Raw genomic sequence first — 57,671 nt, forward strand, 5'->3', positions numbered from 1 at the left:
CATTCACAAGCAACCAGTTCTCTGACTATTTAGCAGGTCTTGTAAACCAATATCCAATTATCTCAATTGAAGATGGTTTGGATGAGTCTGACTGGGAAGGTTGGTCTTACTTAACGTCTATCCTTGGTGACAAAATCCAATTGGTTGGTGACGATTTATTCGTAACAAACCCTAAGATTTTACAACGTGGTATTGACCAAAAAGTAGGTAACTCTATTCTGATCAAGTACAACCAAATCGGTACATTGACTGAAACCCTTGATGCAATTTACCTTGCGAAAGCAAATGGCTACTCAACTGTAATCTCTCACCGTTCTGGTGAAACTGAAGATTCTACAATTGCGGATCTTGCAGTAGGTACAGCGGCTGGTCAAATCAAGACAGGTTCACTTTGCCGTTCTGACCGTGTTGCAAAATATAACCAATTGCTTCGTATTGAAGAGTTGACTAATGCAATCTATCGCGGTAAAGCTGAGTTCAAAGGTTTGAACTAAGCGATTGAATGCTATTTATGTTAAATGTATTTGACTCCGTTGCGAGTAAATTACTATTGGGCCTTGCGATCGTACTGATCGCAGGGTTTCAGTACTTATTTTGGTTTGGTGAAGGTGGTTACCATGATCATCAACAACTGACTCAAAAAATCCAACAACAAACAGAAATTAATGATGAGCTTAAAGAGCGTAATCGCGTTCTTGCAGCTGAAGTTTATGATTTAAAAAATGGTGTTGAAGCCATAGAAGAACATGCTCGTTTAGATTTAGGTTTGGTTAAACCGCGTGAAACGTTTGTTCAAATGAGTACCATCAGTACACAATATAAACCTATTTATATTGATCCTAATGCTAAAGCAGATTTGCGCACCAATGAAGATGACAATGCTATCCCACCAGAGCCAGTTAATGAGCAATAAGCTTTGGGTTGTGATTCCTGCCGCAGGTTCTGGACGTCGTTTTTCGCAGTCTGAATTAAAACAATATCAATTGCTTGATCACAAAACTGTATTAGAGCATACAGTGGAGAGATTAAACGGTTTAGCACTAGCAGGTTATGTACTTGCTGTCGCACAAGATGACAATATAATTTCAACCTTGGCTTTGGCTGCTCCTGAAAAATCACATTTTTGTATTGGTGGTAACGAGCGAGTTGACTCTGTATTAAATGCCTTAACTTATCTCACGCAAATTGCGGATAAAGATGATTGGGTGTTGGTGCATGATGCAGCACGTCCTTGTGTCACTTTGCCTGTGTTAAATACATTGGTTCATAAAGCGATTGAAACAGATCAAGCTGCTATTCTTGCCATTCCAGTCCGCGATACTTTAAAGCGGGTTGAAACTGAAGCGATCATCAGTCAGACAGTAAGTCGTGATTTATTATGGCAAGCTCAAACTCCGCAAATGGCTAAACTGGGTGTATTAAAACAAGCAATTGAACTGGCTTTACAAGATCAGCAAGTGATTACCGATGAAGCCAGTGCGCTTGAATATGCAGGACATCCTGTACAAGTGGTTCATGGGCGCTCGGATAATATCAAAATTACCTATCCAGATGATTTGCAGTTGGCGCGTTTGATCATCCAGTCGCAAAGCTAATTTAAAAAACTTCTGCGCTTGCAGTGAATGTTTACGAAATAATTTTCCTGAACGTGGAATTAAGCATTCACTCTATCGCAGTTTAAATTTATACTTTGCTCACTTTTAGCTGTATTGCCTCATCAGATGATACCTTCTCAACAGTATCGTTTCTTACGCCAATCCTTACGTGATGGTCGAAGTATTAAAGACGATTCCTCCAAATGGCACCGTTTACATCTTGATCCTTGGTTGTTGGGATTGTTGGTTGTAAATTCTATTATTGGTTTAATGGCTGTTTATAGTGCCACTGCTGAAGATATGGGAATGGTACTGCGTCAGGCCACCAGTTTTGGTGTGGGTTTTATTCTGTTATTTCTTTGTGCACAAATTCCACCGAAGGTTTATCAGGCGACGAGTCCGTATTTCTATCTGATTTCAATTGTGTTGTTGGTTTTGGTACTTGTGATAGGTGATACTCGTTTAGGTGCTAAGCGTTGGTTGACTATACCAGGTATTGGCAGTATGCAACCCAGTGAGTTTATGAAGTTTGCCATGCCGTTAATGATGGCATGGTATTTTGCTAGAAAGCGATTTCCACCCAAATTGATTCATATTTTGGGGGCACTGGTCATTATGTTTGTGCCATTTGTGTTGGTTGCCTTACAGCCCGACTTATCCATTGGTTTGATTATTCCAGGGATTTTTGTACTGTTTTTAAGTGGTATGTCTTGGAGACTCATTCTAGGGGCTTTAACCGCGTTAGCTGTTGCTGCACCCGTGTTATGGATGTATGTTTTACAGGCTTACCAAAAGAAGCGGGTATTAACGCTATTTGATCCAGAATCTGATGCGCTAGGTGCGGGCTGGAATATTATTCAGTCGAAAATTGCGATTGGTTCTGGTGGATTAATGGGTAAAGGGTATTTAGAAGGTACTCAATCTCATTTGGGTTATTTGCCTGAACATCATACCGACTTTATTTTATCGACCTATTCAGAAGAGTTCGGATTTTTAGGTGTGATATTCCTATTTGCGCTTTATGCAGCCATTATTTTCCGCTGTATGATGATTGGTCTAAACTGCTTCCATAACTATGGTCGTTTGTTGGCGAGTGCAATTGGTCTGACCTTCTTCTTCTTTGTTTTTTTAAATTCTGGCATGATCAGTGGTATTTTACCTGTAACAGGGGATCCCTTGCCTCTAATGAGTTATGGCGGTACAGCGGTAATTGCACTACTAGCTGGCATGGGAATAGTTATGTCAGTGCATACGCACCGTTAAAAAGCATTAGCCCCAATCGGGGCTTTTTTTATACTTTGAAACATTATTTTTTCATTTATTACATTAAAAATCTAAAAAATAATAATCTTATAAATATATGAATTTAAAGATAAATAACTTGGATTATGCTGATTTGGTATAATACAGCATTTAATTTGTGTATTTTGCACTCGTAAATGGTATATATATTGCTCATATTATAATAAGCAATTATTGCAGGAGAGAAGCACAGTATGTGCTCGCCGAAGGAGCAACGACCCCGGAAACTCTCAGGCAGAAGGACTGTAATAATTTCAAAATCTGGAGAGAAGTGCATAAACATAACAAAGGCACTCACCGAAGGGGATGGTTATATGTTTAATATGACCGAAGCTCTCAGGTACCAATGACAGATGGGGCACAACACAAGGAATGCATGCATTTCCAAGGAGTGCTTTATGCCACATATTATTGTTATTGGCTCTGGAATTACTGGGGTAACTTCAGCCTACGAATTGTCACAACTGGGCTACGACGTAACCGTCATCGATAAACATCTTTATCCTGCAATGGAAACTTCATTTGCCAATGGTGGTCAGCTTTCGGCATGCAATGCAGAAGTTTGGAATCAAAAATCGACTGTATTGAAGGGCATTAAATGGATGTCTCGCAAAGATGCTCCGTTGTTGTTAAACCCATCTTTTGATGTGCATAAATATGCATGGTTAGTCGAATTTTTGGGCAATATTAAATACTATAAAGAAAATACCCGTGATACGGTGAAATTAGCACTAATGGCGCGGAAACGTTTATTTGATATTGCTGAACAGGAACAAATTCAGTTTGATTTGGAAAAACGAGGCATTTTACATTTTTATCATAATCAGGCTGATTATGAAGTGGCAACACGAGTAAATGAATTACTTTGTACAGGTGGTTTAGAGCGCCATGCGGTCACACCTGAAGAAATTAAACAGATTGAGCCAAGTTTGACGGGTGACTACTATGCTGGTTTTTATTGTCCTGGTGATGCAACGGGAGATATCCATAAATTTACCAATGGACTAGCCAAAGCGACAGAAAAATATGGCGTAAAATATCGTTTTGGCTTAGAAGTGACTGATGTACAGCACCATGAAAAAGGGGTGACAGTAGTCTGTAAAGCCAGCACTGAAAATATGCATTCAGTAGAACAGACATCAGAATATTTTGACGCCGATGCTGTGGTGGTTTGTGGTGGTGTAGGTAGCTATCAATTGGCACACTTACTGGGTGATAAAGTGAATGTTTATCCTGTAAAAGGCTATTCAATAACCATTAATTTAAATGATGAGCAAAGCGTACAACATGCACCATGGGTGAGTTTGCTCGATGAAAGTGCTAAGATTGTTACATCACGTTTAGGAGCTAGCCGCTTAAGAATTGCAGGTACCGCAGAGTTTAATGGGTATAACCGTGATATTCGTTCCGATCGAATTCAGCCTTTGGTGGATTGGGCGAATAAAAACTTCGATATCTCCACGCAGAGTGTCGTACCTTGGGCGGGTTTACGCCCCATGATGCCAAATATGATGCCAATTGTGCGTCGTGGTCGTCGTGAGCGAGTGTTTTATAATACAGGGCATGGGCATTTAGGTTGGACTTTGTCTGCTGCTACCGCAGTGATGATTAGTCAGGAGATTGCTTCAGCTTATCCAGCTTAATATCAGCAAAAAAAGGCACAGAATTTCCTGTGCCTTTTTTTATTTCGTGAAGTTGTATAGATTAATCATATAGGCGATAAACACCAGTAAATCGCTCACAACCTTTTTGTTGGGTTTTGACAGTTAAAATTGCTTTGTAATAATCAAATTGATATCTACAGTCATGTTCATTGTCGACAATATTTTGTTTTTTCTCTGGGGTAGTATAAGCCAAGAAAGGAATTGTTTGAGTTTCCTTCTTATTGTTTGGATTGCGGTAGGCAATTCCTTCAATTTTAATACTGTCTTTACCAAGCTGATGAACTTGTAGATGAATTGGTTGTTGTGCAAGCTTACCATTTTCAAATTTTAAATAATGTTGGGTCAAGCTCTGATTCAACGAGGTATAAAAATTTAAATCATCAGTACGAAGTTCAAATTGCTGTTTAAAACAAGATTCAGATTTACATTGTTGTGTGCGTTTCAGCCATACACTATGGGTATCATCTAATAATCGTAATGGTGCATCACTGATTAGAAATGCAGTCAGATATTGATTTTTGAGTTTTTGCCGTTGCTGTTCGAAACTGCTAGAACACATTGTTTTAATTGCAGCGGTGTCAGTTTTACTACAATCAATTTCTTGAGCGTAACTCAGGTTGGTGTACATGCAACCGATACCAATGAAAAATGCTATAGTTTTAAGGAATTTAATGTCTGTATTCAACAACATGATGGCTTATACTTTCACAACACTGTGCTAGTGTAACTATAGCGAAGTCGAAACACTGAATACAAGATTTCAAGCATTTATTTCTGAGGGAGCGTAACTTAATGGTCGCACATATTCGAATTGGTCAAGGAATGGATGTACACGCTTTTGAGGAAGGCGAATTTGTTACTTTGGCTGGCGTTAAAATTCCGCATACACACGGTTTAAAAGCACATTCCGATGGTGATGTGGTACTACATGCGTTATGTGATGCATTATTGGGTGCACTTGCACTGGGTGATATTGGGCAGCATTTTCCAGATACAGATCCTGAATTTAAAGGCGCAGACAGTCGAGTGCTGTTAAAACATGTGTACCAGTTAATTTTAGATCGTGGTTATGTATTGAATAATGCTGATATGACAGTAGCCTGTGAGCGTCCAAAATTAGCAAAGTATAATTTAGAGATGCGACAATCAATTGCGGATGTGCTGAATGTGGATGTTACTCAAATTAGTATTAAAGCAACAACCACAGAAAAACTAGGTTTTACGGGCCGTCAGGAAGGTATTTTGGCAACCGCTACAGTTTTGATTAGCCATCAAGCAAAATGATTTGCACTCATTAGTGACTGTTGTAACTCTTTGGTAGCTTTACGGCCTTGAAGTTGTAAGGCTACAGCATGAATTAGCCCTGTCCATGTCTCATTTGGTTCCCAAACAGCATGTAGTAAATCTTGAGCGCTGGCGATATCTATGTCCATATAGTACTGGCGATAAAGATAGATTAGGCTACTGACACGAAGGTTATGAGCACAATGAACCCAAACCATCTGCTCTTGAACCAAATGATGCAACATGTCTAAAACTAAGAGACATTGTTCATCTGAAGGTGTGTCCCAAAGAATAGGAATATGAACATAATTCAATCCTAGTTCTAAGCAAATACGGTCTTCATTCAGAAGATGGTTTTCAGCATCGTTTAGTGCCAGATTGATTACAGTTGTTACACCATATTCTTTGATGTGTTTTAACTGTTCAATTGTCGGTTGCCCAGAACTGAATAAATGTTCATGCACGAACTGGAAATGGTCAATGTGGCTTAAGGCGTTTTCAAGTTGATTCATAACGGTAACTTTTCATTGGCATTAAACAAAACGCCATCCTAGGGGATGGCGCTTGGATGCTTAGCGATTTGGTAATACATCTTTCAAAGCGTTGTGCATTTCTAGCAATACTTTCTCTGTTGTATCCCAGTCAATACAGCCATCTGTAACTGACTTACCATATTCTAAATCACATAGGTTGTCAGGAATATCTTGACGACCGCCTTTTAAATGGCTTTCAACCATAATACCGACAATCGATTTGTTTCCATCTAAAATTTGTTCAGTAATATTTTTTAGAACAAGAGGTTGCAAGAATGGGTCTTTATTTGAGTTGGCATGACTGGTATCAATCATGATTTTGGTACTGACTTTGGCTTTTGCTAATGCATTTTCAGCTTCTGCGACTGAGCCTGCATCATAGTTAGGTTTACCATTACCACCACGTAAAACCACATGTGCATAAGGGTTGCCGCTGGTGCGAATCACAGAAACTTGACCAAGTTCATTCAAACCTAAGAAACTATGCCCGTGTTTAACCGATTGCATCGCATTAGTTGCAACAGTTAAGCCGCCATCTGTGCCATTTTTGAAACCAACAGGAGACGATAAACCTGAAGACATTTCACGGTGAGTTTGACTTTCAGTTGTACGTGCGCCAATCGCAGACCAAGAAATTAAATCTTGATAATATTGTGGCGAGTTCGGGTCAAGCGCTTCAGTGGCACAAGGTAAACCTTTTTCATTCAATTCCAACAGCAATTGACGACCAATACGTAGACCTTTTTCAATATTGAACGAGTCGTTCATATCTGGGTCGTTAATTAAACCTTTCCAACCTACTGTAGTACGCGGTTTTTCGAAATACACACGCATTACGATATAAAGTGTATCTTTAACTTTTTCGCTGAGTACTTTTAGGCGATCTGCATAATCATGAGCAGCAACTGTATCGTGAATAGAACAAGGACCAATTACGACAAAAAGACGCTTATCTTTACCATCTAAAATATTGCGAATCGTTTCACGACCTTTAAGTACGGTTTGATATGCATTTCCCGTTAATGGCAATTCTTTTTTTAGTTCTGCTGGAGTTACTAAAGGCTGAATGCTTTTCACATTTAAGTCGTCAATGTCTGATTGAGTAATAGGGGTTGGCTGTTGTGTATTCATTGCTGTCACTAGATCGATCATACAAGAGTTTTTTAGTTGATTGAATATAGCACGATTTAATTAGCCTTTTGCTATACAAAAGACTAATAAAACCGTGAAAAAAATAGATTATCCGAATAGATAGTTTAAACGCTGTGTGATTTTTCTACAGTATAAACCATTGCAGTGGTCGGTTTTTGAACAGGTTTTGCTTTTACAGGGTGAATGATAAAATTCACACCTAGGGCAAAAAGTGTGATCCCCAAGATTTTACGAATAATTTTTTCAGGTAATCGAGAACTAATCAATGTCCCGATAATGATGGCAGGAATTGAGCCGACCAATAACCAACCTAAAAGTTGGAAATCGACATTACCTGAGCTCATGTGACCAAGACCAGCCACGAGCGTGAGTAGAACAGCATGTACTACATCAGAACCAATGATGCGAATCATAGGTAAATTAGGGAACATGATGACCAATGCCATGATACCAAACGCGCCTGCACCTACAGAGGATAAAGTAACAAATACACCAAGCACCACACCCATGATAATGATATAAGCGCGTTTATCTTTGGCTTGGAAGTTTACTTTTTCCAAGTCTTCGGTCATATCCAATTGTTCATCTTTGCGGAATTTATTGAAAAAGCGTTCAATATGCCCACGGAAAATAATAGATACACCAGTTAAGGTCAGCATAAAGCCTAAGACCATTGTCAGAACAGCTTTATAGTGTGTGGACTGACTTAAATAATTATCAAGCACCCAATGTGTGGCAAAAGAGGCTGGAATACTGCCTACTGCAAGCCAAATGACGATGGGCCAGACAATATTCATTTTTTTGGCATGAACCATCGAACCGCAAAATTTAGAAATCGATGCATACAATAGATCGGTTCCAATTGCGATGTGAGGCTCAATTTTAAATAGGCTAATCAGAATAGGGGTCATGAGAGAACCACCACCTACACCCGTAATACCCACACAAAACCCAACCAAAACGCCTGCAAGAATATATTCAAGAGAACCAAACATGTATAGAAGCCAAATATGATAAACCATGCATATGTTATGACTTTTTAAGATAAGTGTTTGTCTTGATAAATGATTTGCTTATGCAAAAAAACGCTAAAGCAATCTTTAGCGTTATATGAAATGATGTAAATTTTAGCTTCTTTTCTTTACCGAACTCTTTTTTAAGTCATTGATACACATAATTAAAAGAAAGGATACTGGGCTGGAAAAAATCCACCAACTGACAAATCCAATTGAAATTCCATAATGATCAATGAAAACGGCAGCAGCACTAAAGAATAGAAGATAAGCTAAACAGCGACTAATGAATGGATATTGCGTCAAAACATGTAGCGAGGAATGCTTGGTTTTCATAATCTGCTTGCTACTAAGCAAGTGCAAAACCCACAAACCTAGAAAGATAAAAGCAAAGCTAAACATAATCATCATGACGCTTTTACCTCTGGTGTTGAAGTGAGTTTCTTGATGATTTTTTGTTTAGCTGTTGTTTGAATCGGATGAATATTCTTAAAAATAAAATAGCTTAAAATAGCGAGTAAAATAAAAAATAGATCTACACGGAAAAAAGCCCAGTAGCTCCTAAGACTATCAATATACTGGTGCTGAATTAAGTAAAATAAATCAAAAGCAGGTAGACATGCAGCCAAGATAATTAAGCAGGCCAGTTGAGACCGCCACAGCCATTGTTTTGGCGTGAAAAATGCTGCGACCAAACTTAAGCCCCAGAATATAAAGAAATTGTAAATTTCATAATTGGGCATATCAGCGGTGATATAGACCAAACGATTGGTATAGAAATAACCCATCATTGCAAGGGGTAAACCTACAAAAGTCGCTACATTCAATCGGTCGACAAGATAATGACCCAAATGAAACTGCTGTGTTTTATTTTGGAGTTGTCGTTTTAGACTCCATAACAATAGTCCTGATGCAATCATGCAACAACCTAACAGCCCTGAAAAAAATAAGGCCAGACGTAACAAGGGTTGAGCAAAGGTCGCCATATGTAAGCCATACACGCCAAAGCTTAAGGTGGCAACAGCACTATTATTCCGTGTTGCAGCTGTTATCAATGCATCGTGCCCACGTAAAGTAATTTGAGGTTGATTGCCCGTAATACTATGATCTTGTAGCTGTGTAAACGTGTATAAAGCTTGATTTGTATTTGGATTTTGTACCGAAATGGAACGCAATTCTTGTTTGCCCCAATGCTGTTCCACTTTTTGCAGTAATTCTGACATTTGCAAATTAGCCTGAGGTGTTATTGATGTGTTTTGCGTTACGACATTGGTTCGGATTTCAGTAAAATACTGATATGGATTTTCAGGATAAAGCGCTTTCATACCCCACGGAAGATACAAATAAAAGAAAATTGCTAAACCCGTAAAGGTAATCATCAAGAAAAAAGGCAGTGCAATCACAGAGGATACATTATGAAAATCAAGCCAAGAACGCTGTGATTTAAAGGTTCGAAGAGTAAAGAAATCAGTGAAAATCTTTTTATGGGTAATAATGCCTGAAATTAGGGCAATCAGCATAATAAAAGCAGCGATAGAAACGGCAACTCGTCCGATATCAACTGGTAGACCAAAAAGTTGGTAATGGAAGTGATAGAAAAAGTCGCCACCTTCAGTAGCTGAAAGGCTCAATTCTTTTCCTGTAGTTGCATCTAGAGTTTTACTTTCATAGCCGCCATCTGCTTTTTGCCAATAAATATTATTGACAGGTGATTCGGCTGAGGCAATACCTATAAACCATGATTTTGCGTCGGGTGCATGATTTTGCAAATAGTTTGTCGCCGATAGAATGGCGATTTGTTGTTGAATTTCATATTTTGCCAGTTGGGGTTGCATCCATAAGTTAATTTCGTGGCGATAATACGATGCTGTTCCCATTAGGAATATTGCGAATATGACCCATCCGAGCAATAACCCTGTCCAAGAATGTAACCATGCCATCGATTGACGAATACTTTTATGCATGAATTAACCCATTCCTAGAAATAATAAAAGAAGAACAACAACACATGAGGCTATGCTCACGAATGTGAGCTTTATAAGAGATTGAATACAGAAACTGGTAATCACAAAGAAAACATAAAAAATAAGACTGATGAAAGCCGCTAAAAAGATTGATTCTGCTTTGGGTAAACTCAGATGAAACAGATGTGTTAAGGCTAAACTGAGTAAAGCTGTACAAATAAAACCAAGTATGAAGGCTATAATAAAACGATACAGCACTTGAATACGGTAGGTCAGTGAAAGAGGTAATGCTTTACTCATAAAATAAATCACTATGGAAATGCAAAAAACCAAGCCTGATGGTTCAGGCTTGGCGGGTTCATTAATACTTAAATTTTACAGACATCGTATAGTTTGCTGGCTCGCCATAAAATGCTTGACCATTAGGGAAGCTATTTAAATACTTCTTATCGGTAATATTATTACCGTTAACCAGTAGGCTGACATGTTTGTTGACTTCATAGCTTGCCATTAAGTTGATTAGGGCATAATCATCCTGAGTGATGGTGCTGTTTAAATTTGAGTCATAGAGTTTAATATTATCTTGCCATTGAAAACCAGCACCAACTTTTAATTTAGGTAAAGCAGGCACTGTATATGTCGCTAATAGGTTAATTGTCTGATTTGGATTGTAGGTTCTGGCGGCACCACCATTTTTCAGATCTTTCAGGCTGAATTGTGTATATCCAAATGCCAGATTTATGTTATCAGTTAATTGACCAGATAGACCAAGCTCAACACCTTGAGAGCGTAGTTCACTGCTTTGTACCTTATGGTTTAATGGATTGCCATCAGAATTGCGCAGAGGATAGTTATTTTGCAATGTTCTAAATACAGCAAGTGAGCCAGTTAATTTATCGTCTAACCATGAGCTTTTAAAACCAGCTTCATAGCTTTCACCTTCGACCGGTTTGAGTGCTTGCCCCGTGGTTTCTTCTATACCCGTTTGTGGTCTGAAAATAGATGTATAGCTCATGTAACCCGTATATTCTGGTGTGAAATTATAAGTTAATCCTGCATATGGGGAGAACTTACTTTCATCATAGTTCATGGCAGAGCCATAACTTATGCCTTTACTCGAGGCCTCAACATAATTGCCACCTAAAATGAATTTTAAATTATCGGTTAAATGTAGACGTGTGGCTGCATAGAAAGAGTTGATATCTTGTTTATAGTCGGCTGCATCAGAAAATGCAGACCATGTGACTGATTTGGGTGTCCAGCTTGCCCAATTGGTTGTGTATTGTGTTGTATATGAAACACCATTATAAACACTAGTAACATTGTTGATATTACTGTCATTAATAAAGCCGCTAGATTGCTGATCATTCTGTTTAGATTGAATGCGGCTGTATCCGAAAGTAGCTTCGTGTTCTCGATTAAATAAGTCGTAACTTCCTTCAAAATTTAGGTCGGCAAGATGTTGACGTAGATGTTCTTTACCACCCCATGCTGTGAGGGAAACTCCTGAACCATCGGCTTGTGGATTGCCGTAATAATAGAGTAAACGGCTATTATGTTCTAAATCATTGTAGTTATAGGTAAGTTTAGCAGCCCATTTATCTCCAAGTTTTTGTTTTAACTCTACAAAGGCATTTTGAGCAGTATTGTCCCAATGTGCCCAGTCTGGGTTTGGATTGTATTTTTGGTCATAAGACAGTTGTTGACCATTTGCTCCAAGTAAAGGTAAAGCTCCCCAGTTGTTTGCATTTGGTTTATTCTGATTTTGGCTATAACCAACAGTTAACAAGGTCGTATCTGTCAGATCCGCTTCAATAACTCCTGCAAAACCATTTTTTTCAGAAGAATATCGATCTAAATAAGAATCCCCCATTTGTTCATAGCCCATTAATCGGCCACGAACGCGTCCATCTTGAGTAAGAGACCCAGAAATATCTGCTTCATAACGTTCAGTATTCCATGAACCATAACTCATTCCTGCATTGGCTTGAAACTCTTTGGTTGGGCGTTTGCGAATATTGTTAATTGTCGCGCTAGGGTCACCAAAGGCATTGGAAAGGGCATCGGCACCTTTAATCACTTCAACTCGATCATAAAAGAAAGTATCAGGATTGGTATTGTTATAGTTCCAGTTAGAAAGAGGGAAGCCAACACTGTCAGTCAGAATATTAGAGATTTCAAACCCACGTGCCATATAAGTGGTTCGTTCAGTTTCCTGATTAAGAACCGTCACCCCTGGTGTATTTTTTAATACTTCGCGTGTTGAATTTAAGCCGAAATCATCAATTTGCTGACGTGTCACCACATTTACAGTTTGTGGTGTTTCTTGTGTATCAATATTCAGTTTGGTGGCGCTATTACTTTTTTTAACCTTGTACGCCTTGGTTTCCTCGGAGCTTTGATTGGTTGTTACATCGGCTCGTAGCTGAATAGTAGACAGCGTTGTAACATCATCTTGGGCAAAACTAAGATTGATATGTGCAATGGTAAAAGCAAGTAAGGAATACTTAAATAACGCGGGGGACTTTAACATGATGATTGAAAATGTAAATGATTCGCATTAAGTTTATTTTTAAATTTAAGAATGTTCAATTGTGTAACTATTGTAAATCTAGATGAGTTAAAAAGACTTCATGGTCAAATTAGATTTAGAAAGTGGTGTAGTTTTACGCTTTAACCATTTTCCTAAATTTTTCAAATGCATTGCCTATGCTAGAATATTGAGACGTTTAACTTTGAACAGAGCATAAAGTCTTGAACAACAAAAAATTAAAAATAGGCATCGTCGTCGGTGAAGTTTCTGGTGATACTTTAGGTGCCAAATTAATTCGCAGTTTTCGTGAACAAGGAATTGATGCTGAGTTTGAAGGAATTGGTGGTCCTCAAATGATTGCGGAAGGCTTTCAAAGTGACTATCCGATGGATATTTTATCGGTTATGGGGATTGTTGAGGTCTTAAAAGACATTAAAAAATTATTTGCAGTACGTGATGGTCTGGTTGAAAAATGGACGAAACAACCCGTAGATATCTTTATCGGTATAGATGCACCTGATTTTAATTTGCGTTTATCTAAAAGTTTGAAACAAAAACAATTACCGATTAAAACTGTGCAATATGTCAGCCCTTCGGTTTGGGCATGGCGACAAGGACGTGTGCATGGAATTAAGGCAAGTATTGACTTGGTGCTGTGTTTATTTCCATTCGAAAAAGCTTTCTATAAACGGTTTGATGTACCAGCAGCTTTTGTTGGTCATCCATTAGCAAGTCAACTGCCTTTAAAAAATGATTTGGTCGAAGCTAAGCAAGAACTTGGTTTGGCAACGAATCATAAGCATATTGCGTTATTACCAGGCAGTCGCCGTGGAGAGGTGGAACGCTTAGGTTCATTGGTACTCAAAGCAGGAGAAATTCTGAGCCAAAAATACCCAGACTACGAATTTCTGATTCCAGCGATTAATGATGCACGTAAACATCAAATTGAACATTTACTGCAACATTATTCTGATGCTTTCCGCGCTAAAGTGCATTTATTAGAAAATACAGACACGGAGTCTAAAATTGGTCGTCAGGTGATGAATGCAGCTAATATTGTGGCTTTGGCTTCAGGCACCGCAACTTTGGAAGCGATGCTGTTACACCGTCCGATGGTCACTTTTTATAAGCTCAATTCTTTAACTTATTTCATTGCAAAATTGCTAATTAAGATTCCTTATTATTCTTTGCCAAATATTATTGCAGGCAAAAAAGTGATTCAGGAATTGATTCAGAACGACGCAACACCAGAAAACTTAGCGTATGAAATCGAAAAACTCATGAATATTGAAGTGGCGCAAATTCAGGTTATGCAGCACATTACCATGCATAAACAGCTACTTTCTGGCAATAGTGAAGATCCCGTACAAGCCATTTTAAGTTTGCTATAACGTGCGACATATTTGTGCTATTGCATAAATTGTTGGCGGTATTGAGTGGGTGTTAGATCAAACTGCTTTTTAAAGGTTTGACTGAATGCCGTTTCGGAAGCATAGCCCACCAAGTGGGCAATTTGTTGAATCGTGTATTGTCCTTGTCTTAGGTATTGTGATGCTATGCGTAGCCGATGTTGCTGCAAATAGGCAAGAGGCGTTTCACCCACAATTTGACTAAATAATTGAGCAAATTTGGAACGTGACATACAGCATTGCTCTGCTAGTGTTTCTACCGTCCAAGCGCGTTGCGGTTGCCCGTGAATGGCTGCTAAGGCATTGGATAATTCTGGATGAGAGAGTGCCGCTAACCAGTTGTTGCTATCACTCAGTTGTAAAATGTAATCGCGAACGCATTCAATAAAAAATATACTCACTAAATGATCTAAAATTTTGTCACGACCTGGCTGGACTTGTAGCGTTTCTACCGCTAAAAACTGTAAGCCAATTTGTAGCCATTCAGGAATCGTTTGTCCATTCATTTGATGCAGATGAATAGAGTGGGGTAAGGCATTGAGCAATGGTCGTGCCATGATACTGTCCATATGGCAGCGGATTGCTAAGATGACAGTCTGTTTTCCTACACCCGTGCCAAATTCAATACTTTTTTCACCAGTTTCATCGAAACGATGGGTAATATTTAATGTATCAACCAAGGGGTTTGGCGTATTAAAGGCGGTATGGCTTTGACCTGAAGGGATTAAAATTAAATCGCCCGCACGTGCTTGAACTTGTGTAGTTGCATCTAATTGAATGATGGCATGACCTGTGACCATAGCATAAGCCACCATCGCACTCTGGTCTTGATATTGAAAACACCAGTCTCCTTGCGCTTTCAAATAAAGGTATTCCGATTTGTTCAGATGAATATCATCAAAAATTTTACTTAGTGCATCCATGTCTTTTCATTCTTTCTTATCTGCTGAAATATACAATGATCAGCAGTTTGTCATATGTGTTTGTAGGTCATTGTTTATCAAATTAAGCCAAGGACGATTACATAGTTTTTATGGACGGTTACTACTGTAGCTTGAGGACGAATTAAGAAAATATATACATAACAAGAAAAGAAGGAAAGGTTTGCAAATGAATGCAACAGTCAAAGTAACAGAACAGGATTCGATTTTGCTTCCAGTTAAAGCGGGGATGGCTTTAGATAAAAAACGCTATTTATGGGCAATCAGTCCCGCTTTACCTGTGATTGGCATGGGAATTTTAGCAGGCTATCAGTTTGCACCACGTCCATTAAAAAAGGCATTTGCTTTAGGTGGCCCCTTATTGCTTCATGTCATTATTCCTACAATTGATGCATTCATTGGTAAAGATCAAAACAACCCTTCTGCTGAAGATGTGAAATTACTAGAACAAGATCCTTATTATGCGCGTTTGGTAAAAACTTTTATTCCACTTCAGTATGCAGCCAATGTTTATGCGTGTTATTTGGTGGGACGTAAAGAGACGTCTTTATTGGATAAAATTTTACTCGGTGTTTCTATGGGAGCAATTAACGGTATTGCAATCAATACAGCCCATGAATTAAGCCATAAGTCAGATCGCTTGGATCATATTCTGTCACATTTGGCCTTGGTCCCGACAGGCTATAACCATTTTCGTATTGAGCATCCGTATGGGCATCATAAGCGTGCGGCAACACCAGAAGACCCTGCATCCTCGCGTATGGGGGAAACTTTTTATGAGTTTTTACCTAGAACCGTGATTGGCTCGTTTAAATCTGCAATTGAAATTGAAAGTAATCGTTTGAAACGTAAAGGCAAGACGTTTTGGTCTAAGGATAATGAGTTGTTACAAGGCTGGGGAATGAGTGCCACATTTCATGCCAGCATGATTAAAATGTTTGGTGCAGGTATTACGCCATATTTACTCACACAATCTTTATATGGCATTAGCTTGTTTGAAATTATTAACTATATTGAGCACTATGGTTTGTTGCGCCAGAAAGATGAAAATGGCAAATATGAGCGAACCATGCCTGAGCATAGTTGGAATAACAATAACATTGTGACCAATTTGTTCTTATATCAATTGCAACGCCATTCAGATCATCATGCTTATCCAACTCGACCATTCCAAGCTTTGCGACATTTCGATGAAGCACCAGAGCTGCCAAGTGGCTATGCGAGTATGCTTTTACCTGCCATGATCCCACCTTTATGGTTCAAAATGATGGATAAGCGTGTATTTAAACATTATGGCGGTGACTTAAATAAAGCCAATATTCATCCTAAGCGTAGAGCGAAGATTTTTAAGAAATTTGGTGTGATAGACAAATTACTGAACTCATAATGATTTATACATCATTTAAAATTGAGTAAGAAATGACATCAATTCAGTAGGATTGATGTCATTTTGTGCGTATTTTAAAGTGGTTTTTCCATCCAGATTTCACAGGCATGGCTATGGCCCGTATGACCTTTGGGTGTTGATAGGTGTTGAAAGCCCAACTTTTCATAAAGTTTGACCGCTTGCCATAAAGATTCGGTTGTTTCCAAATAACAGGAACGATAGCCTCGCGCTGAAGCGAATTCGAAACATTGTTCTAAGATTTGCTTGGCAAAGCCTAAGCCTCTAATTTCAGGTAAAAAATACATCTTTTGAATTTCAAGCGTCGCATGATCGCCACTAAGCGGCGAAAGTCCACCACCACCTAAAATTTGACCTTGTGCATTTTCAATTACCCAATACTGTGCATTCGGCTGACTATAGACTTGATATAAATTGTCTAAAATAGGGTCTGCAACAGCAAAGCCAGATTCAGGCGCAAGGCCAAATTCTTTGGACACTTCACGAATAATTTGGGCAATTGCAGGATTATCTTGTTCTTGGAGTGTACGAATTTGAAACATTGGATAAGTAAAGTATTTAAATGATGGATTGTTATAACAAATAATCCATCATTTGTAAGGGTGTTTTTAAGCGGATAGGGCTTACTTTAACTCACTTGAGCTTTTACCCAGTTCGCGCCGTGCAATAATGAGCTGTTGGATTTGCTGCGTACCTTCAAAAATGTCCAAGATTTTAGAATCACGTGCCCATTTCTCTAAAAGCTCTGTTTCGTTATAACCAACAGAAGCGGCAAGTTCCACACACTTTAATGTAATGTCATTGCCAACACGACCTGCTTTGGCTTTTGCGATAGAAGCCTCTTTAGAGTTTGGTTTTTTATTGTCTGCCATCCACGTAGCTTTTAACATGAGCAGACGTGCGGCTTCCCATTCTGCTTCCATTTTATAAATCTGAGCTGCTAGGTTGGAACATTGCAAATAAGGGGTGGCATAGTTTGAATCAAGTTGATCCTGAAAAATTTCTTTGATGCGTTCTAAAGAGGCTTTGGCACATCCAATAGCCATTGCAGCGACCAAAGGACGCGTGTTATCAAAAGTTTCCATCACCCCAGCAAAGCCTTTTGCGACATCAATTTCGGCATTGCCGAGTAAGTTTTCCGCAGGGACACGACATTGGTCAAAACGAATCACGGCAGTATCAGATGCTTTAATTCCGAGTTTGTGTTCCAGTCGTTCAACTGTCATACCTGCTGTACCTTTTGGTACTACAAAAGATTTGATGGCAGCACGACCAAGTTTTTTATCCAGTGTCGCCCAGACCACAACAGAATCGGCACGTTCGCCAGAAGTCACAAATATTTTTTCACCATTTAAGATGTAGTCGTCACCATCTTTAGTGGCTGTGGTGCGAATAGCAGCAGAGTCAGAACCACAATTGGGTTCGGTGATTGCCATTGCAGCCCATGTGCCTTTGAAGCGCTCCAATTGTTCATCGTTCGCAACGGCAGCAATCGCTGAATTGCCAAGTCCCTGACGTGGCATAGACAGTAACAGCCCTGTATCGCCATAACACATTTCGATAATGCCCAATGCTGTAGACATATTGACGCCATTTTTATTGCTGTCATCTTGTGAACCGCGTTTTCCTACCGCAGCTCCAGCGTTAATGCCTTCACCGCCGTCATTCATGCCATCGAGTAAGGATGCGAGCATATCCAGTTCTTTTGGGTAGGCATGTTCGGCTTTGTCGTATTTGCGTGAAATTGGACGTAATACATTTAATGCAACTTCATGGGCTTGGTCGAGTAAAATTTTAAATTTTTTAGGGTTTTGTAAGTTCATAATCGATACCTTTATTTTATTCTTTTAAGCGTGTAAACCTGAATGTAAGATCGCCGTAGCACGTAAATCACGGTACCAACGTTCTACGGGATGTTCTTTGGTGAAACCATGACCACCTAGAATTTGCACGCCGTCTGTACCAATTTTCATGGATTTTTCAGCGCAGAGTAGACGAGCAAGATATGCTTCACGATGATAAGGTTTACCTGCTTCTGCCAAACTTGCAGCATTCAACACCAACATACGCATGGCATCAATTTCAATCGCCATATCTGCAATCATAAAAGCCACGCTTTGACGATGAGAAATCGGTTCACCAAAAGCTGTTCGTTCATTGGCATAGCGAATACAGTATTGTTTAACTGCTTCACAAGTGCCTACGGCCATGGCACACCACATAAGATTTCCTAGATCTATAAAAGCTGTGTAATCAAAGTCATCATCTCCTAAGCGTTCAGCTGGAGTTTGATTAAACTGTAAAGTCATGGTTTCCGTGGCTTTTAAACCCATTGCAGGATTTTTCTGAGCACGAATAGAAGTATCACGTTTCACCACAAATACATCTGGTCGACCTTGAAATTCAGCAGTTACAAGAAATACATCGGCGGTTTCACCCAGCATTACCAATGTTTTTTCACCACTTAAATAAATTTGACCATCATTGTTGAGGGCTTTGGTTTTAAGCTGCATTGGATTGAATGCAGGTGTATTTTCTTGGACAGCAAAGCTGGCTCTGACTTCACTATCTTCAGCAAATGCAGATAAATAACGTTTTTGTATCTGTTCGGAACCCCATTGTGTTATGGCATTAATTACACTAAACGTTGAGAGCATTCCTGCTGTTAGGCTGAAATCGCCTTTGGCCAAGTGTTCTGCAATTAAGATATGACTGATGATGTCTTTTTCAGTGGCAACACCCCCAAAAGATTCAGGTAATGCATAATAATTTAAGCCTAATTCATCAACGTGTGCCCAGAGTTGCTGAGGGAATTGTTCTTGATGGTCGGCTTGATGGGCAAGTGGGTAGAGAACTTCTGTCGCAAATTGACTCATGGCATCACAGGTCATCTGCTGTTCTGCGGTTAAGCTGAGGTCGAACAGAGATTTTTGCTGACTAGGTAGGCGTTGTTTAGTATGAGGCTCCGCACCATTAAAAACCTTTTGTGTTTTGCTTAGGGCTTTAAAACTGGTTTTAGAGCCTTGATATAATGATTTTTCTAAGAATTTTCTAAGCTTAAGTTGATCCAGAACGTCGCTTCCAGCAATTTTTGTAATCAGCGATAAACCTAATCCTTGTGCCTTATTGACCATATTTGTCATTATTTTTCGTTCCATATGAGCATAATTGCTATTTTTATGCTGACATGACGTTATATAAAAAACTATGTCATTGTTGACATACTCAATTGTCAAAGATAAACGGTAATCTAGTAGTTGGATTTGGTTTAAGATACTGATTTATATTATGAAGATTTATAGTTGAATTTTCGAAATGGGGTGTGTATTGACTAGAATGACAAAGTTGCCATTCTAGTCTGAGTAAATTAAATAAAAGATTTGATCATGTCACGGACATTGGTTTTGGCATCAATCACGGTCATAAAGGTATATGCCCCGATAAATTTGCGACTAATAAACATAAATTCTTTTGGTGGAACACTGAAATAACGGGAAGCCATTGATTTAGATGCTTGTTGCATCACGCGGCTATGTAACAAACTTTTTTTCCAGTCGTAGCGGTAATGCTCATCCATCACACCAGCAGGCAAATCTTTGTTATTGGCAGGACAGCTAAATGCTTCGGTTGCTAATAAGAAAACTTTTGCCATATCAGGTTTAATACTTTGCGGAATTGAGTCAAAAAACTCATATCCAGTCATTGCATTCACCATTGCTTGTGGATCATGCTGATAACCCGCATAAATAAGATTACGGGCCACACTGAGTAAGTGTTGATCGAATTGACGAATGGCACCGAAGTCGAGTAAGACAATTTGGTCAGGTTGCTGTTCACCATCTCCTAAGCGAACTAAATAGTTGCCAAAATTAGGATCGGTTTGCATTTCACCCCATTCAAAAATCTCACGTACCGCAATTTCTAAAGAAGCTTCACCTAAAAGATTACGACGATTTTGTGGTAAGGAGAGCATCACAGGGCTGTTAATCGGCACACCACGTTCAAATGTCATGCATAAAATTTGGTCAGTACAAAATTCATCAATAATTTCAGGCACGATATAACGCGGATCATCTTTCAATCGTTCAGCAAAACGTCTAGTGGTTGCTGCTTCAATGTCGTAACTTACTTCACGATGCATCATTTCACGTACTTCATCAAACCACTGATCAAATTCTCGGGTTTGTGGCACCATCCGCGTCAATTTGAGCATGTTTTTAAACAAGCTCATATCGGAATCAATTGCATCAGCAACCCCTGGATATTGAATTTTCAATACCAGTTCTAATCCGTCCGATTTACGTGTTGCACGATGGACTTGTGCCAATGAAGCCGTCCCAAGTGGCTCATGATCAATAGTCAGTTCATGAATTTTATCACCCAGTTGTTGCTCTAAATGCTGCTTAATCGCAGGCCACGCCAGTGCAACGGTTTGGTTGTTTAGGGTGTTTAGAGCTTGAGTAATTTCCTCTGGCAAGAAATGTTCGCCATATAGCGCCATCATTTGTCCAATCTTTACAATCGAACCTTTTAGTTTGCCAATTTCAGCAACTAAATAGTTCGCTTGCTCTTTCATGGCTTGTTTACGTTTTTTTTCTTTTTCAGCTTCACTAGAGAACATTGATGTCGCATTGGATGCCGCCCAACGAGTTCCCGCCAGTAAGGATGCTTTTGCAATAGATAAGCGACGATCCATAGAGGAGGTTTTAAGTTGTTTGAGCTTATCATTCTGATCTGACATTCAATGCAATCCTTAATCAGCAATTCACAGAAAAGTTAATTGTAACGGATATTAACGTGTCTTCACGTATTAAAAAAGTTCAACTTGCTGAATGACGCGGTTTTTTTAGAACTGCATCTAAATTTATGCAGAATCAGACCATTCTGTTTAGAGGTGAAATTTTATTTTCAGTGCTTCTTTGTTCGAGAGTTGCACCTTATGGTTTTGGATATAGGTCGTAATCATGTTTTGCACGCTAATGTGGGTAAAACCATGTGCATAACCTTTAACAATCACAATACTGGGTAGGCTGAAAAATAAATATTTAGCATCATCTAGAGTAGGGCTGTTAAAAACCTGATGTTCTGAGAGTTGTTGCATTAAAAATAATTTTTCAGAAAGAATATCGGGCGATTCATTGCTCCAATAGTTTTGGCGCATCGCCATAAGATTGTTGTGTTTATAGCTCATATCAAGAAAAGGAGTAAATAATGAGCTATTTATAAGTCTCTAAAGTCCCTAATTCAAGTTGCTTTTGGCGAGAACGGTTAAAGTTTTGTATCCGTTTATTAAGGGGCAAGTTTGGATATTAAATCTATCCAGTGGTCTTATATAGATTGAATTTTAATGAAATTGCAGGTGATTGAAAAATGGAATGAAATAGAGAAGAAACACAGTTAAGCATTATAAAATCAGGCAAAACAAGGTATCATAAGCCGTTTTTTATGATTTTGACCTTGGAGACGCCTTAAGTGGATCGACCGACTATTAGCCCTGAACATTTACAGGAAGCCGCTGAAACCCTTACCACTATTCGTGATTTTATCCGTTTTGGGGTAACAGCATTACGTCAATACGATGCACACTTAGGTCAAGGTACAGAAGACTTTTTTGCTGAAAGCTCAGCATTAGTATTACAGACGTTATCTTTAGACTGGAATGCTGATCCAGAAATTTTAGATGCAAAATTATTAGCAAGTGAAAAAGCAGAATTCCTACAATTGCTTGAACGCCGTATTAATGAAAAAGTACCCACTTCATATCTATTGAATTTGGCGTATTTCTTTAATAAGCCATTTTATGTGGATGAGCGTGTACTTATTCCGCGTTCGCCAATTGCTGAACTCATTGAAAACCGTTTTGCACCTTACTGTTTAGATGAAAATGGTGAAATGCGTGCAGCGGACAATAATCTTCCTGTCAATACTCAGCCTAAAACACCGCAACGCATTTTAGATATGTGTACTGGTTCAGGTTGTATCGCAATTGCTTTGGCTTATGCATTCCCAGATTCGGAAGTGGATGCAACCGATATTTCAAAAGAAGCATTAGAAGTTGCTTCAATTAATGCCGAACATCATGACAAACAATATCAAGTTGCGTTATTAGAGTCAGATTTGTTCGCTAAAATTCCTGCTGAAAATCAGTATGACTTAATTGTATCGAACCCACCGTATGTGGATGCGGAAGACATGGCAGATTTACCCGATGAATTCCGCCATGAACCAGAGTTGGCTTTGGCTGCTGGACAAGATGGCCTTGATTTAGTGCGTAAAATGTTGGCACAAGCCGCAGACTACTTAACAGAAAATGGTTTAATTGTTATCGAAGTTGGTAATTCTGAATGGGCGATGAAACAAAACTTCAATACCATCGATTTCCATTGGTTGAAATTCCAAAAGGGTGGTTCAGGCATCTTTGCTTTAACAGCCGCACAATGTCGCCAATTCCGTGATTTATTCATTCAATCTGTTCAAGCATAAGGAGTTGTGAACATGGCAGGTAATAGTATTGGACAACTCTTCCGTGTAACGACCTGTGGTGAATCTCATGGTGTAGGCTTGATGGCAATTGTGGACGGCGTTCCACCGGGGCTTGAGCTTTCTGCTGAAGATTTGCAAAAAGATTTAGATCGTCGTAAACCAGGAACCTCGAAATTTGCCACGCAACGTAAAGAACCTGATGAAGTTGAAATTATTTCAGGGGTTTTTGAAGGTAAAACTACAGGTACACCGATTGGTTTATTAATCCGCAACACAGATCAAAAATCTAAGGATTATGGCAATATCGCGCAAACTTTCCGTCCAGGGCATGCGGACTACACTTATACACAAAAGTACGGTTTTCGTGACTATCGTGGTGGTGGTCGTTCTAGCGCGCGTGAAACAGCGATGCGTGTTGCTGCGGGAGCTATTGCGAAGAAATACCTTGCTGAAAAATTCGGAATTTTAATCCGTGGTCATGTGACTCAAATTGGTACTGAAAAAGCAGAAAAGTTAGATTGGAATGAAGTTCCAAATAATCCATTTTTCTGTGGCGATGTCGATGCAGTGTCACGTTTTGAAGCCTTGGTGACTTCTTTACGCGAGCAAGGTACAAGCTGTGGTGCAAAATTAGAAATTTTGGCTGAAAATGTTCCAGTGGGTTGGGGGGAGCCAGTATTTGATCGTTTAGATGCGGATATTGCCCATGCCATGATGTCAATTAACGCCGTGAAAGGGGTTGAAATTGGCGATGGTTTTGCTGTAGCAGAACAGTTTGGGCATGAAACACGTGACGAATTAACCACAGATGGTTTCTTGGCAAATCATGCTGGCGGAATTCTGGGTGGTATTTCCAGCGGTCAAACCATTCGAGTTGCGATTGCACTTAAACCTACTGCAAGTATTACCACACCTGGTAAAACCATTAATATTGATCGTGAAAACACTGATGTCCTTACAAAAGGACGCCATGATCCATGTGTTGGTGTGCGTGCTACACCAATTTCAGAAGCCATGTTTGCGATAGTGTTGATGGATCATTTCATGCGTCACCGTGCACAGAATGCCGATGTAATCGCACCATTTGCACCGATTGAACCAAAATAATTTGCATCAAAAAAACCAGTTCACATGAACTGGTTTTTTATTTAATTTTAAATAGCCTAAGCATAGAAAGTAATTATAAATTCCAGAAATAGATCGCTTGCTATAAAACAATTTCTCACACCAAAATCTTGAAAATATTTAAGGCTAGATTTATGCAATCATTAAAGTTTCGTAAAGCGGAATTAACCGATTTAGACCGTCTATTACATTTAATTAATTTAGCTTATCGCGAAAATCCTATCCAGAGCTGGACCAATGAAGCAGATTATGTGTCGGGGCAAAGAATTAATAAACTGCAATTACAACAGGCTTTGATGGATGATAATTATCATCTATATGTTGCTGAAGTTGATGATGTTATTTCTACAACATCCTTAATCGGATGTATTGGTTTGGCGTTTAATGCGGAAGAAGTGGAAATAGGTACTTTTTGTGTAGATCCTGTCTTTCAAAATGCAGGTGTGGGCCGGGTGATTTTATCATTCGCTGAAACGCAGGCTTTGCTAATACAACCTAATCTTAGATTGTATATGATGTATGTACTTGATATTCGTTCTGAGCTTATCGCTTATTATCAGCGTCGGGGCTATAGTTTAACTCAGGTGCGGAAGCCATATCCGATTGATGCTAACGTCGGAAAGCCATTATTAAATATTGAATTACAACAATTAATTAAGCATGTCAGTTAATGTTTTAGTTCATAAAAAAGCCCTCATCATAATGAGGGCTTTTTTATTAGGCAAGGAACCAAGTGTAATATCCCCATAACATCAGGGGCCAAGCAATGAAAGGGCTAAATAACCACTTCCAGAGCCAAAAGCGAGGGATAAATCCTACGCCGTAAATGAAACCACCTGAAATACCAATCATGATAAACATCATGGCGCGGTGACTATATTCACCATTGGCATCTAACATTGCACTTGGGTGGATCAACAAGACCGCTGCGAGAGGCAATGCCAACAAAAAGGACACTGCCATTACAAACTTATTTGGTTTTTTTGGCTGTTCTGTTGTCATTGCTACGTCAGTCATGCTTTATTCCTCATCTAAATCTTGATGATGCTCGATATATAGGGCACTGAGAACACCAGCAAAGCATGCCATCAAAATACCGAGAATCCATGCAAAATACCACATAATTTATTCTCCTTAGCATCGCCTTAGTACAGGCTATGTGAATTCTCTTGAATATGTTTTTTGGTAATAACGCCCCACATTTTGTAGTAGCACCAAGTGGTGTAGCACAAAATAAGTGGTACAAAAATACATGCAGCAATCGTCATCACAGTAAGCGTAGTTTGACTTGAAACAGCGTCCCACATGGTCAAGCTTGCAATAGGATTGATACTTGACGGCATGAGGAATGGGAACAAAGCAAAACCTGCTGTTAAAATTGCACCTACAACCGCTAAACTTGAACCTAAGAAGCTAAAACCCGCTTTGTTTTTGCCTGCTGCAAGTACCACAATCAAACCACCTAAGATCCCTGTAATTGGGGCAATCATGGTGATTGGATAAGTCGAGTAGTTGTTCATCCAACCATGATTGGCATTGGTAATAACTTCTTTTGCTAATGGGTTTGCTGCACCATTGGTGTCAAATGGAGTAACTAAGGTATAACCTTCGATTCCGCCAAAATACAACCAAGCGCCAGCACCCAAGAAACAGATAAGGTAAACAATGCCCATCAATTGTGTCGCTTTAGCAGAGCGCTTTCTTAAATCACCATCTGTACGTAGCATAAGCCATGCACCACCATGTGCGCAAAGCATGGATAAACTTACAATACCGCAAACTAAAGCAAATGGATTGAGTAGTGCAAAGAAGCTGCCTGTGTAGGTCGAACGTACAGTCTCATCAAGTGTAAACGGTACCCCCAAGAACATATTGCCAAAGGCCACACCGAAGACTAGAGCAGGTACTGCACCACCGATACATAATCCCCAATCCCAAGATGTACGCCATTTGGTATTTTCGAGTTTAGATCGATAGTCAAAACCTACTGGCCGTAGAAATAAGGCAAATAGAACCAGCAATAATGCCCAGTACATGCCAGAAAAGGCTGTCGCATACACCATAGGCCAAGCAGCAAATAAAGCACCACCTGCTGTAATAAACCAAACTTGGTTGCCGTCCCAGTGCGGAGCAATCGTATTGATTGCTGCGCGTCGCTCTTCATCTGTTTTACCTACAAATGGCATGATTGCCATAGAGCCCATATCGAAGCCATCGGTGAGGGCAAAACCAATCAGCAAGACACCGACTAAAACCCACCAGATAATTTTGAGTAATTCATATTCGATCATGCTTGAGTCTCCTCATTGCGAGCTGCTTCAAGTTTTTCAAAATGGTATTTACCTGTGTGAAGCGAACTTGGACCAAGACGGGAGAATTTGATCATTAAATACATTTCAATAATCAAAAGTACAGTATAGAACGCAGCTAAAGCAGCGATAGAACCCCATACATCACCAGTGCTTAAGCTAGATGCTGACAAGTGTGTAGGTAATACTTCACCAATCGTCCATGGTTGACGACCAACTTCAGCAACGTACCAACCTGTTTGTGCAGCAACCCACGGAAGTGGTAAAGCTAAAAGAGCAAACTTGAGTAACCATGGTTTGTTTTCGGCATTGCGTTTTGCTACTGCAAAAGTTGCTAAAACAAATAGTAATAACATTAAGAAACCAGATGCTACCATTGCACGGAATGCCCAGAACAAACTTGGTACATGTGGAATAGTATCTAACGCGGCAGATTTGATTTGATCTTCAGACGCATCTACAACATTCGGTGTATATTTTTTCAAAAGTAGACCGTAGCCTAAATCTTTTTGAGATTGCTCAAAAGCAGCTTTAAGTTCAGGAGATGTGTCACCTGCACGAAGCTTTTCAAGTTGAGAATATGCAACCATACCATTGCGAATACGATTCTCGTGTTGAACTAAGAGGTCTTTAATACCTGTTACCTCTTTAGTTGTCGAGCGTGTTGCAATAATACCCATGACATAAGGAACTTTAATTGCATAGTCTGTGGTCATGGTTTCTTTATTTGGAATACCAAACAGCGTAAATGGTGCAGGTGCAGGGTGTGTATCCCATTCTGCTTCAATTGCGGCAAGTTTGGTTTTTTGAACATCACCTAACTCATAACCAGACTCATCTCCGAGTAAAATTACAGAAAGTGTTGATGCTAAGCCAAAGATAGCTGCAATCGCAAATGAACGACGTGCAAATGGAATATCACGCTTTTTAAGTAGGTAATAACTTGAAATTGCCAATACAAAGATAGCGCCAGTTACATAACCTGCTGAAACGGTGTGTACAAACTTAACCTGTGCAACTGGGTTGAAAATGAGTGCGCCAAAATCGACCAATTCCATACGCATGGTTTCGTAGTTGAACTTAGAACCAACAGGGTTTTGCATCCAGCCGTTAGCAACAAGAATCCACAGGGCTGACATATTAGAACCTAGAGCAACCAACCACGTCACACCTAAATGCTGAACTTTGGAAAGTCGATCCCAACCAAAGAAGAATAAGCCAATAAAGGTAGATTCTAAGAAGAAAGCCATGAGACCTTCAATTGCCAATGGTGCACCAAAGATATCGCCTACATAGTGTGAGTAGTACGCCCAGTTTGTACCAAACTGGAATTCCATCGTTAACCCTGTTGTTACCCCGAGTGCAAAGTTAATACCGAAGAGTTTCCCCCAGAATTTGGTCATATCTTTATAGATTTCTTTACCAGAAATGACGTAAGTCGTTTCCATAATGGCAAGAATAAAAGCTAAACCAAGAGTTAGTGGAACAAAAATAAAGTGATACATCGCGGTCATTGCAAATTGAAACCGCGAAAGATCGACCACGCTTTCAGAAATCATCAACGTGTCTCCTTGATTTGGGATGGACTGCCAGCAATACGCTCAGCAACTTGATTGTCAAAGTTTTTGGGAATAGTCGGTGCATCAAACCAGATGTGTTTAATCGTGAGTAGGATAACGACCTTAATTATTAATATGATCGTTATTTCACGGACTAGGCGTTGATTAAAATCTTTTGGAACTAAGCTCATGGGAATAAGCCTGTTTTGAAACATGATTAATATTATTAAACAATTTCATACAAAAAATAAATAGGAAATACAATTAAAATAGAAATATATTATTAATTTGATATAAATCAATATTTTATGAATCACAGTGTATTATTTTTATTCTAATTTACATGGTTTATTTCAGACTAAAACAGTTGTAATTTAATTAAATTAAATCTGACTAAAATGCTTATATTTCAAAAATATTAAAACAAAGTATTTTGGTCTATTTAAAAATGGATTAATTATTAAACTGTACTAAATAAGTTGGATTAAATTTTAGATTTATTAACTAATTCTCATTGATATTGATAATTGAACAATAAATATACACTCAATTGGGTGGGATGAGGAAGGTTTATTTATTTTTCTGAAAAAATGAAAATACAGGTGTATCTATGTCGTAGAGTGTTGGATTGGATTGGATTGGATTGGATTGGATTGGATTGGATTGGATTGGATTGGATTGGATTGTGAGCAAAACTACATTGTAGGAAATCAGCGATGAATTTATCAATAAAGACGATTTGACCCCTCGATATCATTTAGATTGGTTGGAAGTGAATCAAAGTTCCGAAATTTATTTCTGCATTTCATTTGAGAAAAGCTCATTTGATCTTGAAATTTTTTTGGCGATGTAATGCGAGTGTTTAATGCGAATTAAAATAATTTGAGATTGAAATTCCAACTCGCCAAATTCTGGTTCTACTTGTATGTAGTGTAATTGACCATATTCATCTCTAACGCGAGCTTGGGCGGAAAAACCGGGGCGAGCATTACCACTTGAAATCGTTGCGAGTCTACCTAACAAATTAGACTGGAGTTGCATTTGCGTAGGTTTAATCACCTGATCCAGACAGTGAATCATAAATACAGTAAAGAATATCGCAATAATTAATGCAGGGAGAATGACATAATATGCGGGTAAAAAATGCTCTTGCTGTGCGAAATAACTAAACTGAAGGAAATAACCTGAGAAGCTAAAATTCATTAACAGAAAGACTAAAATTAAGATTTTAGAAAACTTTACGTTGAGTAAGGGGGCTTCTGCGAGTTTTTGTGGGATAACACGCTTAAAAAACTGGCTTGGTCGGATATGTAGAAAATAACCAATGGTTTCTACCAAGCTGAGTAATACAAGGGCCAATAAACTTAAATGAAACGGCATTAAATTTATATCGTGTATTAACTCAAGCATGGCAAATTCCATAGGTTATTCAGGTAAGTAGATTCCGCCATCAGAATGCACAGTTATCTCGACCTTTTCAAGTGACTGACCTAAACAAGGACCAGAGATACATTCGCCAGTTTCTACGGTAAAGAGTGCACCATGAGTCGAGCATTCAATATATTCTTGGTCACGGTCAAGGAACTGATTTTCTAGAAATTCAAGTTCTACTTGTAAGTGTGGGCAAACATTTTGATAGGCAAAAAAAGCACCATCTCGTTGTGTAATAAAAATCGTATCACCATTTGGCGTTTCAAAAGCACGTGCTTCACGCTCTGGAATATCTTCGGTCACACAAAGTTTATGCATTAGGCACATTCCTTCTTTTGAAAGTTTGTTAGCAATTGTGCATAGTCTTGATTGGCTAGACGTGGACCAAACTGTGAAACCACTTCACTGGAAATCAAGATCGCAAGTTCTGCCGCAGTCTGTAAATTATCACCTGTGTTCAATGCATATAGGAATGAACCAGCGAATGCATCGCCAGCACCATTGGCATCAACCGCAGTCACAGCACGACCAGATACACGAATGGTTTCTTGTTCAGATGAAATAATCGCACCTTCTGCGCTTAATGTAATTACAACGTATTTACTATGTAGCTTCAATTTAGCCAATGCATCTTCAACTGTGGTGGTTTCGGTATACATCATAGCTTCTTGTTGATTACAGAAGAGTAAATCTACGCCATCATCTAACAATTCATTTAAACCTTCACGCGCATATTGCACCATGGCTGGATCAGACAGCGTTAATGCAATTTTGACTCCATGAGCACGTGCAATTTCTCGGGCTTGTTTAACTGCTGCACGTGCTGTAGCGCTGGTAGATAAATAACCTTCGATATAGAGCCACTGTGCAGTTTTTAATGGCTCAAAATCAATTTGTTCTGCAGAAAGTTCTGCGGTAATGCCTAGGTAGGTTTGCATAGTACGTTCTGAGTCAGGACTGACCAAGACCATGCAAGTTCCTGTTACACCTTCACTGACTGATTTAGCTGTTGTTTGAATACCAGCTTCATTTAAGCCATCTAAATAAATTTTACCTAATTCATCATTACCTACGCGGCAACCATAAAATGCTGTACCGCCAAGTGCGCTAAACGCTACGGTTGTATTGGCAGCAGAACCACCTGAAGCCTGACCTTTATATACTTCGGACTGTTTAAGTTGAGTATATAAATTTGCTTGTTGATCACCATCGGTGAGTTGCATGGTTCCTTTTTGCAGGTTGTGTTGCGTAAGAAATTCATCAGAAACTTTAAATTCTTGGTCAATCAGCGCATTACCAATTGCAAAAAGATCAACAGAGGTCATGTCGTTCAATCACATCTAAAATAAAACACTAAGTTTACACCAATGCTCAGGATTGCAGAAGTTTTGTGAATAAAATTCAAGATTGTACCTAATTGATTGTGTTTTATTGTTTAATAGGCAAAACCAGTGTTAGGTAATAGATAGAAAATGGAACTCATCATTAAAGAAGCTGAACAATTACCTGCTCAAATTGAGACTTTACTCAAGTTGGCAAATAAGGAAGGAGTGAATGTTGTTCAGCGTCTCATTGACGAATATGCAAATGGCCAAAATCAGTTTAAAGACGAAGGTGAGTTTTTATTAATTGCATACGATGGTGATAAGTTAATTGGTTGTGGTGGTTTAAACCAGCAACGCGAAGAAGAAGGACAAAGAAGTCGAATTGGACGAGTGCGACGTTTTTACGTACATCCCAAATATAGACGTCATGGAGTAGGAAAAGACTTGTTGGCGTATTTAGAAAATAAAGCCAAGCCTAATTTTTCAGCGCTCTGCTTACAAACTGATACACGTTTGGCAGCAGATTTCTATCAAAAACAGAACTATGTTTGGGTCGAAAATAATCCAAGCTATAATTATTTTAAATATTTAATTTAGTTTTCAGTTATTTACTTGAATAGATACGATGCGTAGTGTGTTACTGTGTATGGTTCTAGACCTGAATAAAATACTCGGGTTTATACGTGAATTATGGCTCAAACTAAAGCTATAATCATTTCAGTTTTATTTAAAAGATTATTAGGAGCGCACATGACTGTAGATGTGACTGAAACTATTTCTCAAACTGTACATCCAGCGTTTCAGTTGATTCGTCAACACCATGTTGAAGCCTTAGATATTTTAGTGACTGAATACCAGCATAAAGTGACTGGTGCGGTACATTATCATCTTGCGACTAATCATGATGAAAATGTGTTCTTGGTGGCTTTTCGTACTCAGCCCATGGATTCAAAAGGTGAAGCACATATTTTAGAACACACAGCATTGTGTGGTTCAGAAAAATTCCCAGTGCGTGATCCATTCTTTTTAATGATTCGTCGTTCATTAAATACCTTTATGAATGCCTTTACTGCTGCGGATTGGACAGCGTATCCATTTGCGACACAGAATAAAAAAGATTTCCAGAATTTGCTTGAAGTGTATTTAGATGCTGCTTTTGCTGCTAATTTGAATCCATTAGATTTTGCGCAAGAAGGTATTCGTATTGAGCTTGAAAATGGTGAGCCAGTATATAAAGGTGTGGTTTTTAATGAAATGAAAGGAGCGATGAGCTCACCCTCAGATCAGTTATATCATCAGTTAGCACATCACTTATTTCCTGAAACCACCTATCACTATAATTCAGGTGGGGACCCTAAAGATATTCCAGATTTAACTTACGATGAGTTAGTGCGTTTCTATAAGTCACACTACCATCCAAGTAATGCAGTTTTTATGACCTTTGGTAATGAATCTGCCTACAACTTACAAGAACAATTTGAAACTTTGGCATTGGCGAAGTTTTCAAAAGGTGAAACGCTCTTTTCTAAAGAAGAGCGTCGTTTGACTGCACCACTTGAAGTGACTGAAACTTATGCAGTGGACGCAGAAGATTTAAAAGACAAGACTTACCATATTATTTCGTGGTTATTGCCTAAAGCCAGTGAGATCAAACTGCGCTTAGGAATGCGCCTTGTAGAAGGTGTATTGTTGGAAGATTCAGCTTCTCCGCTACGCCATTATTTAGAGACTTGCGGTTATGCGCAGTCTACAGGCCCAATTATGGGTGTAGATGACTCTAACTATGAAATGACCTTCTACTGTGGCGTACAAGGTTCAAACCCTGAGCATGCCGCAGAGTTTAAAGCAGGTGTATTTAAAGTTTTAGAAGATGTGGCTTCGAAACCTGTCGATCAAAACATGGTCGATGCGATTTTACATCAAATTGAATTACATCAACGTGAAATCAATGGTGATGGCATGCCGTATGGTCTAAGCCTCATTTTAAATGGTTTAGGTAGTGTTATTCACCACAGTGATCCAATCACAGTGTGGGATGTAGACTCAGCGATTGCTGCAGTGAAAGAAGAATTGAAAGATCCAATGTGGTTATCAAACTTGATCAAAACACATTTGATTGATAACCCTCATCGTGTCCAAATGACTTTAGTGCCTGACGCAAACAAATCTGCGGTAGAAGCGGCGGCAGAAAAAGCGCGTTTAGCAGCCATAGGTGCTCAACTGACAGATGCTGAAAAAGCAGAAATTCAGGCGCAAACTGAAGCATTGAAAGTTCGCCAAGATACACCAGATGATCTTAACCTTCTGCCAAAAGTAGGTTTAGAAGATGTACCTGTGGAACTACAAATTGTACAAGGGCAATTGCGTGAGATTATCTCAAACCGTATTGATTACCCGTTAAACCTTTATCATGCGGGTACGAATGGTATTTACTACAATCAGGTGCTGATTGAAATTCCGCAAGAGGTGGTGCAATCACCATACTTTAACTTGTTATCTATTTTGATGGGTGAAGTTGGTGCGGGGCAGTATGACTATCTTCAACTACAACAACTGCAAACTGCAGTGAGTGGTGGTTTGGGGATGGGGGCATCTTTACGCTCTAAAGTCGATGATAAACACAAGATTAGTGCATGGTTAACTTTGACCACTAAATCGTTGGTGAGTAATTTTGATAGTATTGCTTTGTTAAAGTTGGCGTTTGAACAACTCCGCTTTGATGAGAAAGATCGAATCATTGAGTTATTACAGCAACGTAAAACGCGTTGGGCATCGCGTCTTTCGGGTTCAGGGCATAGTTATGCTATGCAAATTGCGGGACGTAACCACAGCGCTTTAGCGCAACGTGACTATCATAATACAGGCTTAGGTGCATTAAATTGGTTAGGCGATTTGGTCGGTCGAATTGAAAAAGATGCAGCAGCTTATGATGATTTAATCAATGAATTAAAAGCGATTCATTTGAAACTTTTACAAGCACCAAAACAGTTCTTATTGGTCTGTGAAGAACATCAGTCAGACCGTTTGGTTGAAGAAGTGCAAAATGTTTGGGACAAGTTAGATGTTCCTCAGCATAGCGTTGCGCTTAAAGCTGTTGAACAGGTCAATAACCATGCAAATGAAGCATGGTTAATTCAAGCCAATGTACAGTTCTGTGCATCTGCATACCCAGCGGTAGATGTTGCACACGCTGATGCAGCGCCACTCATGGTATTGGCAGCATATTTACGTAATGGTTTCTTACATAGCGCAATCCGTGAAAAAGGTGGAGCTTACGGTGGGGGTGCAAGTTATGACGGTAACGCTTGTTCTTTCCGTTTCTATAGCTACCGTGACCCACGCTTAGCAGAAACATTTAATGATTTTGAAGCCAGTGTGGCTTGGTTGTTGAATACTGAGCAACAACCGCATCAGTTGGAAGAGGCTATTTTAGGTCTGATTGCTTCAATGGATAAACCTGGCTCACCAGCGGGCGAAGCTATTACTGCGTGTTATTCATTATTACATGCACGTACCCCTGCATTCCGTAAGCAATTACGTGAACGTTTATTGGCTGTGACATTAGATGACTTGAAGCGTGTAGCGGAACAATATTTGCTTAATCAAGAAGCCAATAAAGCTGTTGTGGCTCCGATGGCGAAAAAAGATGAATTGTTAGCATTAGGCTTCCAAATTCATCAAGTGAATTAATACAATAAGAAAAGGGGTGTGTTTATGGCGTTCAAATCATTTGAACGTGGTGTGCTATCGCTGAGTGTTATTATGCTCAGCTCAGCATATACTGCTGCCTATGCGCAAGATCCAGTAGAAAAAATCTCACCTGCGAGTCCAGAAGCTTGTGTAGGTTTGGAGTCTAATGCAGATCGATTAGCTTGTTATGATGCTGTATTTAAGGTACCTGTAACTGAAGTAAAACCAAAGGTTGAGGAGCCTGTTTTAGTCAAGCAAGCTGCAGCGAAACAGGAACCACAAAGCTCGGAAAAACAAGGCGGCAGTTTTAGCAATTTATTTGCACTGGAAGGGCCTAAAATCGACCCAAATCAATCTTTGCTAGATAAACGCTGGGAACTATCTCCGGACAGTAAATTAGGCACTTGGAATATTCGTGCTTATAAGCCTGTATATTTGTTGCCTGTGTTTTGGTCAAGCAAGAAAAATGAATTTCCAGATAGTCCAAACCCGCGTAATACCGTGGATGAAGACCAAAACTTAAAATCGACTGAGGCGAAATTTCAAATTTCACTCAAGACCAAAGCTGTAGAAAATTTATTTGGTGATAATGGTGATCTTTGGGTGGGATACACGCAGTCTTCACGTTGGCAAGTTTACAACGAAGATGAGTCGCGCCCATTTCGTGAAACCAATTATGAGCCTGAAGCGAGTTTAATGTTTCGCACCAATTATGAAATTTTGGGTTTGAATGCACGTTTATTTGGAATTACCTTAAACCACCAGTCTAATGGTCGTTCAGATCCTCTATCGCGTAGTTGGAACAGAGCAATTTTGAATTTAGGTTTTGAGCGCGACAACTTTGCTTTGATGATCCGTCCTTGGTATCGTTTTGATGAAAATGCTAAAGATGATAACAATCCAGATATCAAAGATTATGTGGGACGGGGCGACATCACAGCATTTTACCGTAAAGATGATCATGATTTTTCTTTAATGTTACGCCATTCTTTAAAAGGCGGAGATGATTCTCACGGTGCAGTTCAATTTGATTGGTCTTTTCCAATTCATGGCAAATTGCGTGGTCAATTCCAGTTGTTTGATGGTTATGGTGAAAGTTTGATTGATTATAATCATCGAGCAACTTATGTCGGTTTAGGGGTATCGTTACTGAATTGGTACTGATACTTTTTGAGTAAGTTTTAAAAGCCTGAAATTTTAATTTCAGGCTTTTTTAGTTGGAATTATTTCTAATTTTTTTGCTGTTTTGAGTCCTTTATTTGTCAGTATTCTGTGTTGTAAATTACACGTACTCACTCACTGAAAAAGAGTTTGTATTCACTTTAAATTTGACATTATTTGAGCTTCGCTCATGGTTTATCCGTACAGAATAGAATTGAATGCCGCTTAATTTTTCAAACATTTTCTCTTTTGAGTAACAATCCATCCTGAATCCTTCAACCGATCTGAATATCCGTAGGTGGATGTTTTAAACGTGTTTTCTTTGGCGTGGCAATCATATACGCCAAAGTAAGTGGGCCAAGACGGCCAGCAAACATGAGGAGCATTAAGGTTATTTGGCTGGCAGGTTGTAAGTCGGAAGTAATACCACGTGATAGACCAACGGTACAGGCTGCTGATACAGCCTCAAAGAGTAAATCGAGAAAATGGTGTTTGGGCTCTAAGAGCAATAAGGTCAAAAAACCCATAAATACCAACATGGCAGTAATAGACACTACAGCCATTGCTTTAAATGAAGTATTTTGCGGTATCGAAAAATTAAAAATACGTATTTCATCAGCACGGCGTAAAAAGCTCACTACGCTTAAAGTGACGACAATAAAAGTACCGACTTTAATACCGCCCGCCGTACTTAAAGAACCTCCACCAATAAACATCAGCACCATAGTGACCAGTGCGGATGCATCGGTCATGTCGCCCACATTCAAACTGTTAAATCCTGAGGAGCGCGGAACTGTCGCATGGAACCATGCATTAACAGCTTGTTCCATCGTGCTCATCGGAGCTAGAGTAAGAGGGTTATTGGCTTCTAATAGCCAAAATACTACAAAGGCAAATAGATTAAGACCAGCAATAGTTAATAAAATTAGTTTGCTATTCGGACTGAGTTTTTTCCAGCTTCTTTGCTGTTTAATGTCCATTAAGACCAAGAAACCAATCCCACCAATGATATACAGCATGCTAATAGTAAATGTAATGAAATATTGGCTAGAAAAGTCCATTAAACTATTGGGAAATAAAGAAAACCCACCATTGTTAAATGCGGAAACACTGTAAAAAGCTGCATAAAAGAAAGCTTTTAAGAAATCATATTCTTGCATCCAAGCGATAGTGAGAATGAATGTGCCGATAGCTTCGAAAAATAATGAGTACAGTAGAACCGCTTTAATGGTGTGCGAAACCTTAGATAAACTGGTATGGCCAATAGTCTCCTGCGCCATAATTTGCTGTTTTAATCCAATTTTATTTGAAAGGCTCATCACCGCTAAAATTGCGAAAGTCATAAAGCCTAAACCTCCGCATTGCAGTAATAGCATAATGATGACTTTGCCAAATACCGTATAAGCCTCACCAACATTCACGGCAGACAGACCAGTAATGGTCACTGCTGAAGTTGCGGTAAATAACGCGTGAATCCATGACAAGTCGCCATGATGGGCAATAGGTAATTTGAGTAGTAAAGTTCCCATCAGAATAAAACTTAAAAAACCAAGTGCTAATAAGCTTGGAGGACTTAAGTTGACTGTATTTTTTGGTTTTTTTCGTATTGTTTTCATATTATTTAAAACGATTCGATAATTTTCGTAATTGTTCCAGATGACCCTCAACGACAATAATATCGCCACGCTGTAATATCAAATTGGGGTCTACCTGATATAAAAGATCTTTGCCACGCTTATGTAAGATGACATTAACTTCAGGATTGTATTCACAAATTGTCTGAAAACGAGTGCCATGTAAATTGTCTTTAACTTCAATTTTTACTATATAACGATCATCTTCCAGAGACATGTAACGACTGACCATTGGATAGCTGAGTGACTGAGCAACACGGACGCCCATATCCTCTTCTGGATGAATAATTTTATCGATGCCTAAATGGCTCAGGATCATATGGTGAGATTTTGATTTTGCTTTTACCCAAATTTTTTCGATGCCCATATTCTTGAGATGTAAAACACAAAGAATACTGGCTTCAATATCTTCGCCGATGGCGACTACAACAGCATCACAGTTTTGGATGTTTAATTCATTGAGTACGTGTTCATCGGTTGCATCTGCAATTACAGCATGAGTGAGGACATCAGAAATGTTTTCTACATACTTTTTATTGCTATCGATTCCCAGTACATCATGCTTTAACTCAACCAATTCAGTTGCAACAGTTGCACCAAAACTTCCTAAACCAATCACTGCAAATTGAGCCATGTTAGGTCCTTATCTTGTTAGGTGTATTATTATTTACACATTTGAATTTCATAATGTCTAATCATAGCGTTAATTGATGCTTGAAATGAAGTTTTGCTGTATCGACTGTGCATTTAGTAAAAGCAAAATGACTAAAATAATTAGGGTTTTAACATGAATGAAAAGAAAATTTATAAGCAGTTAACAAAATGGTTTCCTGAGTTGAAGCAGAATCCATTGCCTAAAAAAAAGCATCGCGCAAAAGCGGAGTACTTTTTAACTTGGTTAAATTCTCAGGAGAGTGAACAAGCTGTTGAATATATGATGGGACTGAATATTCATCAATATTTGGAAAATGGACTGGCAGAACATCCTTTTTTTCAGCACATGACCACTGAAATTGAAATGGTGCAAGCACAAATACAATCACGTGCAGATCCGATTTTAAAACACTATGAGCAATTTGAGCATGTGATTGGGCGTTTTTATCGGGTACAAGATCAAATTTTAGAAATCATTTTGGACGAAATTTATAAATTTCTAAAATTGCAGAATTTCGCACTATTGTTGCTTTGGGGTAAAGAACATTATTGGTTGGCCGTGCCGAATCAACCAAAAAAAATTGAAGTATTCTGTGAGCTATTTAATCGGCAATTCGATGAGGCGGGTTTGAAAGTAGAAAAATATCAACCTTCAGAAATGTCTTGGTCTATTTGAATGACAAACAGAGCCCTAAAGACTCTGTTTGTATAAGTTCGATGGATTATTTTAAGAAGCGTTGGTAACCAAGATTGTTGGTAATTTCCACGTATGGATAAGTGATGCTTTCTAATGTTTCAATTAAACCATCTGGGTTTTGTTTGGCATCGCTGGCTTCTAAACCGACCAAAACACGACCTTCGGCAGCACCGTGGTTACGGTAGTGGAAGAGGGTAATGTTATGAGTTGGTCCTAAACGCTCAAGGAATGTCAGTAATGCACCTGGACGCTCTGGGAACTCGACACGGAATAAACGCTCATTTTCTAAGTCAGCATGACCACCGACCAAGTAACGGATGTGTAGTTTTGCAACTTCATCATCAGAAAGGTCGTCTACATCATATTGAGTCTTCAGTAATTCATGAATGTCATGACGTTCTTTTTCACCATTTTTTAGGCTAATGCCTACAAAAACTTGTGCGGCAGATGCATTGCTTGCACGATAGTTAAACTCGGTGATGTTACGACCTTGTAGTGCACGACAGAATTTGAGGAAAGAACCTTTTTCTTCTGGAATAGTTACTGCAAAAATCGCTTCTTTGTGTTCACCGAGTTCGGTGCGCTCTGCGATATAGCGTAAGCGGTCAAAGTTCATGTTTGCACCGCAAACAATTGACACCATGTTTTTACCGTGAATATTGTGCTCTTCAACGTATTTTTTAATGCCAGCTAAAGCCATTGCACCAGAAGGTTCGACAATGCTACGACATTCGTCATAAGTATCTTTAATGGCTGCACAAATTTCGTCAGTGTTTACTAGAACGACTTCACGCTCAACAATAGGCCCAGAGTTGTCCGATTTTTGCAATTGTAAGACTTCAAATGGCTTTTCACCAATTTGTGCAACGGCTGTACCATCGGCAAATAGACCAACTTGAGGCAGAATCACACGCTCATTGGCTTCAAATGCTGCTTTTAAACAAGCCGATTCGTCATATTCAACAGGAATAATTTTGACATGCGGCGCAACATCGCCTAAATAAGCTGCAATACCTGCAATGAGACCGCCACCACCAACGGCAACAAATACATATTCGACATCACGCCATTGACGTAAAATTTCATTGGCAATGGTGCCTTGACCCGCCATGACCAGTTCATCGTCATAAGGGGGAATAAACGTCATACCTTCATCTTTGGCACATTGAATCGCATATTTATTGGCAACATCGAATGAATCACCATGTAGAACGACTTCTCCACCCAAGCGTTTTACTGCTTGTACTTTAATGTCAGGTGTCGTTTTTGGCATGACAATAATGGCGCGAATACCTAACTTTTGACCAGATAAAGCCACGCCTTGAGCATGGTTACCTGCTGAAGCAGTAATAACGCCACGTTCCAACTGAGATTTCGGTAATTGACTAATACGGTTATACGCACCGCGTAGTTTGAAAGAAAAGACAGGTTGTAAGTCTTCGCGTTTAAAGCGAATGTTGTTGTTTAGCTTTTCACTAATTCGTGGCGCTGCTTCGAGTGGGGTTTCGATTGCAACGTCATACACCGTTGCTTGTAAAATTTGTCGAACCAAACGAGACAGCATGTTAATTTTCCATCTAACAGTTTAAAATAGGCGCTTATTGTAACAAACCCCTACACATTTGCGTTTTAAAATTGCGCAAAACGTGAAAAAAAGTTGAGTGATGTCATGAGTCTATATGCAACCCAAGATGAGAAAAAACAAGCAGCAGCGAAAGCCGCTTTAAAACACTTACCAAAAGGTGGCATTTTAGGGGTAGGTACAGGCAGTACCGTTAATTTTTTAATTGAACTTTTACCAGAGCTTCAACTTGAAGCGGCAGTAGCAAGTTCAGAAGCAACTGCAGAACGTCTAAAGAAACTCGGTATTGAAGTGGTTGATATGAATCATGTCGGTGGCTTGGATGCTTATGTTGATGGTGCAGACGAAATTGACCGTCATATGCATATGATTAAAGGCGGCGGTGCTGCTTTAACTCGTGAAAAGATTGTGGCATCAATTGCAAAGAAATTTGTGTGTATTGTTGATGATTCGAAATGGGTTGAACAATTGGGTCGTGAGTTCCCATTACCTGTAGAAGTGATTCCAATGGCGCGTTCGGCTGTAGCACGTAAAATCGTGAGCTTGGGCGGTGACCCAGTTTACCGTGAAGGTGTAGTGACAGATAACGGCAATGTTATTTTAGATGTTTATAACTTGAATATTCTAAATGCGCTTGAACTTGAAAAGACTATCAATAACATTCCGGGTGTGGTGTGTAACGGCATTTTTGCGTTAAATAAAGCGGATATCGCTATAGTTGCAACAGACAACGGCATTGAAGAACGTACTGCTGTTTAAAAAATCCTCCCTGACCCTCCTTTGAAAAAGGAGGGTAGTTTCTCTATTTGAGCTAACAATTTAAGTCATGTTTTAACTTTTAGCTTAAAGTGAAGACTGAATAATCTAAATAAAATTTCAAAATAAATGACCCATACACTGCCAGAAATCCAAATCACCCATCATGCACGCGCAACACGTTTAAGATTACGTGTAGAGCCAACACAAATTCGTTTAACTGTTCCAAAGATTTGTACAAAAAAACAGATTCAGGCTTTTTTACAGCAGTCTGAGCAATGGATGATTGAGACTTGGCAGAAACAGCAAAAAAAATCAGGACAGCTTGACCGAAGCCTGCCGATACAATTGAACCTATTTAATCTAGAGCAACCTTTACCAGTAATTTATAAAACACAAAAGCAATCTTTTATTTTTGATGAACAAAATCATCAGCTTTGGGTGAGTGAGCGACAACCAGAACAATATCTCAAAGCATTTGTGATTGCCTATGCTAAGCATCATTTACAACATTTTCTAAAACAAGTCAGTTATGAGATCGGTTTGGAATATTCGGCTTGTAATATTCGACAAGCAAAAAGCCGTTGGGGTAGTTGTAGTGCGAAGCATGACATTATGTTGAATAGTGGTTTAGTATTGTTTCCACGGGAAATTACGCGCTATGTGTGTGTGCATGAATTGGTACATACGGTTTACTTTGATCATAGTGTACATTTTTGGGCAAAAGTGGCTGAATATGATCCAAATTTTAAGTCGCATCGTCATACATTAAAAAATACAGCATTGCCGTTTTGGTGGTTCTCTTCTTGAAAAAGCTAAATTTTATGATGTGATTAATCTGATAGATTTGAGTTTGAATGAGTAAATAAATCATCTACACTGCGATTACTTTTAGTACAAGCTTTTAGTCTTGGGCGTGAATTTTACAGATACCCATTATTTTATATTAATTGTTCCAGCTTGCCTGATCTTAATGGGAAGCTTGTTTTTAATATGCCATTATTTTTATCAGGCTCCAAAATACTTATTTTGGCTAGGTCTAGGTTATATCGTGCCTTCTTTTTCATTGGCAGCACAAAGTTTTATGTCTAATTCAGAGCTGGCTCTGTCTGCACCTTTACTGGGAGGGATGTATTTATTTGGCGCTTGGGCAAGTGCCTATGCAATGGCATTAAGAAAAAAAGGCCATGCGCATTCATATTGGTGTTTGGGGTTAATTGCGATAGCTCTATTGTTGCTAAGCTATTTTTCATACGTAGATAATCAATTATGGATCAGGATGTTGATTCTTAATTCCACTATTGCAACAGTAGAGTCATTGGTTTTATTCTCGATATTTAAAAACTATCAAAACATTGATATATTTAATAAAATTGTAGATTTTTCTTATTTTTTTATTGTAATTTATACTTTTACACGCAGTTTAATTATTTATCTATTTTTGAGTGATATTGACGCTGACATGCTGGTCACCTCCGTTTGGTGGTTAATTATGCTTGCTGCAAGTATTTTTTTAAGCATGTGGTTTGCGATTGTTCTGTTAGGGACTTTGGTGCGAGATATTATTCATAAGTTGAATGATGAGCGTCAGAAAGACCCATTAACCAATTTATTAAACCGACGTGGTTTTTATGAAAAAGCCAAGTCAGTACTTTCATATACATCTCAAGACACCCATTTTTTACTGATGTGTGATATTGATCATTTTAAGCAAATCAATGATCAATATGGTCATTTGATTGGTGATAGCATTTTGCAACAGGTTGGTGAAATTATTCGGGAAAATGTTCGTGGTCAAGACTTGGTTGGGCGCTTTGGTGGTGAAGAATTTATTTTACTTCTAAAAGTAAAAGACCAATATCATGCTTATGCAATTGCCGAACGTATTCGCATCGCTATAGAAACTAAGCGGTTGTCAGTGAGCAAAATATCGGTCACAGCCAGTTTTGGTTTAGCACAGATCGTTGAGCAAGATTTTATACGTGCGATAGGTGTTGCTGACCAATTACTGTATTCCGCGAAGCAATCTGGACGAAATTGTATTGGTTTGGATTGTACCCAGATGATTTCTACAGCATTGAATTAAAGTGTTAACAACACTAAAACATATAAAATCCAAGCAAAACAGTTTAGAAAGCCTCAACTTCCTGTCATACTACGCAGTTACAAAATGGCTGCTTTTGAATAGGGGTAAAGCGCGTGATTTCAGTAGGTATTGTTGGTGGAACAGGTTATACAGGTGTTGAATTATTGCGCCTATTGCTTCGACATCCAAATGTACAAGTAAATGTACTGACATCACGTACCGAAGATGGCCGCCGTGTCGATGATATGTTCCCAAGTTTACGCGGACATACAGATCTTAAATACTCAGACTTAAATATCGAACAATTAAAAAAATGTGATGTAGTGTTTTTTGCAACACCGCATGGTGTAGCGATGAAACATGCGGAAGAACTCGTTGCAGCAAATACTAAAGTGATTGATTTAGCTGCTGACTTTCGTTTACAAAATTTGGTGCAATTTGAAAAATGGTACGGTATGCAACACGCATGCCCTGAGCTGCTTAAAGATTCTGTGTATGGTTTATCTGAATTAAACCGTGACAAAATTAAGCAGGCAAATGTGATTGGTAACCCAGGTTGTTATCCTACAACAGTACAACTGGGCTTGGCACCATTGTTTAAGCATAGTGACACGTTGGTTAAACCTGAGAGTATTATTATTGATGCGAAATCAGGTGTTTCAGGTGCTGGGCGTAAAGCAAGCATGGGTATGATTTACACTGAAAACGCTGATAACTTTAAAGCTTATGGCATCGCAGGACATCGTCATCATCCTGAAATTGTAGAAGCCTTAGAAAATATTTCAGGTCAAACTGGTGTTTTTGATCAGATCTTGTTTGTTCCGCATTTAGTACCCATGATTCGTGGCATGCTCAGCACTATTTATGTGGATTTGACTGATGCAGGTGCTGAGTTCGATTTGCAAGCATGGTATGAGCAATTCTATGCAAATGAAAGTTTTGTAGACGTGATGCCTGAAAATAGTTCACCTGAGACCCGCTCAGTGCGTGGAGCCAATCAATTGCGCATTGCTCTATATAAACCACAACCTAAAAAATTAGTGGTTTTGGTTGCGCAAGATAACTTGGTTAAAGGTGCTGCTGGTCAGGCTGTTCAAAATATGAACTTAATGTTCGGTTTTGATGAAACAGCAGGTCTAGAAGGCATTGGTTTATTGCCATAAAACTTATTAAATACCTTCACACACATTTAAATTTAGATTTAAATGTGTGTTTTGAATAATTCAAAATAAGAGATGACGATGCAGAATACTGACTCGAACACTACGTCACAATCGAATGAACCTGTCAAAAAGCCTTTTCTTGAAACCAATTTACCTTTGGTGATTGGTGCTGCCGTTTTGGTGCTCGGAAGTGGGTTTATTGGCTATTCGGTCGGACATCGGCAGGGTTTAACAGTGGTTGGTTATGATGCAGATGCCGAACAACTGGTTGAAGTTGTGCAAAAGCAAAAACAAACGCTTGAAGGCTTAAACAAAAGCATGAATACCGCAGTACAAGAGCGTGATGTTGCGGTCAGTAATTCAAATGATTTATTCACCGCACTCAATCAGGCAAAAGACAGTGAAACTCAGGCTAGAAGTTTAAGTGCACTATATCGGGAAATATTACGTCAACGTGGTGGTTTAAGCCTTACTGTACAAAATTTAAGTATTAAGCCTTTACCTGAAAATGCTTTTGAATATCAGCTAGATTTAGTACAAGTCAGCCCAAGTAAACGTAATACTTCTGGGGAAGTAGCCTTACATCTTATTCAAGGCACTGAAGTTTTGGTTGTTCCAATGGAAGATAAAAACTTTAACTTTGATGAATATGAGCGTTTGACTGGACGTTGGACAATGCCTAAAGGCTTTACCCCGCAATTTGTAGAAGTTCGTTTAACTGGAACGAATACACCTGTAATTAAACGCTTTAGTTGGGCGAAAGGGAATGCAGTTGAGTCACCATCTGCCAATATCTCTGAAATCCCTCAAGCTGAAGCGAATGCTCAATAGTTGTAAATGATCATATGCGAAATTCGAAACGCCCAATTTGTCTAAACGACATTAAAAGTAGTTTTTATCAGTCTGGTTTAGTGGACTGGCATTTTAATCCGCGTTTAGTGGATGAACCTCAGCACGATGAGCATGGGGATGTTGCTGTACAAACTGCGCCACCCGAATTAAAGCGTCCATCTTTGTATGCTGTCGTTTTAATGAACGATGATTACACCCCAATGGACTTTGTAATTGAAATTTTACAACAATACTTTGCAATGAATCTTGACCAAGCCACTCAAGTAATGTTAACAGTACATTACGAAGGTAAAGGTATTGCAGGCGTATATCCAAGAGACATCGCGGAAACCAAAGCGAACCAAGTCAATAATTACGCTCGATCTCAAGGTCATCCACTACTTTGTCAGATTGAGCCAAAAGATTAAGGGGGTTACATGCTCAGTCGTCAATTAGAAGTATCATTACGTTTGGCTGTAAGCATGGCTCGTCAAAAGAGACATGAGTTCTTAACAGTTGAGCATTTATTATTGGCATTACTGGACAATGACTCTGCTGTGAATGCATTAAAAGCATGTGGCGCAGATATCATCGTCTTACGGAAAGAATTAGAAGAATACGTAGAACAACATACTCCTAAACTTGGTGAAAACAGCGATCAGGCGCCGCATCCAACTGAAAGTTTTGATCGTATTCTGCAACGTGCCATTTTCCACGTACAATCGAGTGGTGGTGACCGCACTGTAGAAGGGGCAGATATTTTAGTTGCAATGTATTCCGAACGGGATTCATTTGCAGTTTATTTATTAAAACGCCATCAAATTAACCGTTTAACCTTAACGCAATACTTGTCGCATGGTACGCGTAAAGATGAAGTGCAAGTCGAAGAAGAAGCCGAAGAGTTGGATGGGGAGTCCGCATCTTCAGCCAATGCTGGTCCATTAGAGCTTTACACGACCAACCTGAATCATGAAGCACAAAAAGGTAAAACCGACCCACTGATTGGTCGTGAAAAAGAAATTGAACGTGCGGCACAAATTTTATGCCGTCGCCGTAAAAATAATCCATTATTGGTGGGCGATCCAGGTGTGGGCAAGACTTCGATTGCGGAAGGTTTAGCTTGGCTTATTGTTAATGGTAAGGCACCAAAGCCGCTTGCAAATGCTGAAATTTTTAGTCTGGACATTGGTGCATTAGTGGCTGGTACTAAGTATCGAGGAGATTTCGAAAAACGTCTAAAACAATTGTTAAATGCGTTGAAGAAAAGACCTGAGGCTGTCTTATTTATTGATGAAATTCATATGATTATTGGTGCTGGCTCAAGTATGGGTAGCACAATGGACGCATCGAATTTAATCAAACCAGCTTTGGCGAATGGATCGTTGCGTTGCATTGGTTCAACCACATTCCAAGAATATCGCCAAGTGTTTGAAAAAGATCATGCACTGTCACGTCGTTTCCAAAAAATCGATGTTAATGAGCCATCCATTTCTGAAACGATTGATATTTTACGTGGTTTAAAATCTAAATTTGAAGATTTCCACCACGTGAAATATGACGATAAAGCACTAGTTTCGGCAGTAGAACTATCTGCGAAATTTATCAATGATCGTTTCTTACCAGATAAAGCGATAGATGTAATTGATGAAGCCGGTGCACAACGTCGTTTGAAAGCTGAACAAGATGAAAGCTTGATTACTGTTGAAAACATTGAAGATATTGTTTCCAAGATAGCCCGTATTCCACCAAAAACAGTATCCAAAGATGATAAAACAGTTCTGGAAAATCTTGAACGTGATTTAAAACGTGTGGTATTTGGTCAAGATGAAGCAATTGATGCATTGTCTTCTGCCATTAAGTTGTCACGCGCGGGTTTAAAATCTCCAGACAAACCTGTCGGAAGCTTTGTTTTTGCAGGCCCTACAGGGGTCGGTAAGACAGAGGTTACCAAACAGTTGGCGAAGTTGCTCGGTGTTGAACTGGTTCGTTTCGATATGTCTGAATATATGGAACGTCATGCAGTTTCACGTTTGATTGGTGCGCCTCCAGGCTATGTAGGATTTGATCAAGGTGGCCTATTAACCGATGCGATCCATAAGAATCCGCACTGTGTATTGTTACTTGATGAAATTGAGAAAGCACATCCAGATGTCTTTAATTTGTTATTACAAATTATGGATCATGGCTCTTTAACTGATAATAATGGTCGTAAATCAGATTTTCGCAATGTGATCTTGGTTTTAACCACAAATATTGGTGCAGAAAGCATTTCTCGTGTCAGTATTGGTTTTATGGAACAAGACAATAGTCGTGATAATCAGGAAGCGATGAAACGAGCATTCTCTCCAGAATTCCGTAACCGTCTGGATGGTGTGATTCAATTCAAAGCACTCCCTACGACTGTTATTGAGAGTGTGGTAGATAAATTCTTGACTGAGCTGCAAGCGCAACTAGATGATAAGAAAGTCATGCTTGAAGTCGATCAAAGTGCGCGTGAGTGGATGGCTGAACATGGTTATGACCGCCTCATGGGTGCTCGACCAATGCAAAGATTGATTCAAGAGCACTTGAAAAAACCACTTGCTGAAATGATTTTATTCGGTGAACTGGCAGAACATGGCGGCAACGTAGCAGTTTCTGTGAAAATGGAAAATGGTGAAGCTGTTGGTTTGAAACTTGAAGTGTTTGAAGATCAAACTGCTGAACCTGCTTAATTGACTTTTTTATAAATAACCCGTGTTTACACGGGTTATTTTTTGCTCATTTTTTAGTAGCACTCTATTTATAGTTTTCTGACGGTGACAAATATCTCTATGGATATGCCATTAATCAAATTTTTGACCACAGTTTTCTTATTTGTCCTTACAGCAATTGCTGAGATTTTAGGTTGCTATTTTCCATATTTAATTTTAAATCAAGGGCGTTCTTATTGGTTATGGATCCCAACGGCGCTCAGTCTGGCTATTTTTGTGTGGTTACTGACTTTACATCCCGCAGCTTCTGGTCGGATTTATGCTGCTTATGGAGGAATCTATATTTTCACTGCACTTATGTGGTTACGATACGTCGATCAAGTTATGCTATCAAGATGGGATGTATTGGGTGGGATAATTGTATTGGCTGGGGCAGCAATTATTATTATGCAGCCCCAAGGACTCATTCGTTAAAGTATGTTATTCAAAATTACAGTCTGAGTTCTTTAAAGTAAGATTATAATTTTTTTGTTCTGAAGTGAGTTTAATTTGAACTTGATATGGATTTACTCTTTGGAATTGATGTTCGAAAAATTTAGGACAACTATGCACTAATGTTTTTTTCATCATTTCATGAACTTGATCATCACCAATGTCTTGGGCGAATTGTTTAAAGTCTGGCGAAGTAATTAGTCCTGATATTTCCATGCGATTTGCATATAAGCGCATTTTTTCAATCACGATGTTTTGATCAAGTTGATAGGGCATCGTACGAGAATCTTCATCACTAATATAATCTAAGATTTCATTCAGCGCAGTTGAGTTTTTAACTGTGTAATTTGTATCGACGATCTTTTTCTTTAATAAATATTGATCTAAATCTGTAGGTTGTGCCAAAGCAAACATGGTGAAAGTCGTGGTGAATACACCAAGAATAATAGTTTTTAATTGCATATGTTTAATCACTTATAGACATTATGGTTTTGATTATATCGTCGCCGAAATAAAAAAAGCACCCAAAGGTGCTTTTTTTAGATGGATTTCTTAGTCTTTTTTAAGATTTTCATTAATAAGAAATTCAACCAATGCCTTTTGAGCATGTAAGCGATTTTCAGCTTCATCCCAGACTACAGCATTTAAATGGTCTAACATGGTTTCAGAAATTTCTTCACCACGATGAGCAGGTAAGCAATGCATAAATAGACAGTCTGGGTGAGCAAGATTCATTAAGCGTTCATTGACTTGGTAATCAGCAAAAGCTTTTTCACGGATTTTTTGCTCTTCTTCTTGTCCCATGCTTGCCCAGACATCGGTTACGATCAGGTCAGCATTGACGGCCGCATCTTCCGCAGAGTCAACTAATTCAACACAGTGAGCAAACTCAGATAAGAATTTTTCTTGTGGTTCATAACCTTTCGGCGCTGCAATCTTTAATTTAAAACCCCACATATGTGCAGCTTCGATGTAAGAATTACACATGTTATTACCATCACCAATCCAAGCGACGGTTTTGCCTTCGATTGAACCACGATGTTCAAGGAAAGTCTGCATGTCCGCAAGTAATTGGCATGGATGATGGTCATCTGTCAAAGCATTAATTACAGGGACTTTTGAATAAGAAGCAAAACGTTCAACAATATCGTGCCCAAAAGTTCGGATCATCACAATATCTAACATGCTTGAAATAACACGTGCTGAATCTTCAATAGGTTCACCACGGCCAAGCTGAGTATCACGTGGAGATAAGAATATTGCGCTACCACCAAATTGGCTCATGCCTGCTTCAAACGACACGCGTGTTCGGGTACTCGATTTTTCAAAAATCATGCCCATAACTTTACCAACAAAAGGTTGAAAAATTTCGTTGTCGTGCTGTTTTCGTTTCAATTCGATTGCACGATGCAAAATTTGATTGAGTTCTAAAGTTGATAAATCGCGTAAAGTAAGAAAGTGACGTAGAGCCATGGTTACTCCACAATAATTGCTGTTTCAAGTACAACAATTAGTTGTTGGTTGGTTAAAAGAAAAGACTAACAGTTATATACTAAAAATGTTAGGAAATGCAAAAAAACTAGACTTTTTGATGACCGTCTAAGAAGCGATCGACACAATAATGAATATATTTTAAGTTTTCTTGCTCATTTTCCTGCACATAGATATTCATGAGCACTTGCCATTCTAAATTACGCACGATGCCAAAAAAGAGTTGTGCAGAATATTCAGGTTCTTCACATGTAATGAGCCCAAGTTCATTGGCTTTGGTTAATATACAAGCAATCGCATTTTGAATGTGCTTTGGACCCTGTTCATGGATATGTTGAGCAAGCTGCTTACTACGCTGGGTTTGTTCCATGATAAGACGAAAAAAAGAAGCATTTTCAGGTAAGATGAGATGGATTTGTAAATTCAGTAAAGTCTGAATGAGGTAGTTGCGTAAGTCATCTTTCTCAATATTGAAGGGCATACAAATATCTTTAAAAAATTGCTCACGACGATAGTCACAGATTGCAGTAAATAAGCCTTCTTTATTGCCAAAAAATTTGTAGATAGAGGCTTTGGAGCCACCAGCATGATTGACGATGTCATCTAATGAAACAGCATCATAGCCATGTTTTAAGAACAAGTCGTTTGCACTCAATAAAAGCGCAAGACAACGCTCATGACCACGTTTGGTGTGTGGCACGTCGCGTGCAATAGGTTCTAAATCTGCTATATCATGCATCTTTCTGAAAAGTATCTTTAAAAATCACTTGAAATTATAGCAAAAGTTTGTACAAATTTATTTAATCCATAGTATTTATATGTATTTCTGCTGTTATGAGATTAATTAATAACACTATATTTATCTATTGTTGTAGCGCATTAACTTTTAGATTGGATCAATCATAACATGGAGTAATGTTTCTCCATGTTATTTAAGGTGTTGTGGCTTAGTGACTTAAGCTTATTGTGCAATAACTTTAACTAAAATGGTTTGGCTTTCTTCAAAGTCATCTTGAATTTGTTTGCGCTGCAACTCTTTACTTTTCACTTTGAAATCTCGATCTTGAAAGTGAATAACTAATGGGATTTGATCAAAATATTGACCATCGACATCTAATTCTTCTTCAAACAGTGGTGTGCCAAGTTGGTAATCTTTACTTTTTAAAACCACATATTTGACGGTTGTTTTCATTGTAATCTCTACCTTTGTTTCTATGCTTTATTTTTAGTTGTATCAGTTTTTAAGCATAGAATAAACCGTTATGCTTAGGGTTTGACTACGAATTGGACAAATAACACTTAAATAAGCTCATGAGGCATTATGGGGAAATTATGCTCAAGCAATGTTGTAATGAATTAGAGCGGCAGCAGCTCAAAATAGCATTCATAGAAAGTGCCAGTTCTGGTTTTTTGTGCAGCCAATTTTCGATTTATAAACATAGTGGTGCAGAAATATTATTGGGTGGTTTGGTTTGTTACGATCCAAGCATTAAGCTACAAGTGTTGCATCTTGATCCAAAATTAATTGAACAGTATACAGCGGAGTCTGCAGAAGTCACGCAGGCATTGGCAAAGACCGGACAGAAACTATTTACACATGCTGATGTGATTGTCGCGTGTACAGGTTTGTTAAAACCTGGTGGAAGTGCAACAGCAGAAAAGCCAGAAGGAACTTTTTTTATAACCATCCTATTTGCTGGAAAATTATATGATTACCGTTATTTGATTACAGGCACACCATTACAAAGGTTAAATGAACTAACAGAAAAAGTTGCTACGTCGGTTTTGTTATTAATTACGACAGACTGAAAATTATCTCATGAATAAAAAAGAGTGTGATGTTTGATTAATAATGTTTCTTTTTTGTCTATAATTGTCAAAAAAAGTCACACTTTTGGGTTGTAAATGTAGTTTAAACATGTCTAAATAGAACTACCTCTTAAGAAATGGGGGTGGGGTATGAAAGCTTTAGAATTATTAATAACGTCATCGTCGGTTGTGATGTTGATGATAGTAGTTTATGCCTTTGGGCAAATGATGCATTAACGACTTTGAAAATATCATCTTATTTTTAAAAGTTAGATAAACCCTAGTTTTATAACTAGGGTTTATGCTGTGAGCGATGAAAATGAATGCTTTTCTTTAGCTCCACCAATAACGCAAAATATGAAAAAAAATCGGTGCTGAGAAACAGATTGAATCTATACGGTCTAACATGCCACCATGACCATGAATTAATTGCCCCCAGTCTTTGACACCGCGATCTCTTTTGATCGCAGACATGACCAGACCGCCAAAGAAGCCAAAGATACACACAATTAAACCAATGAGAGCTGCCTGCCAATAACTAAAAGGTGTTAACCATTTCATAAGTATGCCGAGACAGGTTGCCAGAAAAATACCGCCTAAAAGCCCTTCAATGGTTTTAGATGGTGAAAGTATCGGAGCAACTTTATGTTTTCCAAATAGTTTTCCGCAGACATATTGCAGTACATCAGAGGCTTGTACAACAATAATCAGCCAGATGGCGAGCCAGATTTTTTCACCTTGAAAGCCAGGTAATTTTAAATTGATGAGGGCTGGTACGTGCGAAATACAAAACACACAAACCATGAGTCCCCATTGAATTTTGGCACTTCGTTCTAAGAAATGTTTGGTATCTTCCTGTTTCAAGCTAGCGATTGGGATTAACAGAAAAACATACAATGGAATAAAAATAGAATATAGGCCGTACCAATCGATATAGACCAAATAATATTGATAAGGAATAACAAAATAGAAAGAGATTAATAGCGGAAAATAATCACCACGTCGGGTCGGCAATAAGCTGATGAATTCTCTGAGTGCAAAAAGTGAGATAATTGCAAAAAGTAAAATAAAAGTAACTTTTCCCATTAATATCGCAGTCGCAAGAACGACTAACATGACCCACCAAGCATTGATACGTGCGTTTAAATTATCAATGACAGGTGAAATTTGCTGAGCAGTCCGTTTCTTTAAGATCCAACCAACGGTTGAAGAAAAGACCAATATTCCAGTAAAAATTGCAAAGAGCAAATAGGTTTGCTGTAAGTTGGTTGCTGTCATTGGAACTCAACCTCTTTCAATTCTAGTAACGCTTTTTGAGCTTGCGCTAAGAAATCATTTTTACCTGTGTTGGTTGTAAACGTTAGTGGTGCACCAAAAATTACAGTCGATAATAATGGGAGCGGCACCAGTGCACCTTTAGGCATAACACGTTTAAGATTCGAAATCCAAACAGGAATAACTTCAACATCTGGAAATTGTTGACTTAAATGATAAAGCCCGCTTTTAAAGGGTAATAGTTCGACATCATCATTTAAGTTACGCGTTCCTTCGGGGAAGAAAATAATAGAGTCACCTTGCTGCAGAACATTTTTAATCGGTTCAAGTGGGTCTGATTGACCATTATGGCTTCTTTGAATCGTCACCCCTGTAAAGGTGTCATGAATCAGAAAGCGTCGAAAGCCATCTTTCAGCCAATAATCTGATGCGGCTATAGGGCGGGTTTTACGGCGTACAGGCGTTGGTAGTGAAGACCATAATAATATAAAGTCAATATGACTATTATGATTGGCATAATAAATTCGCTGCTTGGTGGCAGGTTTGCAACCGACCCATCGACTACGTGCACCTGTTAACAGTCGTGCGCTACGACGGGTTAAAAAAGCAATAAAACGTGCCAGTGACTGAGAAAGAAAATGGGCTTTATGATCGGTTTCAGTTGAGGAAGAATTTGTACTTTGCATAACGTCACCGAGTTTTATTTTTGTTGTAATAAAAATATCATGAGCGATATTAAAACGATATATTGGCATAAGACCAGAAATACATGAAGCTTAAATAAGCGCATACAGCCTTGAATGCGAATATCCCAACTACGCTGACATTTTTCAGTAGGAATGAGTCCTAACTCGAGTAAACTCTGGTCAAGTATTTGCGTTTTCTGAACGATAGATTGTGCATCTTCAATGTGCCCAGAGTTAGTCCCGATCAAACTTAACAGCTCGGCATCGAACTTAATTCGAATACTCAGATAATGTTGAAGTAGGCATAAAACAAAAATAACGATGAGCGAGAGATAGACACCAATCGACTGCCAAGCGTAAAAAAAATAGCAAAGCACGGAAAGTGTAAATGCGATATAACCTGCAATACGAATGCCATCTGTATTTTGTAGTAACTTGGCGACAATCAGTAATTTCATGTCTTGACCTGCTGTAAATATTGTTTTTGATAGGTATCTATCGCTGCGAGTTGCTGGGCATTCAGTACAATCCAAGGTCGAGCCTGACGAATGATTTGAATGGCATCATCAACTTGATGAGCATGTCCAGTTTGGAGCAACCATGCAGCAAGTATACTGCTACTGCGTGAATATCCTAAGGCACAAAAAATCAGAACTTTCGTATTGCCGTACTGTGAAGACAGCAATTGATTCAATGCTTGTACTGCAAGATTTAGCTGTTGTGCTTGTAAGGGAATGAGATCAAGACTTAGATATTGCTGATAATCATATGGTGGTTTTAAAGGCAGTTCTGCGCAACAGTCAAATAAACTATCATACTGCTGCATGTTTTGAGTTGAAGGAATTCTGCCTAGAAAAATCTGAGTATTCTCTTTGGTCAGAATTAAAGAATCGTTGGGATGTGTTCTGGTCCAGATACGGCTATTGAGTTTTGCGAAAAGAAAATAAGGTGCAAATAAAACCCACGCTGCAATGCTCATGGTGCCATTGGGTTGTTTCTGAAAAAAATGTGGACGATTCAGGCTATAAGCGCAAGCAACCAAGAATAAACTGCTTGCGGGGTAAGCCAACCAGAGCATCCATCCTTTAAAAAACACAGCTAAAAATGTGAGAAGGAGTGCGGCAATAAGATAATAACTAGCTAATTTAAAATGCTTTAAAGTTCGTTGCTGTACTTTTTGTGTTTGTAATGGAGATGATGCATACAACGGAAATAACCACAAACAGAATGCACCAACCCAAATGCCAGTCGGGATATCAATAAAATGATGCTGCCATGTGGTTAGTACCGATACACCAATGAGAAAACTCCAAAGATCGACAAACCAGCGATAAGAGGAAGGTACATGTCGACGATAAAAATCCCACAAGATCATTAATAGGACAATATGTAAGGATGGGGCTTGATTAAATGGTTTATCAAAACCCATGAGAATATCAAACCAAACACCAAAGAAGCCTTGTAGTTCGGGGCGCTCAAAACTGAATTTCAGTGGAAATAATAAAAAACAGCAAATAGAAATCAGTTGTGCGCTGAAAAGTCGAAACACATGCTGTTTGAGTTCAAATTTATTCCAGCACAGCAGCAGTGAAAGTCCATAAAATAAGTCGATTGACCAATAAGGAACAATTGTCCATGGCCATAGCGGAATATATTTTTCCCAAGTGAACACAATGCTTGGAACATAATTTAGCCCCGCAGCATAATGATTGGCAAAGCCGTAACTTAAAAAGAAAAAAGGGGCAAGAAATAACAGGCAGAGTATTCCCCATTTCCATGTACCTGCCTGATGTATGAGTGCCTGCATAGAATGTTACGGCTCGATCTTTTGCGCGACAGAAACCGTAAAAATGCCGAACTCATCAATACATTGATCAATTTTCTTAAATCCAGCTTGTTCGACTAAAGCATCCATCTCTGCCTGTGAACGTAAGCGCATGACCCATGCTTCACCTTGACGATGTGAAGTGAGTGTGCGGGCAATAAACTCTTGCTGCGGATGCCAAATTTGTCCCGTATAAATCAGATAGCCATCTTTGAGCATGGCTTTATATAGTCCAGTTAGAGATTGACGTAATAAATCATTATCACTAAACAACTCATAGAGTCCTGAAACAACAGCTAAGGTTGCTTTGGGTTTAATGTTTGCGAGAGATGCTGTATCAAAGGCATCGGCTTGAACAAAAGTTGCAATTTCGTTTAGGCCTCTTTCTTGAATGAGTGCTTGTCCAGCTTTAACATTGAGTTCGCTATAATCACGTAGCAGAATAGATTCTGGTTGTTTAGGTAATTGTGCAACTGCATCTAAAATATAACGCCCATGTCCAGCCGCAATATCTAAGATACGAACTGGTTTACGTTTTTTAGCCAACAATGCGGCATATTTTTCCAGTAGAGATTCGATATTCTGTTTACGAGCTCGAATGCCACGCCAGCCAATCGCATTTAAATACTGTTGATCAATGACTTTACCCAGTAAATTTTGGCTTTCTGATTGATTGCGATAGACAAAGTCTAGGGTACTGCCAGAGTCGTAACCCGTTTGTTCACCAATTTTAAGGCCTTTAGAAAACTGACTACCAAATTTGAGTTGACGTTGAGTCAAATCCCAAAACAGTTTTTTAAGAGATGTTTTTGGTAGTGCTTGACTGAACTGTTCAGCAGTTGAGCAACTTGCGCCAATTTTATCGGCATTTAAAACGTCTGGCATATCATAAGGATGTGCAAAACATTGTTGAATAAAGCGACGGACTTTTTTAACGGCAATCTCGCGGTTTTGTTCCCCTAAAGTATCGTGAAAAAAGCCTTCTAAAACATGAAATTCTTTATTTGGATGTGCCAAACGTTCATAAAAGTCGCGTTGCGGTTTTTGCTGCACCACAAAGTCGGCACCTGAACATAGGACTTGAGTGGGTACATAGATATTTTGGGCATCTTTAACCAACCGTTCGGCAGCATCATACAGTCCCAGTAACATACGTACAGAAATGGCTTTGGCAATTTTCGGGTCATGATCATACTGCTGGGCACGGTCTAAATCATGCGTCAGCATTTTGGCTTTGACATAACTTTGGATAAAGAAATTGCCGCGTAATTTATTCAGTAACGTTAAACCTTGTTTGGCAAAGGGTACATACAACTTAATGTCAAAGGCAGGCGATGCTAAACATAAGGCACGAATTTTAGGTGCATAGTCATGTACCCATGTCGCTGCTAATACAGCTCCGACACTTTGAGCAACTATTGCAATATTTTCAGGTGGGATGGCATAGGTCTGTTCAATATGCTGAACAAAATATTGAATGTCTTTCACACAAGCCGAAAAACTGGGTGCATCGCCACGTTCACCAGGTGATTCACCATGACCGCGTGCATCCCATGCAAAAAAATCAAAATCAGGCAGGTCTAACTCTTCCACCAAATGCGCCATACGACCCGAATGTTCATGCCCGCGATGAAACATCACAATGGCTTTTTTCTCTGGGTTGTGCGATGAGGCCCAATGTTGATAGAACAAGGATGTGCCATCATGGCTGGTGAAATGTTGCTGATTATTGTTATAAGGCATTCTTTATTGTCCTAATGATCAATTAATTTGAAGTTTTTTCAATTGCATTACGTATACGGTTATAGATCGTAATCACGAGTAAAAGGGTAATAATAGCTAATAAGCCATTACTTATTAATTCTTGTAGCTTAAAAGTGATATGTGCTGAAAGATATTGGCTGAGTACGTAAAAGACGGCTAACACACTAAACCAGAATGCACGGTCGCTCTTTCCCATAGGGCCATCATAACGGCGCTCTTGCCCAATCACAGGGGCCATGACTCCTGCGTATTCACTGAGGATGGCTAAGAATACAACGCATAATAACAATGTTGGAGATATGCAACTCAATACTATAAAGCACAAATATAGCGCCGTGTCTGAAATCACATCACA

General features: G+C 38.9%; 57 protein-coding genes and 1 riboswitch (2 of these 58 cut by a window edge). Of the genes, 24 read left to right on the forward strand and 33 right to left on the reverse strand.

What is annotated here, in order from left to right; translation table 11 throughout:
* From eno to I593_RS11620, 5 genes are all read left to right on the forward strand, one after another.
* Nucleotides 1-494 carry the final stretch of a phosphopyruvate hydratase gene (eno, locus tag I593_RS11600; protein WP_016167766.1) on the forward strand. The gene continues 796 nt to the left of window position 1, outside the view, so the window shows 494 of its 1,290 coding nt (coding positions 797-1,290); its start codon lies off the left edge, out of view; its stop codon occupies nt 492-494.
* Between the two features lie 17 nt (nt 495-511).
* Complete coding sequence (gene ftsB, locus I593_RS11605) at nt 512-913, forward strand: cell division protein FtsB (RefSeq protein ID WP_026441130.1); 402 nt, start codon at nt 512-514, stop codon at nt 911-913.
* Nucleotides 873-1,595, forward strand: a complete 723-nt coding sequence (ispD, locus tag I593_RS11610) for a 2-C-methyl-D-erythritol 4-phosphate cytidylyltransferase (RefSeq protein WP_026441131.1) — start codon at nt 873-875, stop codon at nt 1,593-1,595. Before ftsB ends, ispD begins: the two co-directional genes overlap by 41 nt.
* Before the next feature lie 126 nt (nt 1,596-1,721).
* Nucleotides 1,722-2,858 carry a rod shape-determining protein RodA gene (gene rodA / locus I593_RS11615; RefSeq protein WP_016167769.1) on the forward strand — a complete coding sequence of 379 codons (1,137 nt, stop codon included), beginning with the start codon at nt 1,722-1,724 and terminating at the stop codon, nt 2,856-2,858.
* Nucleotides 2,859-3,064: 206 nt separating this feature from the next.
* Nucleotides 3,065-3,153, forward strand: a riboswitch (glycine riboswitch).
* A 142-nt stretch (nt 3,154-3,295) separates the two neighbouring features.
* Nucleotides 3,296-4,540 carry a D-amino acid dehydrogenase gene (locus tag I593_RS11620; RefSeq protein ID WP_016167770.1) on the forward strand — a complete coding sequence of 415 codons (1,245 nt, stop codon included), beginning with the start codon at nt 3,296-3,298 and terminating at the stop codon, nt 4,538-4,540.
* Nucleotides 4,541-4,601: 61 nt separating this feature from the next.
* Here the strand turns inward: I593_RS11620 and I593_RS11625 are convergent, their stop codons facing one another.
* The gene (locus I593_RS11625; RefSeq protein WP_016167771.1) at nt 4,602-5,252 is read right to left on the reverse strand and encodes an A1S_1983 family putative colistin resistance protein; all 651 of its coding nucleotides are present in this window, start codon (nt 5,250-5,252) and stop codon (nt 4,602-4,604) included.
* 101 nt (nt 5,253-5,353) lie between these two features.
* Between I593_RS11625 and ispF the strand changes: the two genes are divergently transcribed.
* The gene (gene ispF, locus I593_RS11630) at nt 5,354-5,845 is read left to right on the forward strand and encodes a 2-C-methyl-D-erythritol 2,4-cyclodiphosphate synthase (protein WP_016167772.1); all 492 of its coding nucleotides are present in this window, start codon (nt 5,354-5,356) and stop codon (nt 5,843-5,845) included.
* Here the strand turns inward: ispF and I593_RS11635 are convergent.
* The 5 genes from I593_RS11635 to I593_RS11660 all read right to left on the reverse strand — a co-directional run bounded on the left by I593_RS11635 (nt 5,833) and on the right by I593_RS11660 (nt 13,040).
* Nucleotides 5,833-6,357, reverse strand: a complete 525-nt coding sequence (locus tag I593_RS11635) for a protein tyrosine phosphatase family protein (RefSeq protein ID WP_016167773.1) — start codon at nt 6,355-6,357, stop codon at nt 5,833-5,835. The two genes, ispF and I593_RS11635, sit on opposite strands and share 13 nt — an antisense overlap.
* 60 nt (nt 6,358-6,417) lie before the next feature.
* Nucleotides 6,418-7,509, reverse strand: coding sequence for a 3-deoxy-7-phosphoheptulonate synthase (locus I593_RS11640; RefSeq protein WP_042069147.1), 1,092 nt, complete (start codon nt 7,507-7,509; stop codon nt 6,418-6,420).
* Nucleotides 7,510-7,634: 125 nt separating this feature from the next.
* Nucleotides 7,635-8,525 (reverse strand): sulfite exporter TauE/SafE family protein, encoded by an 891-nt coding sequence (locus I593_RS11645; RefSeq protein WP_026441133.1) that lies wholly within the window; start codon nt 8,523-8,525, stop codon nt 7,635-7,637.
* A 425-nt stretch (nt 8,526-8,950) separates the two neighbouring features.
* The gene (locus I593_RS11655) at nt 8,951-10,507 is read right to left on the reverse strand and encodes a PepSY-associated TM helix domain-containing protein (RefSeq protein WP_016167777.1); all 1,557 of its coding nucleotides are present in this window, start codon (nt 10,505-10,507) and stop codon (nt 8,951-8,953) included.
* A 361-nt stretch (nt 10,508-10,868) separates the two neighbouring features.
* Nucleotides 10,869-13,040 carry a TonB-dependent siderophore receptor gene (locus I593_RS11660; RefSeq protein WP_016167779.1) on the reverse strand — a complete coding sequence of 724 codons (2,172 nt, stop codon included), beginning with the start codon at nt 13,038-13,040 and terminating at the stop codon, nt 10,869-10,871.
* Between the two features lie 221 nt (nt 13,041-13,261).
* Here I593_RS11660 and lpxB point away from each other — a divergent pair, with 221 nt between their 5' ends.
* Nucleotides 13,262-14,431, forward strand: coding sequence for a lipid-A-disaccharide synthase (gene lpxB, locus I593_RS11665; RefSeq protein WP_016167780.1), 1,170 nt, complete (start codon nt 13,262-13,264; stop codon nt 14,429-14,431).
* A 17-nt stretch (nt 14,432-14,448) separates the two neighbouring features.
* Here lpxB and I593_RS11670 read toward each other — a convergent pair whose 3' ends face one another.
* Nucleotides 14,449-15,372: an AraC family transcriptional regulator gene (locus I593_RS11670; RefSeq protein WP_016167781.1), complete on the reverse strand. Its 924-nt coding sequence runs from the start codon at nt 15,370-15,372 to the stop codon at nt 14,449-14,451.
* Nucleotides 15,373-15,559: 187 nt separating this feature from the next.
* On the opposite strand from I593_RS11670, the gene I593_RS11675 reads away from it, so the two are divergent.
* On the forward strand, nt 15,560-16,777 hold the full coding sequence (locus tag I593_RS11675) for an alkane 1-monooxygenase (protein WP_016167782.1): 1,218 nt from the start codon (nt 15,560-15,562) through the stop codon (nt 16,775-16,777).
* A gap of 74 nt (nt 16,778-16,851) precedes the next feature.
* Here I593_RS11675 and I593_RS11680 read toward each other — a convergent pair whose 3' ends face one another.
* The 5 genes from I593_RS11680 to I593_RS11700 form a co-directional block, all read right to left on the reverse strand.
* A complete protein-coding gene (locus I593_RS11680) occupies nt 16,852-17,337 on the reverse strand; it encodes a GNAT family N-acetyltransferase (RefSeq protein WP_016167783.1) in 486 nt (161 codons plus the stop codon).
* Nucleotides 17,338-17,418: 81 nt separating this feature from the next.
* Nucleotides 17,419-18,618, reverse strand: a complete 1,200-nt coding sequence (locus tag I593_RS11685) for an acyl-CoA dehydrogenase family protein (RefSeq protein ID WP_016167784.1) — start codon at nt 18,616-18,618, stop codon at nt 17,419-17,421.
* Nucleotides 18,619-18,642: 24 nt separating this feature from the next.
* On the reverse strand, nt 18,643-19,929 hold the full coding sequence (locus I593_RS11690; protein WP_171069601.1) for an acyl-CoA dehydrogenase family protein: 1,287 nt from the start codon (nt 19,927-19,929) through the stop codon (nt 18,643-18,645).
* Between the two features lie 233 nt (nt 19,930-20,162).
* Nucleotides 20,163-21,536 carry an ABC1 kinase family protein gene (locus I593_RS11695; RefSeq protein ID WP_016167786.1) on the reverse strand — a complete coding sequence of 458 codons (1,374 nt, stop codon included), beginning with the start codon at nt 21,534-21,536 and terminating at the stop codon, nt 20,163-20,165.
* A 147-nt stretch (nt 21,537-21,683) separates the two neighbouring features.
* On the reverse strand, nt 21,684-21,986 hold the full coding sequence (locus tag I593_RS11700; protein WP_016167787.1) for a hypothetical protein: 303 nt from the start codon (nt 21,984-21,986) through the stop codon (nt 21,684-21,686).
* Nucleotides 21,987-22,267: 281 nt separating this feature from the next.
* Between I593_RS11700 and prmB the strand changes: the two genes are divergently transcribed.
* The 3 genes from prmB to I593_RS11715 all read left to right on the forward strand — a co-directional run bounded on the left by prmB (nt 22,268) and on the right by I593_RS11715 (nt 25,074).
* Nucleotides 22,268-23,278, forward strand: a complete 1,011-nt coding sequence (gene prmB / locus I593_RS11705; RefSeq protein ID WP_016167788.1) for a 50S ribosomal protein L3 N(5)-glutamine methyltransferase — start codon at nt 22,268-22,270, stop codon at nt 23,276-23,278.
* Nucleotides 23,279-23,290: 12 nt separating this feature from the next.
* On the forward strand, nt 23,291-24,385 hold the full coding sequence (gene aroC, locus I593_RS11710; RefSeq protein WP_016167789.1) for a chorismate synthase: 1,095 nt from the start codon (nt 23,291-23,293) through the stop codon (nt 24,383-24,385).
* A 152-nt stretch (nt 24,386-24,537) separates the two neighbouring features.
* Nucleotides 24,538-25,074, forward strand: a complete 537-nt coding sequence (locus I593_RS11715; protein WP_016167790.1) for a GNAT family N-acetyltransferase — start codon at nt 24,538-24,540, stop codon at nt 25,072-25,074.
* Nucleotides 25,075-25,120: 46 nt separating this feature from the next.
* Here the strand turns inward: I593_RS11715 and I593_RS11720 are convergent, their stop codons facing one another.
* From I593_RS11720 to I593_RS11755, 8 genes are all read right to left on the reverse strand, one after another.
* Nucleotides 25,121-25,420, reverse strand: coding sequence for a cyd operon YbgE family protein (locus tag I593_RS11720; RefSeq protein ID WP_016167791.1), 300 nt, complete (start codon nt 25,418-25,420; stop codon nt 25,121-25,123).
* Between the two features lie 3 nt (nt 25,421-25,423).
* Entirely contained in the window at nt 25,424-25,525 is a 102-nt protein-coding gene (gene cydX, locus I593_RS20105; RefSeq protein WP_002120988.1) for a cytochrome bd-I oxidase subunit CydX, read from the reverse strand.
* 23 nt (nt 25,526-25,548) lie between these two features.
* Nucleotides 25,549-26,694 carry a cytochrome d ubiquinol oxidase subunit II gene (gene cydB / locus I593_RS11730; protein WP_016167792.1) on the reverse strand — a complete coding sequence of 382 codons (1,146 nt, stop codon included), beginning with the start codon at nt 26,692-26,694 and terminating at the stop codon, nt 25,549-25,551.
* The gene (locus I593_RS11735; protein WP_016167793.1) at nt 26,691-28,271 is read right to left on the reverse strand and encodes a cytochrome ubiquinol oxidase subunit I; all 1,581 of its coding nucleotides are present in this window, start codon (nt 28,269-28,271) and stop codon (nt 26,691-26,693) included. The genes cydB and I593_RS11735 overlap by 4 nt, the downstream gene beginning before the upstream one ends.
* Nucleotides 28,271-28,462: a cytochrome oxidase putative small subunit CydP gene (cydP, locus tag I593_RS11740; RefSeq protein WP_016167794.1), complete on the reverse strand. Its 192-nt coding sequence runs from the start codon at nt 28,460-28,462 to the stop codon at nt 28,271-28,273. Before cydP ends, I593_RS11735 begins: the two co-directional genes overlap by 1 nt.
* Nucleotides 28,463-29,063: 601 nt before the next feature.
* A complete protein-coding gene (locus tag I593_RS11745; RefSeq protein WP_016167795.1) occupies nt 29,064-29,681 on the reverse strand; it encodes an OB-fold-containig protein in 618 nt (205 codons plus the stop codon).
* 15 nt (nt 29,682-29,696) lie between these two features.
* Nucleotides 29,697-30,005, reverse strand: coding sequence for a Rieske (2Fe-2S) protein (locus I593_RS11750; protein ID WP_165492958.1), 309 nt, complete (start codon nt 30,003-30,005; stop codon nt 29,697-29,699).
* A 14-nt stretch (nt 30,006-30,019) separates the two neighbouring features.
* Nucleotides 30,020-31,027 (reverse strand): adenosine kinase, encoded by a 1,008-nt coding sequence (locus I593_RS11755; RefSeq protein WP_016167797.1) that lies wholly within the window; start codon nt 31,025-31,027, stop codon nt 30,020-30,022.
* 147 nt (nt 31,028-31,174) lie between these two features.
* On the opposite strand from I593_RS11755, the gene I593_RS11760 reads away from it, so the two are divergent.
* The 3 genes from I593_RS11760 to I593_RS11770 all read left to right on the forward strand — a co-directional run bounded on the left by I593_RS11760 (nt 31,175) and on the right by I593_RS11770 (nt 35,881).
* Nucleotides 31,175-31,624, forward strand: a complete 450-nt coding sequence (locus I593_RS11760; protein ID WP_016167798.1) for a GNAT family N-acetyltransferase — start codon at nt 31,175-31,177, stop codon at nt 31,622-31,624.
* 153 nt (nt 31,625-31,777) lie between these two features.
* The gene (locus tag I593_RS11765) at nt 31,778-34,717 is read left to right on the forward strand and encodes an insulinase family protein (RefSeq protein ID WP_016167799.1); all 2,940 of its coding nucleotides are present in this window, start codon (nt 31,778-31,780) and stop codon (nt 34,715-34,717) included.
* 24 nt (nt 34,718-34,741) lie between these two features.
* On the forward strand, nt 34,742-35,881 hold the full coding sequence (locus I593_RS11770; RefSeq protein ID WP_016167800.1) for a phospholipase A: 1,140 nt from the start codon (nt 34,742-34,744) through the stop codon (nt 35,879-35,881).
* Nucleotides 35,882-36,153: 272 nt separating this feature from the next.
* Here I593_RS11770 and I593_RS11775 read toward each other — a convergent pair whose 3' ends face one another.
* Both I593_RS11775 and I593_RS11780 read right to left on the reverse strand, forming a co-directional pair.
* Nucleotides 36,154-37,494, reverse strand: a complete 1,341-nt coding sequence (locus I593_RS11775) for a TrkH family potassium uptake protein (protein WP_016167801.1) — start codon at nt 37,492-37,494, stop codon at nt 36,154-36,156.
* 1 nt (nt 37,495) lies between these two features.
* Nucleotides 37,496-38,146 carry a potassium channel family protein gene (locus I593_RS11780; protein ID WP_016167802.1) on the reverse strand — a complete coding sequence of 217 codons (651 nt, stop codon included), beginning with the start codon at nt 38,144-38,146 and terminating at the stop codon, nt 37,496-37,498.
* 153 nt (nt 38,147-38,299) lie between these two features.
* Between I593_RS11780 and I593_RS11785 the strand changes: the two genes are divergently transcribed.
* Nucleotides 38,300-38,842 carry a hypothetical protein gene (locus tag I593_RS11785; protein ID WP_016167803.1) on the forward strand — a complete coding sequence of 181 codons (543 nt, stop codon included), beginning with the start codon at nt 38,300-38,302 and terminating at the stop codon, nt 38,840-38,842.
* A 46-nt stretch (nt 38,843-38,888) separates the two neighbouring features.
* Here I593_RS11785 and ilvA read toward each other — a convergent pair whose 3' ends face one another.
* Nucleotides 38,889-40,427, reverse strand: coding sequence for a threonine ammonia-lyase, biosynthetic (ilvA, locus tag I593_RS11790; RefSeq protein ID WP_016167804.1), 1,539 nt, complete (start codon nt 40,425-40,427; stop codon nt 38,889-38,891).
* 105 nt (nt 40,428-40,532) lie between these two features.
* Here ilvA and rpiA point away from each other — a divergent pair, with 105 nt between their 5' ends.
* The 8 genes from rpiA (at nt 40,533) to I593_RS11830 (ending at nt 48,448) form a co-directional block, all read left to right on the forward strand.
* The gene (gene rpiA / locus I593_RS11795) at nt 40,533-41,204 is read left to right on the forward strand and encodes a ribose-5-phosphate isomerase RpiA (RefSeq protein ID WP_016167805.1); all 672 of its coding nucleotides are present in this window, start codon (nt 40,533-40,535) and stop codon (nt 41,202-41,204) included.
* Nucleotides 41,205-41,330: 126 nt separating this feature from the next.
* Nucleotides 41,331-42,011, forward strand: a complete 681-nt coding sequence (locus I593_RS11800) for a YgjP family zinc-dependent metalloprotease (protein WP_016167806.1) — start codon at nt 41,331-41,333, stop codon at nt 42,009-42,011.
* 163 nt (nt 42,012-42,174) lie between these two features.
* Nucleotides 42,175-43,287: a GGDEF domain-containing protein gene (locus tag I593_RS11805; RefSeq protein ID WP_016167807.1), complete on the forward strand. Its 1,113-nt coding sequence runs from the start codon at nt 42,175-42,177 to the stop codon at nt 43,285-43,287.
* A gap of 113 nt (nt 43,288-43,400) precedes the next feature.
* On the forward strand, nt 43,401-44,450 hold the full coding sequence (argC, locus tag I593_RS11810) for an N-acetyl-gamma-glutamyl-phosphate reductase (RefSeq protein WP_016167808.1): 1,050 nt from the start codon (nt 43,401-43,403) through the stop codon (nt 44,448-44,450).
* A 78-nt stretch (nt 44,451-44,528) separates the two neighbouring features.
* Complete coding sequence (locus I593_RS11815) at nt 44,529-45,281, forward strand: DUF6776 family protein (protein ID WP_016167809.1); 753 nt, start codon at nt 44,529-44,531, stop codon at nt 45,279-45,281.
* Between the two features lie 14 nt (nt 45,282-45,295).
* Nucleotides 45,296-45,709, forward strand: coding sequence for an ATP-dependent Clp protease adapter ClpS (clpS, locus tag I593_RS11820; RefSeq protein WP_016167810.1), 414 nt, complete (start codon nt 45,296-45,298; stop codon nt 45,707-45,709).
* Between the two features lie 9 nt (nt 45,710-45,718).
* Nucleotides 45,719-47,995, forward strand: a complete 2,277-nt coding sequence (gene clpA / locus I593_RS11825) for an ATP-dependent Clp protease ATP-binding subunit ClpA (protein ID WP_016167811.1) — start codon at nt 45,719-45,721, stop codon at nt 47,993-47,995.
* A gap of 99 nt (nt 47,996-48,094) precedes the next feature.
* Nucleotides 48,095-48,448, forward strand: a complete 354-nt coding sequence (locus I593_RS11830) for a YnfA family protein (protein ID WP_016167812.1) — start codon at nt 48,095-48,097, stop codon at nt 48,446-48,448.
* A 6-nt stretch (nt 48,449-48,454) separates the two neighbouring features.
* Here I593_RS11830 and I593_RS11835 read toward each other — a convergent pair whose 3' ends face one another.
* The 4 genes from I593_RS11835 to I593_RS11850 all read right to left on the reverse strand — a co-directional run bounded on the left by I593_RS11835 (nt 48,455) and on the right by I593_RS11850 (nt 51,149).
* Nucleotides 48,455-48,928 (reverse strand): hypothetical protein, encoded by a 474-nt coding sequence (locus I593_RS11835; protein ID WP_016167813.1) that lies wholly within the window; start codon nt 48,926-48,928, stop codon nt 48,455-48,457.
* Nucleotides 48,929-49,018: 90 nt separating this feature from the next.
* Nucleotides 49,019-49,939, reverse strand: coding sequence for an ornithine carbamoyltransferase (gene argF / locus I593_RS11840; protein ID WP_016167814.1), 921 nt, complete (start codon nt 49,937-49,939; stop codon nt 49,019-49,021).
* Between the two features lie 106 nt (nt 49,940-50,045).
* Nucleotides 50,046-50,696, reverse strand: a complete 651-nt coding sequence (locus tag I593_RS11845) for a TetR/AcrR family transcriptional regulator (protein WP_016167815.1) — start codon at nt 50,694-50,696, stop codon at nt 50,046-50,048.
* Between the two features lie 222 nt (nt 50,697-50,918).
* On the reverse strand, nt 50,919-51,149 hold the full coding sequence (locus I593_RS11850; RefSeq protein ID WP_016167816.1) for a hypothetical protein: 231 nt from the start codon (nt 51,147-51,149) through the stop codon (nt 50,919-50,921).
* 140 nt (nt 51,150-51,289) lie between these two features.
* Here I593_RS11850 and I593_RS11855 point away from each other — a divergent pair, with 140 nt between their 5' ends.
* Nucleotides 51,290-51,766, forward strand: coding sequence for a CinA family protein (locus tag I593_RS11855; RefSeq protein ID WP_035302324.1), 477 nt, complete (start codon nt 51,290-51,292; stop codon nt 51,764-51,766).
* A 333-nt stretch (nt 51,767-52,099) separates the two neighbouring features.
* Here I593_RS11855 and I593_RS11860 read toward each other — a convergent pair whose 3' ends face one another.
* The 6 genes in view from I593_RS11860 to I593_RS11885 are tightly spaced (at most 22 nt apart) and all read right to left on the reverse strand, a layout consistent with a single transcriptional unit that may run on beyond the window.
* On the reverse strand, nt 52,100-53,044 hold the full coding sequence (locus tag I593_RS11860; protein ID WP_016167818.1) for a phosphatidate cytidylyltransferase: 945 nt from the start codon (nt 53,042-53,044) through the stop codon (nt 52,100-52,102).
* A complete protein-coding gene (locus I593_RS11865; protein WP_035302326.1) occupies nt 53,041-53,727 on the reverse strand; it encodes a lysophospholipid acyltransferase family protein in 687 nt (228 codons plus the stop codon). Before I593_RS11865 ends, I593_RS11860 begins: the two co-directional genes overlap by 4 nt.
* A gap of 14 nt (nt 53,728-53,741) precedes the next feature.
* Nucleotides 53,742-54,185 (reverse strand): hypothetical protein, encoded by a 444-nt coding sequence (locus I593_RS11870; RefSeq protein ID WP_016167820.1) that lies wholly within the window; start codon nt 54,183-54,185, stop codon nt 53,742-53,744.
* Complete coding sequence (locus I593_RS11875) at nt 54,182-55,534, reverse strand: phosphatase PAP2/dual specificity phosphatase family protein (RefSeq protein WP_016167821.1); 1,353 nt, start codon at nt 55,532-55,534, stop codon at nt 54,182-54,184. The genes I593_RS11870 and I593_RS11875 overlap by 4 nt, the downstream gene beginning before the upstream one ends.
* 6 nt (nt 55,535-55,540) lie before the next feature.
* Nucleotides 55,541-57,295, reverse strand: a complete 1,755-nt coding sequence (locus I593_RS11880) for a bifunctional alpha/beta hydrolase/class I SAM-dependent methyltransferase (RefSeq protein ID WP_016167822.1) — start codon at nt 57,293-57,295, stop codon at nt 55,541-55,543.
* Nucleotides 57,296-57,317: 22 nt separating this feature from the next.
* Nucleotides 57,318-57,671, reverse strand: partial view of a CDP-alcohol phosphatidyltransferase family protein gene (locus tag I593_RS11885; RefSeq protein ID WP_016167823.1) — the 3' portion only. It continues 297 nt past the right edge of the window; only the last 354 of its 651 coding nucleotides appear in the window; its start codon lies beyond the right edge, outside the window; it ends in the stop codon at nt 57,318-57,320.

It is taken from the genome of Acinetobacter tandoii DSM 14970 = CIP 107469 (assembly GCF_000400735.1).
Classification (GTDB): Bacteria; Pseudomonadota; Gammaproteobacteria; order Pseudomonadales; family Moraxellaceae; genus Acinetobacter; species Acinetobacter tandoii.

Coding starts and splice junctions, on each gene's coding strand:
- ftsB (WP_026441130.1), top strand. CDS start 512: ATGTTAAATGTATTTGACTCCGTTGCGAGTAAATTACTATTGGGCCTT.
- ispD (WP_026441131.1), top strand. CDS start 873: ATGACAATGCTATCCCACCAGAGCCAGTTAATGAGCAATAAGCTTTGG.
- rodA (WP_016167769.1), top strand. CDS start 1,722: ATGATACCTTCTCAACAGTATCGTTTCTTACGCCAATCCTTACGTGAT.
- I593_RS11620 (WP_016167770.1), top strand. CDS start 3,296: ATGCCACATATTATTGTTATTGGCTCTGGAATTACTGGGGTAACTTCA.
- I593_RS11625 (WP_016167771.1), bottom strand. CDS start 5,252: ATGTTGTTGAATACAGACATTAAATTCCTTAAAACTATAGCATTTTTC.
- ispF (WP_016167772.1), top strand. CDS start 5,354: ATGGTCGCACATATTCGAATTGGTCAAGGAATGGATGTACACGCTTTT.
- I593_RS11635 (WP_016167773.1), bottom strand. CDS start 6,357: ATGAATCAACTTGAAAACGCCTTAAGCCACATTGACCATTTCCAGTTC.
- I593_RS11640 (WP_042069147.1), bottom strand. CDS start 7,509: ATGAATACACAACAGCCAACCCCTATTACTCAATCAGACATTGACGAC.
- I593_RS11645 (WP_026441133.1), bottom strand. CDS start 8,525: ATGTTTGGTTCTCTTGAATATATTCTTGCAGGCGTTTTGGTTGGGTTT.
- I593_RS11655 (WP_016167777.1), bottom strand. CDS start 10,507: ATGCATAAAAGTATTCGTCAATCGATGGCATGGTTACATTCTTGGACA.
- I593_RS11660 (WP_016167779.1), bottom strand. CDS start 13,040: ATGTTAAAGTCCCCCGCGTTATTTAAGTATTCCTTACTTGCTTTTACC.
- I593_RS11670 (WP_016167781.1), bottom strand. CDS start 15,372: ATGGATGCACTAAGTAAAATTTTTGATGATATTCATCTGAACAAATCG.
- I593_RS11675 (WP_016167782.1), top strand. CDS start 15,560: ATGAATGCAACAGTCAAAGTAACAGAACAGGATTCGATTTTGCTTCCA.
- I593_RS11680 (WP_016167783.1), bottom strand. CDS start 17,337: ATGTTTCAAATTCGTACACTCCAAGAACAAGATAATCCTGCAATTGCC.
- I593_RS11685 (WP_016167784.1), bottom strand. CDS start 18,618: ATGAACTTACAAAACCCTAAAAAATTTAAAATTTTACTCGACCAAGCC.
- I593_RS11690 (WP_171069601.1), bottom strand. CDS start 19,929: ATGGTCAATAAGGCACAAGGATTAGGTTTATCGCTGATTACAAAAATT.
- I593_RS11695 (WP_016167786.1), bottom strand. CDS start 21,536: ATGTCAGATCAGAATGATAAGCTCAAACAACTTAAAACCTCCTCTATG.
- I593_RS11700 (WP_016167787.1), bottom strand. CDS start 21,986: ATGAGCTATAAACACAACAATCTTATGGCGATGCGCCAAAACTATTGG.
- aroC (WP_016167789.1), top strand. CDS start 23,291: ATGGCAGGTAATAGTATTGGACAACTCTTCCGTGTAACGACCTGTGGT.
- I593_RS11715 (WP_016167790.1), top strand. CDS start 24,538: ATGCAATCATTAAAGTTTCGTAAAGCGGAATTAACCGATTTAGACCGT.
- I593_RS11720 (WP_016167791.1), bottom strand. CDS start 25,420: ATGACTGACGTAGCAATGACAACAGAACAGCCAAAAAAACCAAATAAG.
- cydX (WP_002120988.1), bottom strand. CDS start 25,525: ATGTGGTATTTTGCATGGATTCTCGGTATTTTGATGGCATGCTTTGCT.
- cydB (WP_016167792.1), bottom strand. CDS start 26,694: ATGATCGAATATGAATTACTCAAAATTATCTGGTGGGTTTTAGTCGGT.
- I593_RS11735 (WP_016167793.1), bottom strand. CDS start 28,271: ATGATTTCTGAAAGCGTGGTCGATCTTTCGCGGTTTCAATTTGCAATG.
- cydP (WP_016167794.1), bottom strand. CDS start 28,462: ATGAGCTTAGTTCCAAAAGATTTTAATCAACGCCTAGTCCGTGAAATA.
- I593_RS11745 (WP_016167795.1), bottom strand. CDS start 29,681: ATGCTTGAGTTAATACACGATATAAATTTAATGCCGTTTCATTTAAGT.
- I593_RS11755 (WP_016167797.1), bottom strand. CDS start 31,027: ATGACCTCTGTTGATCTTTTTGCAATTGGTAATGCGCTGATTGACCAA.
- I593_RS11760 (WP_016167798.1), top strand. CDS start 31,175: ATGGAACTCATCATTAAAGAAGCTGAACAATTACCTGCTCAAATTGAG.
- I593_RS11765 (WP_016167799.1), top strand. CDS start 31,778: ATGACTGTAGATGTGACTGAAACTATTTCTCAAACTGTACATCCAGCG.
- I593_RS11770 (WP_016167800.1), top strand. CDS start 34,742: ATGGCGTTCAAATCATTTGAACGTGGTGTGCTATCGCTGAGTGTTATT.
- I593_RS11775 (WP_016167801.1), bottom strand. CDS start 37,494: ATGAAAACAATACGAAAAAAACCAAAAAATACAGTCAACTTAAGTCCT.
- I593_RS11780 (WP_016167802.1), bottom strand. CDS start 38,146: ATGGCTCAATTTGCAGTGATTGGTTTAGGAAGTTTTGGTGCAACTGTT.
- I593_RS11785 (WP_016167803.1), top strand. CDS start 38,300: ATGAATGAAAAGAAAATTTATAAGCAGTTAACAAAATGGTTTCCTGAG.
- ilvA (WP_016167804.1), bottom strand. CDS start 40,427: ATGCTGTCTCGTTTGGTTCGACAAATTTTACAAGCAACGGTGTATGAC.
- rpiA (WP_016167805.1), top strand. CDS start 40,533: ATGAGTCTATATGCAACCCAAGATGAGAAAAAACAAGCAGCAGCGAAA.
- I593_RS11800 (WP_016167806.1), top strand. CDS start 41,331: ATGACCCATACACTGCCAGAAATCCAAATCACCCATCATGCACGCGCA.
- I593_RS11805 (WP_016167807.1), top strand. CDS start 42,175: ATGGGAAGCTTGTTTTTAATATGCCATTATTTTTATCAGGCTCCAAAA.
- I593_RS11815 (WP_016167809.1), top strand. CDS start 44,529: ATGCAGAATACTGACTCGAACACTACGTCACAATCGAATGAACCTGTC.
- clpS (WP_016167810.1), top strand. CDS start 45,296: ATGCGAAATTCGAAACGCCCAATTTGTCTAAACGACATTAAAAGTAGT.
- clpA (WP_016167811.1), top strand. CDS start 45,719: ATGCTCAGTCGTCAATTAGAAGTATCATTACGTTTGGCTGTAAGCATG.
- I593_RS11830 (WP_016167812.1), top strand. CDS start 48,095: ATGGATATGCCATTAATCAAATTTTTGACCACAGTTTTCTTATTTGTC.
- I593_RS11835 (WP_016167813.1), bottom strand. CDS start 48,928: ATGCAATTAAAAACTATTATTCTTGGTGTATTCACCACGACTTTCACC.
- argF (WP_016167814.1), bottom strand. CDS start 49,939: ATGGCTCTACGTCACTTTCTTACTTTACGCGATTTATCAACTTTAGAA.
- I593_RS11845 (WP_016167815.1), bottom strand. CDS start 50,696: ATGCATGATATAGCAGATTTAGAACCTATTGCACGCGACGTGCCACAC.
- I593_RS11850 (WP_016167816.1), bottom strand. CDS start 51,149: ATGAAAACAACCGTCAAATATGTGGTTTTAAAAAGTAAAGATTACCAA.
- I593_RS11855 (WP_035302324.1), top strand. CDS start 51,290: ATGCTCAAGCAATGTTGTAATGAATTAGAGCGGCAGCAGCTCAAAATA.
- I593_RS11860 (WP_016167818.1), bottom strand. CDS start 53,044: ATGACAGCAACCAACTTACAGCAAACCTATTTGCTCTTTGCAATTTTT.
- I593_RS11865 (WP_035302326.1), bottom strand. CDS start 53,727: ATGCAAAGTACAAATTCTTCCTCAACTGAAACCGATCATAAAGCCCAT.
- I593_RS11870 (WP_016167820.1), bottom strand. CDS start 54,185: ATGAAATTACTGATTGTCGCCAAGTTACTACAAAATACAGATGGCATT.
- I593_RS11875 (WP_016167821.1), bottom strand. CDS start 55,534: ATGCAGGCACTCATACATCAGGCAGGTACATGGAAATGGGGAATACTC.
- I593_RS11880 (WP_016167822.1), bottom strand. CDS start 57,295: ATGCCTTATAACAATAATCAGCAACATTTCACCAGCCATGATGGCACA.